Origin of the sequence: uncultured Spongiibacter sp., from assembly GCF_964011655.1 — a bacterium.
GTDB lineage: Bacteria > Pseudomonadota > Gammaproteobacteria > Pseudomonadales > Spongiibacteraceae > Spongiibacter > Spongiibacter marinus.
Map to the genome: position 1 here is coordinate 1 of NZ_CAXGPO010000023.1, position 44,947 is coordinate 44,947.

The window sequence follows — 44,947 nt, forward strand, 5'->3', positions numbered from 1 at the left end:
AACCAGGGAACCACAGAGGAAAATACGCGTGCAAAAAAGCGAGATGCGGTGAATCCCCATCTCGCTTTTTTACGGGGTCTCGGGTGATTAAACCCGGCGCCCAAATCTGAAACGAAATTTTACGCGAAGTTGGCAGCAGAATCCACCGCGACCGGCACGCTCACGGTGTAACTATTACCCTTTGAGAGCCGCGACCATCTCCGCGGGCGCATCGACAGCACGCCCCAGCTCGGGAGAAACCACCAGATGGGCCGTTTTCGCCACCGCCACCGCGCGGCCAGAGCTCACATCGCTGACTCGGTAGGCGATATCAAAACCGCAGCGATGAAAGTCGCTGGCGGCAACATCAAAGCGCAATACCTCACCGTAATGCGCCTCGCTTAAGTAGCGCACCGCCATATCTGCATTCACCATACCCAGGCCATCGTCACGACCACCCTCGCGAACGCCGCGGCTTGCCAGGAAGCGCCCGCGCGCCTCGTTGAGCAAACTCACCAAGGCATCGTTACCCAGGTGATTGCCAGCGTTAATATGGCTGCGCAACAAAGCAATATCGGTGCTGAACGGGAAGGCCTCGGGCACCGCAAACTCTAGCTTTGCCATCGATTTAATCCGCTTTCAGGCCGAGCACATCCTGCATATCGTAGCGGCCGGCGGCCTGCGCCTTCAGCCACGCCGCCGCCCGCACGGCACCGCGCGCGAATGACATTCTGGAGCTGGCCTTGTGCGTAATTTCAACGCGCTCGCCTTCGGCGCAAAACATCACCGTGTGATCGCCAACAATATCGCCGGCACGCACCGTGGCAAAGCCAATGGTTTCGCGCTCGCGAGCCCCGGTTTGCCCCTCCCGGCCATATACGGCGACTTTATCAAGGTCGCGACCCAGGGCATCGGCAACCACCTGCCCCATGCTCAGCGCGGTACCGGAGGGCGCATCAACTTTGTGGCGGTGATGAGCCTCATACACCTCGATATCAACATCGTCACCCAGCACGCGGGCCGCCATATCCAATAGCTTGAAACAGAGGTTCACCCCGGTACTAAAATTGGAAGCCTGGCACACCGCTATCGGCGCAATAAGGCGCTCTAACTCGGCTTTTTGCCCAGCATCAAAGCCGGTTGTGCCAATCACCATGCCCTTGCCTGCCTTTGCACACACCTCGGCATTAGCCAGGGTAGCCAGTGGCGCGGTGAAGTCGATCAGCACATCAAAATCGTCAACAACTGCAGCAATATCAGCGCCCACCAGCACGCCGCACTTACCCAAGCCCGCCAGCTCACCGGCGTCGGCACCAATCAAGCTGCTTTCCGGGCGCTCCAATGCGGCACTCAGCTCGCAGCCCTCGGCCACGCTTATCGCCTCTATCAAGGTTTTACCCATGCGCCCCGCAGCGCCCGTCACAGCAATTTTTACAGTCATGATTTACCCAGTTGATTACTTGATTCTTCTAACTCTGGCGACGCCTCTGCCAAAGCCATATCTTTTACACTTGTCTCGGCCAGTACCGACGACACCGCATCATCAATATTCTTGCGCACTGCCTCTACCCCGGTAACCGCTCTGCGCGGTCGCGCAGCGGAGACGAAACCCTCGCCCCCCTCATTGCGCACCGCCTCCAGCACTTCTTGCAGGCGCACTTTTTCCAGGGGCGCATTGGGCAGGTAGCGCGGCGGATCATCGCTGTTTTCAGTGATAAGGCCAGCCCGGGTCAATGCGCGAAGCACCCGCGTTACGCCCTGAATCTGCACCCGCAACCGCAGCACATAGTCCGAGGCCGACATCGGCCGACGCCCTTCATAATAGCGCTGCGCCAGCACCGCCATAATATTTAACGCCAAATCTTCCTGCTGGCGAATACTCATATCGCCGCTACGCTTGGAAGGGACGACATATTCAGGATGTTGCACATAAAAAGCAACACTGCTGCCCACCAGCAGGATCAGCCAACTGATGTACATCCACATCATAAACAGGATCAATATCGCAAAGCCGGAGTAGATCGCATAGGTACCGCTGTCGCTCGCCGACACCACCACGCTACCAAAGCCCCACCCCAGACTCTGGAACAACACCCCCGACACCAACCCCGCCATCGCGCCCGCGCGGAATGTCACTCGCGTGTTGGGAATAAACATATAAAAGAAGGTAAACGCGGCGATAATCATGATATACGGCGCCGCCGTGGTGAGCAGTGATACCACGTGGGTCACAAAGGGCAGGTATTCACTCGCCTCCTGCACCGCGCGGCCACTCAATACACTGGCAGACAGACCGATCGCCGAAAATACCAACAAAGGGCCAATCAGCATGACACTGCCATAGTCAGCAAAGCGTCGACCAATACTGCGGTGCTGCTCCAGGCGCCAGATATAGTTAAACGTTCCCTCAATCTTTTGAATCAGCGAGATCGCGGTGTAAAACAGCAGCGCGATACCGAAGGTTCCCAGCACGCCGATCTTCACATTGTCGATAAAACCAATGATCTTTTGAGTGATCTCCACACCCTGCTCACCCATCGGCGCCAGGAACTGCAGCATGATCGGCTCAAGCTGCTTGTTGTGCATGCCAAAGGCCTTCAACACAGAAAAGCTCACCGCCAGCATCGGCACCAGAGAAAGCAGCGTGGTATACACCAAACTCATCGCCCGCAGCGTGAGCTCGCCTTTAGCCAGATCATCCAGCACCACATACACGTAACGCAAGATATGCACGCACCGGCGCCGCCAAGGGCTGTAATTGGCAACCTCCGGCGACCAAAGCGACTCAGCAACAAAGCGATTGAGGGTTTTTTCCATAGTGTGTCGTCCAACCCGGATACCAGGGTCTCAGGATGGAGAAAAATGCGAGGCAAGTCGAGGGGAGGCCACCCTCCCCTCAACTATTTACAGCTTCATGTCGTCAAAGAAGTCTTTAACGCCGTCAAACCAGCTTTTCTTGCGCGGCGACTGCTTGTCATCGCCATCCAGCGTTGACTGGAACTCTTGCAGCAGCTCCTTTTGGCGCTTGCTCAGCGATACCGGCGTTTCAACAACCACCTTACAGATCAAGTCACCAGTGCTGCCACCACGAACCGGCGTAATCCCCTTGCCGCGCAGGCGGAAAGACTTACCCGTTTGCGTCTCGGCGGGAATCTTAAGTTTTACACGGCCATCAAGGGTGGGCACGTCCAACTCGCCACCGAGCGCCGCGTCGGCAAAACCAATGGGCACTTCGCAGTGAAGGTGCTTGCCATCGCGCTTGAAAATGGGGTGTGGACGCACTGACATTTGCACATACAAATCGCCAGCGGGACCGCCGTCGGGGCTAGCCTCACCCTCGCCGCTCAGGCGAATGCGGTCGCCAGTATCAACGCCGGGCGGCACTTTCACCGACAGCGTCTTGGTTTCCTCTACCCGGCCCTGGCCATGACAGTCATTACACGGGTCAGAAATAATCGTCCCGCTACCCCGGCAATTGGGGCAGGTTTGCTGCACAGCAAAGAAGCCCTGCTGCATGCGCACCTGACCCACGCCATTACAGGTTCCGCAGGTAAGCGGCGTCGAGCCTTTCTTGGCACCGCTGCCGTCACAGGTTTTACACGACACCAGAGTCGGAATACGGATTTTCGCCGTTGTTCCGCGCACCGCTTGCTCAAGATCGATCTCAAGCGTGTAGCGCAGATCCGCGCCGCGCTGCGGGCCACGCTGACGCCCCCCGCCACCGCCGCCAAAGATATCGCCAAAAACATCGCCAAAGATGTCGCTGAAGCCAGCGCCACCTGCGCCGCCACCGAAACCTCCGGCACCGCCACCTACCGCGTCGTGACCAAAGCGGTCATACGCTGAGCGCTTCTCAGAATCCGACAGCACCTCATAGGCCTCTGTCGCCTCTTTGAAAATATCTTCCGCCTTGGGGTCATCCGGGTTGCGGTCCGGGTGATTCTTCATGGCGATACGGCGATAGGCTTTTTTAATTTCCTTCTCGTCCGAATCTCGGGACACGCCCAGTATTTCGTAGTAATCGCGTTTTGACATCGTCTCGCTTCACGCTGTGTTGGGCGCAGACAAACCCCGCAAGCCCAGTAAAAATTCAATCTCTCATCACACGCGAAACGGGAGCGGGCCAAACGCCCTGCAAAACCCCAAGGTTTTAGCGCCTCCCTTCTCCCGTTCACGCCAGCAACGCGGGGCAGAGCCCCGCCCGCCGCTTACTTCTTGTCGTCGTCTTTGACTTCTTCAAACTCCGCATCGACAACGTCGTCGCCGGCCGCTGAGGCTTCTGGCTGCTCACCGCCTGCCGCTTCCGCTTCTGCCGCTTGCTCGGCGTACATCTTTTGCGCCAGGCCCGCAGAGGCTTCGCTAAGCTCTTTGGCAGCCGCTTCGATGGCCTCGACGTCGTCGCCTTTAACGGCCTCGTCAACCTTCACCAGCGCTGCTTCAATGGCTGACTTCTCTTCGTCACTCGCCTTATCGCCAGCTTCTTCCAGCGTTTTGCGAGTCGCGTTAGCCAGACCTTCGGCGTTGTTGCGCGCAGTGACCAGCGCCTCAAACTTCTTGTCAGCTTCGGCATTCGCCTCGGCATCGCGCACCATTTGCTCGATCTCGTCCTCGTTCAAGCCGCTGGAAGCAGTGATGCGAATAGACTGCTCCTTGCCAGTTGCCTTGTCTTTGGCCGATACATGCAAAATACCGTTGGCGTCGATGTCGAAGGTTACTTCGATCTGCGGCAGGCCGCGCGGTGCCGGCGGAATGTCCGCAAGGTCGAAACGACCGAGTGACTTGTTCGCCGACGCCTGCTTACGCTCACCCTGAACCACGTGAATGGTTACGGCAGTCTGGTTGTCTTCCGCAGTCGAGAACACCTGCGACTTCTTCGTTGGGATAGTCGTGTTCTTCTCGATCAGCGGTGTTGCCACACCACCCATGGTTTCAATACCCAGGCTCAGCGGGGTGACGTCGAGCAGCAATACGTCTTTTACATCACCCGACAGTACCGCACCTTGCAGGGCAGCACCCATCGCAACGGCCTCATCCGGGTTCACGTCACGGCGCGGCTCTTTGCCGAAGAATTCAGTCACTTTAGACTGCACCAGCGGCATACGCGTCTGACCACCAACCAGAATCACTTCGTCAACCTCAGAGGCAGACAAACCGGCATCTTGCAGCGCCGTTTTCATTGGCTCCAGCGAACGCTTCACCAAATCCTCAACCAGCGACTCCAACTTGGCACGGCTCAATTTAACAACCAAGTGCTTAGGACCGGTGGCATCTGCCGTGATGTAAGGCAGGTTAACCTCGGTTTGCTGACTGGAAGACAATTCGATCTTCGCTTTTTCAGCCGCTTCTTTCAGGCGCTGAACTGCCAGCGAGTCACCTTTCAGGTCAATACCGTTTTCTTTCTTGAACTCTTCCGCCAGGTAATCAATCAGGCGCAGGTCAAAATCCTCACCACCCAGGAAGGTGTCACCGTTGGTCGCCAGCACTTCAAATTGGTGCTCGCCATCCACCTCGGCAATTTCGATGATCGAGATATCGAAGGTACCACCACCCAGGTCGTACACGGCTACGGTGCGATCGCCCTTGGCCTTGTCCATACCGTAGGCCAGTGCAGCCGCCGTCGGCTCGTTGATAATCCGCTTCACTTCCAGACCAGCGATACGGCCGGCATCTTTAGTCGCCTGACGCTGAGAGTCGTTGAAGTAAGCAGGAACCGTGATAACCGCCTCGGTGATTTTTTCACCCAGGTAGTCTTCAGCGGTTTTCTTCATTTTCTTCAGTACTTCCGCAGAGATCTGCGGGGGTGCCAGCTTTTCACCCTTTACTTCAACCCAGGCATCGCCGTTGTCGGCTTTGCTGATGGTGTAAGGCACCATCTTGATGTCTTTTTGAACAACATCGTCCTCAAAGCGGCGACCGATCAGGCGCTTAACCGCATACAGGGTGTTGTCCGGGTTCGTCACCGCCTGACGTTTGGCGCTCTGACCAACCAGAATTTCATTGTCGTCAGTGTAAGCAACAATAGAAGGCGTGGTGCGACCACCCTCGGCATTCTCAATAACCTTTACCTTGTCGCCATCCATTACCGCCACACAGGAGTTGGTGGTGCCAAGGTCGATACCAATAATTTTACCCATAACTTTTCTCCGCATTCGCTGTTTACTGCGCGAGGCACCCAGGCCCCGTTAAACTCTGTTCTTGCTGTAGATATTGGTCCGTTTTTCTCAATTTCAAGCCGGCCATCAACATCTCAGGTGTGAATATTTGGCAGTTACTCCGCCTTCGCGACCACAACCATCGCCGCACGCAGCAGGCGCCCGTTCAGGGTGTAGCCCTTTTGCATCACATCAATCACCGAGTTCGGCTCCGCACTCGGGTTAGGCACCATCGCCATCGCCTCGTGGAATTCCGGGTCAAATGGCTGACCGGTTGGATCGATCTGTTCAACATTGTGGCGCGCCAGCGCATCCAGCAATGATTTGCGCGTCAACTCCACACCTTCAAGAATCGGCTTCAGCGCCTCGTCTTCGGTATCGGCAGCCGCAAGCGCGCGATCCAGATTGTCCGCCACGCTCAACATATCCCCGGCGAACTTCTCCAGCGCAAACTTGCGCGCGTTCTCGGCGTCTTTCTCGGCGCGGCGACGCACGTTCTGCGCCTCTGCTACAGCGCGCAACGCCTGCTCTTTGGCATTGGCCGCCTCTTCACGCGCGGCGTCCAGCTGCGCCTGAAGATCATCTCCCGCATCGGCGCCCTGCTCTTCAGCAACCTGCTCAACCGATTCTGCCTGCTCCGCTGCCAGCTCTTCAGCCGCGGCTGTTTTATCTTGTTCCTCTGCCACCTTAGCAGCCTCCTTCATTTCGCCGGACGGCCCAGCCGCCCAATAACTTCCGCACCCCGAGGGTGAGCTTCCCCGTGTATGGGGGCTCTGCCAGGTTTTTCAAGGCCGCCGGTATTTTTAATTCCCAGAACGCAACCAGGGCTTGAGCGGGCACAGTCAACTACTGTATAAATAACCATACATCTTCATTTTGGAGCCGCCACCATGCTGGTTCATTTAAGCGTCAGCAATTTCGCCATCACCCAAGCCCTGGAAATCGAGCTACAGCCGGGAATGACGGTATTAACAGGCGAGACCGGCGCCGGCAAATCGATCATGCTCGACGCACTCGGCCTGACACTGGGCGACCGCGCAGACAGCGGCATTGTGCGGGCGGGCGCCGAACGCGCCGACATCCATGCCGAGTTCGATATCAGCGATATTCCCCTGGCCCGCCAATGGCTGCAGGAGCGAGAGCTGCTGGCGGGCAACGAATGCCGGCTGCGCCGAGTAATCACCAAAGAGGGACGGTCGCGCGCCTATATCAACGGCCAGCCCGCCACCGTAAACGACACCAAAGAGCTCGGCGGCCTGCTCATCGATATTCACAGCCAGCACGCCCATCAGTCCCTGCTTAAAAAGCCCTATCAACGCCAGCTGCTCGACGCCTTTGCCGGCGCCAGCGAACTGTGCAGCTCACTGGGGGAAGACTGCCTGCGCTATCAGCGCATTAGCAAGCGCCTCAACGAACTCGAAAGCCACCTCGATGAGCAAAACGCCCAGGAACAACTGCTGCGCTACCAACTCGACGAACTAGAGCGCCTCGATATTCAGCCCGGCGAAATTGAAGAACTGGAGATCCAACAAAAGCAGCTCGCCAATGCCGAGCAAATTCTGGCCGCTAACCACCACAGCCTGGCCCTGTGCCGCGAAGGCGAAGTCAACGCGATGGGTATTTTGCATCAGGCGCTCTCGTCACTGAGCGGCTGTCAGCACGGCCACCCAGCACAAGAAGCCGCCATCAGCCTGATTGAAAGCGCACGCATTCAGATCGAAGAGGCCGCCAGCGAACTGCAGCGCGTCACCGACGAAACGGAACTGGACCCCCAGCGCCTGCAAGACGTTGAACAGCGGCTCGACGCCATCTACCAAACCGCGCGCAAACACAAGATCCAACCCGAAGAACTTCCCGAGCTGCAACAATCGCTGCAACACCAGCTCGAGCAGCTCGACGCAACCGATGAAAAGCTTGATGCCATGCGCCAGGAGCAACAGCAGGCGCTCAGCAACTACCAGAGCAAAGCCACGAAGCTGAGCAAGCTGCGCAGCGCCGCCGCGTTAAAAATGAAAAAACGCATTGAGGGCAAACTGGGCGAACTGGCAATGAAACACTGCGAAGTGGAGTTTGCCATTATTCCTCTTACTGACGATGAGCCGCACAGCCACGGCGCCGAAGACATCGAAATTCGCATTCGCAGCAACCCCAACGCCGCGATGGGCCCGCTGCATAAAATTGCCTCGGGCGGCGAATTGTCGCGTATCAGCCTGGCCATACAAGTCGTCACCGCTCAGGTTGCCGCGGTTCCGACAATCGTCTTCGACGAGGTGGACGTGGGCATTGGCGGGGCGACCGCAGAAATTGTCGGCCAGCTACTCAACGACCTGGGCAAACGCAGCCAAGTGCTGTGCGTCACCCACCAGGCACAGGTGGCCAGCCAGGGCGACCACCATATTCGCGTTAAGAAAACCGGCAATAAGACCGCCTTGCGAACCGAGCTGGAGCCGCTGGCAGAAGATCAAAAAATCGAGGAAATTGCCCGAATGCTGGGCGGGATAGCGATAACCGAGAATACCTTGGCACATGCCAGAGAAATGCTCGGCATACGCCACTGAACGCGGGCGGCAGCGCCGCCCGCAAGATAAGCGTTACTTCTTGGGACGAACGTACAACACCAAGCTGTGATCGACGAGTTCAAAGCCGCGCTCTTCCACCAGTTTGTGTTGGCGCTCCTCGATCACGTCGTCGTAAAACTCGATCACCTCACCACTCTCCATACACACGATATGGTCGTGGTGCTCGCCCTTGGCCAATTCAAAAACGGAATGCCCGGCCTCAAAGTTGTGGCGCACCACCAAGCCGGCGGCCTCAAACTGAGTGAGAACACGGTAAACGGTCGCCAGGCCCACATCTTCACCAGACTCCATCAGCGAACGGTAGACATCTTCCGCACTGAAGTGCTGATTTTCAGCTTCGGCCTGCTCAAGCAGTTGTAGAATTTTTACCCGAGGTAGGGTGACTTTAAGCCCAGCTTTGCGGAGCTCTTGATTTTCGCTTGACATAAACCACTGACCTTAGCGTTGTGTTTAGGTTTGCGCTATTATCCCTGCCTCTGCGAGTGATTGGAACCCTGACTATGTTTTTGCGTATTGCTACCGCCAGCCTGGTAATTTTGCTTGGCGCCTGCAGCTCTCTGGAGTTTCCCGGCGTTTACCGCCTGCCCATCGATCAGGGCAACATCATCACCCAGGAAATGGTAGATCAGCTTGAAATCGGTATGAGCCGCAGCCAGGTTGAATACGTTATGGGCACGCCGCTGATTCGCGACAGCTTCAGCCCCGACCGCTGGGATTATGTGTACACGCTGAATAAAGAAGGCAAGCCCGCCGAGCGCCACCAGCTCAGCGCGTACTTCCAGGGCGACAAACTGGTGCGCATCGTTACCGACGTTAAACCCTCAGCCGAAGGGAAAATTAGCAGCAGCGCCGAGGCCGACGCCCAACCCGCTAGCGAATAAGCAGGTCAAGCCTGCTTGCGAGCCTTGGCTTTAGCCGCCCGCTGTTTGCGAACCTCTTTCGGGTCGGCGATCAGCGGCCGGTAGATCTCCACGCGCTCGCCATCGTTGAGCGCCTGCGCATCAGGCTTGCTCACCACCTTTCCAAAAATCCCCACATCCGCACTGGACAAATCCAGCTCGGGAAACTGGCTGTCCAGCCCCGACTGCATTACCGCATCGCGAACTGTCGACCCAGCGGGCAACTCTAACGCCACAATGCGCTGCTTATCCGCGAGTGCATAGGCGACTTCAACATGTACTGTTTGATTGTTATCCATATTGCTCTTTCGCACGTTTAACCAGGGCATCGACCAAATTATTGGCCACAGAATTAAATAATTGACGCGTCGCCGCACCCGCCAGCGCATTGCTCAACGCAAATCGCAGATGCAGGCTCACCTTGCAGGCTTTGTCACCCAGCGCCAATAGCTCCCATTCGCCGCGCAGCTTTTCGAAGGGGCCGTCGAGCAGCTCCAGCACAATGCGGCGCGGCGGCGTAAGCTGATTTCGCGTGCTAAAGCTCATTTTGATCCCCGCTCGCGACAAATCCAGCCTCGCCTCCATCATCGACTCATCCGCCAGCAGCACCTCAGCGCCAACGCAGCCATCCATATACTGCGGATAAGCTTCAACATCGTTAATAAGCTGATATATCAATTCTGCTGAGTATGGCAATAGCGCGCTGCGGCGAATATCGTTCATGCGGAGGGCTTCCGGTACTGGGTTATAGCTGTAAGCGCTGATACAAGCCTATTGAAAGCAGGCAAAGCAGCGCTGGCGGCGCAATATACCGCAACATACGCAACCAAAGCCAAAAAAAGCCCTGCTCCAGCCAGGGATCCCGGCCACCGTACACATTCTTGGGTACCCGCCACGCCGCAAATAGCACAAAACACAGCGCGCACATCGGCAGCAGAATATTCGCGACCGCAATATCCAGCCACTCCATCGCCGTTCGCGAGAACCACTGCAGCGGTGACGCCACCTGCAGCGATGCCAGGGAAACCTCACCCACCGCAAACACCGACAAACCCACCGCAACCGCCGCCACCCAGCGCGGCAACGCCCAGCGCTCAACCAAATAGGCCACCACGGGCTCAAATAGCGCGACAACCGTCGTCAGCACCAAAATGCTCAACAACACATACAAGCCGGTACCGGCAATATCGCCAAAGGCCAAGTTGCCAAAGCTGTAAGGCAGGCTAATAAACAGCAGCGCCGGCCCCTGGCCCGCCACAATATGCTGGTCACTGACCAGGGCGATTAAGATCAACCCGCCGAGCAGCATCGCCAAGGTGTCGATAACAGCCAAGGCCAACAACTGGCGGGTAATGGAGCGCCCGGACGGGAAATACGCCCCGTAAGCCATGAGCGCCGCCGTGCCTAAACCGAGGGCATAAAACGCCTGCTGCAGGGCAGACAGCAGCGCCTGCCAGGAAAAGTCTCCCGGGCGGAAATCAAACAACGCGCGCCACGCTGCGCCGTAATCGCCCAGCTCATAACTGAAATACAGCAAGCTGAGCATGACCAGCAACAGCACCGGCAACAGAATGCGCAACACCATGGCCATGCCACGGTTAACGCTGATCGACGACAGCAACACTGCCAGCACCACAAAAAAGCCGTGCGCGCCGCGCGTTTCCTCGGGGCTGGTCAGCAGCCGCTGGAATTCGCCGGCAATGGTATCGAGGCTCGCCGCCTCCATTACCCCCGACGACATTTTCATTATGTAGGTCAGCAGCCAGCTGGCAACAACCCCCAGGTTTGCCGCCAGCAACAGCGCCGTTAGTGCCGCCAGCTGGGTAACCAGCGACCAGTGGCGAAACGCGCCGGAGAAATGGGCGATTTGGTCCACCGCGTGAATGGGGTTGGCGCGGGCGCGCACGGCGATACGCACTTCAGCGATAGCCACCGGCAACACCACCAGCAATAAGAAGACGAGGTAAGCCACTAGGTATACCGCGCCACCATTAGCGGCGAGCTGTTGGGGAGCCTTCCAAAAGTTACCCAAACTCACAACAAGGCCGGTCGCCGCCGCTAGAAATGTCCAGCGACTTGACCAGATACCCTGAACTTTATTCTTCTTGAGGGCCATAAACCGCCGGCGAAAGTCATCAAAGCAGCGCTATTTTTACCTGAGCGCCATAGGTTTTGCCAGCGAGTCACTCTATAATCGCCGCCATGAGCAAAAAGAAACCTAAGAACACCAGCAGCACGATCGCCCTGAATAAGAAGGCGAAGCACGACTACCACCTCACAGAAAAATTTGAGGCGGGCTTGTCGCTGCAAGGCTGGGAAGTGAAAAGTCTGCGCCAGGGCAAGGTACAGATCACCGACACCTATGTGCTGCTAAAAGACGGTGAAGCGTTTCTGCTCGGCGGCAATATCACCCCACTACTCAGTGCCTCCACCCATTTTGTGACCGACCCCGGCCGCACGCGCAAACTATTGCTTCACAGCAGAGAACTGCGCAGACTGGAGGAAGCGACCCAGCAAAAGGGCTACACCTGTGTGTGTACCGCCCTGTACTGGAAAAAGCATTTGATAAAGGCGGAGATCGCCCTGGCCAAGGGTAAGAAAGATCACGACAAGCGCGAAACTGAAAAGAATCGCGACTGGGACCGCCAGAAACAGCGCATACTGCGCCAACACAATTCGTGAGTGACACACGCCCGAGCCGATGAAAACTCTCTACTTGTTAAGGCATGCCAAATCCAGCTGGGATGACGACCAGCTCAACGATGCCGAACGCCCGCTGACCCGCCGCGGGAAACGAGACTGCGGCTTGGTCGCTCACCAATTAGAGCGCAACCATAAAAAGTTTCCGCAGGTATTTTGCAGCTCTGCCAATCGCTGCCAGGAAACCCTTCAGCGCTTCCGCACCGAATCGGATGTTTTCGACCACGCCGAGATACATACCACTGAAGACCTCTACACCTTCGACATGCAGCAGCTGCTCACCTGGCTCAAAGAGCTGGGCAACCAGTACGACAACGTCCTGATTATCGGCCACAACCCAGCGCTGCTCGACTTAGTGAATTACCTCTACGACGGCGAACTGGATCAGCTCGGCACCTGCACCTTTGTCGAGCTGGAAATCAACGTTGAGTACTGGGACCAACTGCGCCCCGACAGCGCCAAGCTGCAAGACCTAATACGCCCCAAACAGCTGCGCTAAGCCGCTGCACCAGGAAGCCATTGCCGCATGAGCGAGCCAGAAGTTCTCAAGAATATTCGCATCGTTCACGATGTTCTCATCCTCAAGAAAAGCCACAAGCTTATTCGCCGTATGCAGCGCGCATTGGCCCAGCCAGAGATTCACGGCTACCAGGTGTGGGGCTCATCGTTTTTGATCATGGACTACCTGCTGCAACACCCTCCCCGCCGCGGCAGTAAAGTGATGGAAATCGGCTGCGGCTGGGGAATACTGGGTATTTTCTGCGCGCAGCAGTTCAAGTCCAAAGTGACCGCGGTAGACGCCGATGAGCACGTCTTCCCCTACCTGGACGCCCACGCCCTGCTCAATGATGTCAGCATCACCCAGCGCGTAGCTCGCTATGAAGAACTCACCGCTAGCGACATGAAAAGCCAAAAAATGGTGTTGGGCGGCGATATTTGCTTTTGGCCGAAGCTGGTACAGCCGCTTTTCAATGCCATTGAAACGGCTCTCGCTGCCGGCGTGAAAACCATCATTATCGCCGACCCCGGCAGGCCACCTTTCCACAAGCTCGCATGCAAATGCGAAAAGGCGTTTGGCGCCGAACTGATCGACTGGGAAGTGAGCCACCCCAAAAAGCAGAGCGGCGAATTGCTGGTTATTAAAGCCTAAACGTTAGCTGCGCTTCTTCTTAGCTTTTTTGCCTTGTGGGCGCGCCTTATAGTCCAGCTTCGCCAGACGCGGTAACTTGCCCGATTCCAGATAGCTATGAATCTGCAACTGAGAGCGCACCTTCGGCGCACTCTTCTTGCGCGGGCGAAAGGCGTTAGTCTGGCTGGGATCAATCAGCCTCGCCTTTACATTATCCGCCCACTGAATATCGATAATGCTCTGAATGCGCTGCTGAAGTTCGGGGCTGTATATCGGGCAAGTGACCTCAACGCGGAAGTCGATATTGCGCGTCATTAAGTCAGCCGATGAAATAAAGTAACGAGGCTTGCCGCTATTGCGGAATATATACACCCGAGGGTGCTCCAAAAAGCCGTCGACAATACTGATGGCCTCTATATTTTCACTCAAGCCCTTCACGCCCGGCACCAAGGAGCACATACCCCGCACAATCAGACGTATTGGCACACCGGCCTGGCTCGCCTCATACAGCTTGTCGACCAGCTCCCGATCAACCAGATTATTGCACTTAAGCGTTATGCCGCACTCGTCGCCGCGCTTGGCCGCATCGATCTCTGCCTGAACATTTTCAATCACTCTATCGCGGCTATTCAGCGGCGAAACCGCAAGGTGCTGGAAGTTGTGCCGCTTATAGGTGTAGGCAATAAAGTCAAAGACCTTCGCCACCTCATCGCCAATGGCTTGGTCGTAGGTGAGCAGGCTGAAGTCGGTATATACCTCGGCGGTCTTCTCGTTAAAGTTACCGGTTCCCACGTGGCTGTAGTATTTCTGAACGCTGCCTTCCTGACGGCTAATAGAGATCAACTTGCTGTGCACCTTCAAGCCCGGCACACCCAAAATAACGTTAACGCCACCGTCGGTCAGGCGCTGCGACAGCGCAATATTCGCTTCCTCATCAAAGCGCGCCTGCAATTCAACCACCACCGTAACTTCCTTGTGGTTGGCCACCGCATTGAGCAGCGCATCCACAACATGCGAGTTCGAGGCAACCCGGTACAAACTGATGCGAATAGACTTAACCGCCGGGTCGATGGCGGCGGTCTTCAACAAATCGGTCAGGTAGTCAAAGCTGTGATACGGGTAGAACAGCAGAAGATCGCGCTCGCGCATACAGCTTAGAATATTGTCCGCCGCATCAATCTCCGGCACGCGGATTTTCGGCAGCGACTTGCTGTCGAGGTAGGCCGGCCCCAGGTTGGGAAAGCGCATAAAGTCTTTGGAGTTGTGGTACCGCCCGCCGGGAATCATGGAGTCCAAACGGCCCAGCCCCAGGCGGCGCACAAGATACTCCAACATGTCATTGGGCATTTGCGCATCGTAAACAAAGCGCACCGGATCGCCTTTGCGACGACGCTTCAAACTTTGCGTCATTTTCTCCACAAAGGTTTGCGTCACTTCCTCGCCAAGCTCCAGCTCTGCATCGCGCGTTAGCTTAATGGTATAGGCCTCTGCCGAGTCCAGCGGGAACACGCCACGAAAAACCTGCGGCAGGCACACGCGAATCATATTCTCCAGGGCAATTAGCACCTTGCCTTTTTTACCGTTGCGCCCGGGAATGCGCACAAAGCGCTCGATCCGCGTGGTGGGCACTTCAAGCAAGGCAAAGCGCGTCTGCCCCTGATAGCTCAGCTTAATAGCCAAATAGATCGACGCGTCATTCAACTCCGGCATTGGGTTGGCTTCGTCCAAAACGATCGGCACCAACTCTTGCTGAATGTGGGCATGGAAATAATTGCGCACATACTCAATCTGGGAATCGTCGAGCTGCTTCTCGTTGATAACGTAAATCTTGCGGCGGCGCAGTTCTTTCAGATTGGCGTTGTAGGTCGACTCAAAGCGATGTTGCAGCTTCAACACCTTCTGGCGAATCTCTTCCAACAGCTGCTTGTATTCTTCTTGCTTAGAGGGCGTGGAGAACGCGGCCAGACGACGCACATCAGCAACACGAACACGAAAGAACTCATCCAGGTTGTTGGAAAAAATACCAAGGTAGCGAATGCGCTGAATAATCGGCACCGACGGATCGGCCGCTTCCTGCAACACGCGATCATTAAACGACAACCAGCTCAGCTCCTTGGCTATCCACGCTTTATCGGTGTTCGACTCCGCCATATAAGCAACCCTTACCCTTCAATAAAACACAACGTCGCGCGCGAGCTTAGTTGTTATACATGTCAGCAGTATTACAGTGTACGACGGTCGCAATTACCTTGCACAGGCCTTACACTCAGCCTTCGCATTGGGAATTAATACATGGCACAAAACACCGATTCTTACGCTGCGCTGGACCTCGGCTCAAACAGCTTTCACCTTCTGATTGCCAGCTTTCAAGACGACAAACTTCGCATTATCGACCGCCACAAAGATATGGTGCGCCTTGCCGCGGGCCTAAACGACGACGGCGTACTGAGCGAAGACGCCCAGCAGCGCGCCCTCGACAGCCTGGCCAAAGTCGCCAACCGCCTTCGCGGCGTGCCGCGCAGCCAAGTGAGAATAGTCGGCACCAATACCCTGCGCGCCGCCAGCAACGCCAGCGACTTTATGCAGCGCGCCGAAGCCATACTCGGCCTGCCCATCAACATTATCTCAGGTACAGAAGAAGCCCGGCTGGTCTATCTTGGCGTGGCCAATGACCTCGCGGTAGAAAAGCAAAAACGCCTGGTTATCGATATTGGCGGCGGCTCCACCGAACTTGTTGCCGGCAAGCAAAACCCCAAGCTGCTGGAAAGCCTGCCGATGGGCTGCGTGAGCTACAGCATGCGCTTTTTCAACAACGGCGACATTAGCGAGAAGGCCTTTAAGCGCGCCGTCAACGCCGCTCGCCAGCTCATCTCCCCCTATGTAGAACAGTACAAAGACCAATGGCAGGAAGTGGTCGGCTCCTCCGGCACCATACGCGCCATCAGTAAAATTGCCGCCGAAATGGCGCTGTGCGACACCGGACAAATTACCCGCGACGCCATGCAAGCCATCAAACAACAGCTACTAAAAGCCAGCCACACCAGCGAACTGCAACTGCCCGGACTCAGCGACGACCGCCGCGACGTCATCCCCGGCGGCTTTGCCGTGCTCTATGCCCTGTTCAAAGAAATGGACATACCCGAGCTGCATATCTCCAGCTACGCCGTGCGCGAAGGCATTATTTACGACCTGGCCGGCCGCCTGCACCACAAAGACCGCCGCGACGAAACCATTCGCCAACTCATCGAGCAGTACCATATCGACCCCCTCCAGGGTGACCGCGTCGCCCAACTGTGCAAACGCTGGCTGCCCGCGCTGGAGCCACGCATGAACAGCGACTACCAAGAGGCAGAAAAACTACTGGTCTGGGCTGCGCAATTGCACGAACTCGGGCTGGCCATTGCCCACGGCGGCTACCACAAACACGGCGCCTACATACTGAAGAATGCCGACTTGTCGGGCTTTTCCAGACAAGAACAAGCGCGGCTCAGCATGCTGGTGCTCAACCACCGCCGCAAACCCAAAAGTCTGGGTATTGCCGAATACGGCGTCACGCCCGACTGGGTAATGATCAGCCTGCTGCGCCTGGCCTGCCTGTTTTACCGACGCCGCCAGGCCTTCGAACTCACCCACGACATCACCCTGCAGAGCCCCGAGCCCGACCTTATCGAGCTAAACGTGCCCCAAAGCTGGCTGGACGCCAACCCACTCACCGCCGCCGACCTCTGCGACGAAGCCGAGCTGCTTGCCAAAAGCGTGAACATCCAGCTAAAAATTCAGCCCCAAAACCCCAAGCAATGAACTTTGCTAGTGCCGCTGTAGTCGAAGTGGTACGATACCCTATTGCAGATTTCGGGGCCGATTTGGATTCGACGCCGGTTACAAAACTCTGTGGTGCATGCCGTGAGGACAGCGAATCACGTAAATCCAAAGCTGTTAACTTATAGTTGCCAACGACGACAACTACGCTCTAGCGGCCTAAACCCCGTTAGCGGTTGCTACCGGATGCTTGTAAACGGGACGCAACCGTCAGATAGAACAAGCTAGCTGTGACGTTTGTCTGAGACCGATCAGCGAAACCTTTAATCAGAATCGCCAACTACGTCCTGACCGTTGGGCTGTAAGCGGCTAAATCAATAAACGGAAGCTAAGCATGTAGAGCCCCGAGCGGCGGACTGGCGGACGGGGGTTCAATTCCCCCCGGCTCCACCAAACATGGGTCTCCTCGAGACCCACTATCACCTAGTAATACCTATCAAAAACAGACACTTACCGGAAACCACCCAGGTTCCCGGTTTGTCTCTGTGGGTGCTCGTGGGTGTGGAAAATGGCACAAATTTGACACAACGACGGCACAAGGGCCGTTTGCCCTCACCCGCTCAGCTGTCACCCGCATCCGCCAACTTCTCGAAGAAAGTGACTACCAGGGCGCGCTAAGCCGCCTCCATTACGGCGCAAATACCGCCTACCTCCACGATTTCGACCTGTCGCTGTCAGACAGCGGCCTGCGGCATTTCGCAGAAGACCTTGCCACCAAGACAAGGGCCATTCGTGCCCGGCTCGCACTTCGCCCCTCGCTTACTCCAACAGTATTGGCTCAGCTCGCCGCTCGTTACCAGATCAAGCTGCCCAGCAACGAACGTGAATATAAGATAGAGCACAATAAAATGGGCACCCCAGCCTGGTGGATCACCCGCCTGCGCCACCTGCAACGCACTCACCTGGACACGGTTCACCGCGACCTCAACTTAGTGAGCAAGCGCCAAGCAATCTACACCAGCAATGCGGCGGTCATGCTATTTGGCGATGCCCAACAGCGCGCCGAACACTATCTGGACAATACCGAATTAGAGAACGGCGCAGGCAAGCGCCTATCACTTCGGGAAATCGCAGAGCACAGCCTCAGTAATCCCGCCGTACGCAACGCTGAGTTCATGGTGCGCATAAAAGGCTTTGAGCAAGTGAGCAAGCTCTACAGCCATGTTGCCCAGTTCTTTACCCTGACCTGCCCATCACGATTTCACCCCACCCTGCACACCGGCGAGCCTAACCCCAATTTTGACGGCAGTACGGTTCGTGATGCACAGCGCTGGCTCCAAGAATGCTGGGAGCTGATCCGGGCCAAACTCCACCGCTGCGGCATCCGCCCCTACGGCTTTCGCATTGTCGAACCTCACCACGACGGCACCCCGCACTGGCACCTACTTCTGTTCACCGCAGCTGATGATGCCCAGCGCCTAGACCAATATATTCGCCACTACATGCTGAGAGAAGGCGGCAAAGGTGCAGAAAAATACCGGGTCAAAACCGAAGTCATCGACCCCGCGAAAGGCTCAGCGGTAGGCTACATCGCAAAATACGTGTCGAAAAATATCGACGGCAAACATCTGGACACCGACCTAGAAGGCAAACCCGCCAGCGAAGCCTCAAAGCGCATCACCGCCTGGGCGCGCACCTGGAAGATTCGCCAGTTTCAACAAATCGGTGGGCCTAGCGTGCAAGTGTGGCGTGAACTCCGCCGGATCAAACCGGGCAATCCCAGCGCCACAGCGGTCGAGCAAGCGCGCTGCGCTGCCGACGCTGGCGACTGGGCCGCTTTCGTTATCGCAATGGGCGGCGTCGACTTACCCCGCCGCGATCGCCCCATTTCTCCCTACCGAGAACACCGCGAAATCATCGATTTTTCCACCGGCGAGGTACTACCGGACGATACCGCGTGGCACGGCGGCAAGAAGGCTCCCCGGACATTGGGCCTGCAAACACCGCAGCAGGTGATCGTGACACGAACCGAGCAGTGGACCGCGATCAAAACTGGCGGCTCGCGACGCAAGGTGGCCCCGCAGGGGCCGCCTGAGGAGGGAGCATTCAGGCGCGCAGCGCCGTCACTTGGACCTGTGTAAATAACTGTACGGACATCAAACCCACAACCCGAAGACAACGAAAATTAGGAAGCAACAGCATGATCGACCTGATCGGATTTGAGGATGGCTACACCCTTGAAGAAGCCACTGCCCTCATCAACTTACACGTGCTGCGCAAAAAGCAGCTCGTCCCGTCGGAAAACGCCAACCTGGGCGACCTGGGCTATATCTGTGGCGTTATTCATATCAACGACGAGATCGAGATCATTGCCAAATTCCCCGACGTGCTGATCCAACTGCCCAAACACAAGGTTGAAGAGCTGCTAGAGATACTGCCCGACGATGATTTCTAGCCACGCGCTATTCACCGTGTATGAGCTGTATTTTCTGAACAATCAGCAGTTCGGCTTTTACATGACCAACGCAGCGCCGCGCAGCTATGTGCAGGTCGTCGATTTCGGAAAGGTGATCGATGATCGGTGGATCAGTGTGAAGCCCGGCGCAATATCGCCAGAAGAAGCGCGGCGTCGTGGTTTGTCTTACCTCGCCATTCGTTATGACCTAAACACCAACGAGTGTATTGGCACCGGCCTACACATCCACGACAGCGACCGAGGCTGGTCTCGCTACCAGCCTGATCTTTAAAAATACGCTTCAGTGTTTCTTGGCGGCGCCTTTTTCATGCGGCCTCGCTCCGTAATAAGCGTTAGAACGGAGCGGCACACCCCGCTTGGTAATATGGTCAAAAGAGTACAAATGCTCTGATCGTGATCTAGAGCACCGCCCTATCAGGCGGCCGCGAAATTCGCGCCGCCCTTGCACTACGGCTAAGTGACCACCACACACCGGGCAGCTCGCTTCATACTTCACCAAGCGAATTTGGCGAATAGGTCTTCCATTCTCGGCTTCGCCCACCTCTAACAGCTCAAGCTGCACATCAATATCACTGAGCCTTAGCATCCAGTCTGGCGCTTTGACGATACCGCGATCAACCAGACTAAATAGCGGGTAGAACATCCACAGTAACAAAACAGAAAGCGAGATTAACCCAAGCTGCCAGACCACTAGCTGACCATTAATTAGCGCAATGCTTCCGACCACAAGCGGCAAACAGGCCAAGAACACCACCCCAAAAACAAACACATTTCGCCGCCAGCCTTCTAAGGTAAGTTCGGCAAAAGGCTTTGCCCAGGGTACAAACGCCGGCAGCTTCCTTACTCGGTACTCCACCAGACGGGGATCAACCGACGTCGCCACTTGCTCTTCGCCCTCGTCGTCAACGCTTTCAAGGCCGAGGTAGTAGTATTTTTTGTTTCTCCCCTTCGACTCCGTGGAAGCAATCACCAACTGCTCGCGCCGTCCTTGTTTGCGCAAGTACTCCCGCAAGGAGCCGCCGTGCTCAGCCAGCAGCTCCTGGTACTTCTTCAAATTGTCGGCCACATAGCGCCTTGCGACTTCCTGGCTGTCGTCAGTCTCTGCAATGCCCTTCATCCGCGCATTGATTTCGGCCACGGTGAACTGGGCTTCCTCAATATCAACCCCAGAGCGCAGGTATTGGCTGGTTTCCTCCAGCAGAGTTGAGAACAATTCCACCGGCTTACGGCTATCCAGGCCCGATTCAGCCAGCCATACGCGCATGGCTTGGCCAACTTCCAACACTTCATCCGCATCTCGACGCAAATTCGCCAAAACACTATCTCCTTGTTTTTATTGAACTTCCTTTCCCAACAACCGGGTTGCAACCCGGTTGCGTTCTGTTGGTCGCCCATTCTGTCGGCAATTATCAGCACCGTTCAACACCAACGGAGACCAAGCGATGAACAAATGGGTAACGATCAAAAAATTTGCAGAAGCCAGCGGCTATTCCGAAGACGCAATCCGCGCCAAAACCAAGAACGGCACCTGGCTATACCGCAAGCACTTCACCAAAGGCCCAGACGGCAGAATCATGATTAACGTAGAGGAGGTCAACCAATGGCTAGAAAATACCGCGGCGTAACCGTGCGAGGCAATGAAAGCATCCAAATCGCATTTACCTATAAAGGCAAGCGCTGCCGGGAGTCCCTGCGGCTCGCCCCTACCGATGCCAACCTACGCTATGCCAACAACCGGCGCATCGAGATTCTGTCTAAAATCGAACGGGGTAGCTTCGACTACCCCACCGAATTTCCAGAAAGCCGCAGCGCGATGGCTCGGGCATCCAAAACCGGATGCCATATCACCGTAGGCGAAGCCATGAACCAATGGCTGATTTCCTGCCAAAAGCGCTGTGCCTACAGCACCGTGCGCGGCTATACGTCTGCCGTGCGCCATTACCTGGAACCGCGCTGGGGCCACTACACTTTGGACGAAATGAATCGCCAAGAAATCGAGGACTGGATCAACAGCCTCACCGTTTCCGCCAAGCGCGTCAACAACACCCTGATTCCGCTGCGGCAAGTGATGGAGCGGGCCTACCTCGACGGCACGATCGAGAACAACCCCATGACACGAATCAAAAACCTGAAAGTCCAAACCCGCGAACCCGAACCCTTCACTTTGGAAGAAATCGACCGCATTCTGTCTGTATTAGAAGGCTCACCAAAAAACGCCGTGCAATTCGGTTTCTGGACGGGACTTCGCACCTCGGAACTGCTTGGGTTAAGATGGGAGAACGTCTCCATAGAAGGGGGCTACGCAATCATCATGGAAGCGCTCGTACATGGACGGCTTAAAGAACCCAAGACATCAGCGGGCAGGCGAAAAATCTCACTTCATAGCAATGCCATCGAAGCGCTTATCAATCAACGGAGAATCAGCAACAACGACTGTTTCGTATTCATCGACCCTAAGTCAGGGCAACGCTGGGCATCAGACCAATCCTTTAGAAAACGCGTTTGGATTCCAGCCATAGAGGGGTCAGGAGTGAAGTACCGTGAGTGTTACCAAATGCGTCACACTTTTGCCTCCCAAATGCTGAGCATAGGCGAATGTCCGATGAAACTCTCCTATCAACTTGGACATGCTGACTGGGGAATGCTACGAAAAGTTTATGGCCGCTGGATAAATGTAGAATAGAAAATTGAACGGATTCACAATATGGCAAACGAGTTTAGCATCACATTTTATAAAATTGAAAAATGCGGAATTTTTGCACCCGGACGCCCCGCAAAACACAAGGCCATGGACTGTGAGGAGCTCCTGACCGAGCTCTCACAATGGATCACTCACAACAATAAACCCATCGAAGAAACAGCAACCTTTGAAGATGGACTCAGCGACAACATTTTGCCGGTTTATTGCCTGTCTATTCACAAAGCAAAGAATAGTGAAAACTTTTTAATAACCACTTGGAATGAATCAGCATCCTTCAAAGGAAAAACGTTATCCATCGAAGCAAAAAAACCAGCGAACAATGCAAAAGTAAACACCAGCAAAATACCAACAGACTCTATACCCGGCTATCCAACATATTTTTGGTTCCTACCCAAGAAAGGTATATATGCAACTATAACGTTTAACACCACTTTAAACGGCAACCCCGGTCTCCAAAAATATCTACGAAATTACTTAGAAAAATGGACAAAATATTCTGTTTGGGACGAAGACGACACCCAGAAAAACACTCTGAATTTTTTAGGCCACAAATTCGGAAGCACCGGCGAAATTCACGAAGACACCGTCGGTGAATTCAAATCACATATGTATCCGCGACCTTCGCAAACAAAATTACTACTTAGCAGATATTCAGAAATCAGGAAAATTAAGCGAAAGGAAATCCTTAAACCAACTGACAGCTCATCCTTAATTGATCCCATAATCAGAAAGCTAGGAATAACCACCTCTTCCCCACCTAACGAACTCAAAGTCGAATACCAAGTCTATAAAACCTTCTCTAAAGAAGAGGTCCAACAGATACTAGGAGAATTCGATAACAACGGAAAAGATAAATGGGATGACGTTGGATTCTACCTAAAAGGACGCCCAACTCCAATTTGGGCTAGCCACTCAACAGCAAGAGACACTTTTCGCCTTAATGTTAAGGATGTCCACAAACCTATACTAGACAGACAGTCACTAATAGATTCTCTCGAACTTCAAGAATCTAGAATACTGAAAATTCTAAAATAATTATGAATAAACAGTATACATTCAATCTTGTAGCACTCTCTCTAGGGCTCATTGCTACCGGAGCGTTGACCTAATTTTTTGGCGACAAGCTATCAATCGTAAAACAGTTATCTATATTTCACTCTTTAAGTGATATTTCGGCCATAATTTTTGCAGTTATGGGAGCATGGATCGCCATCATATACCCCGATGCAATTACTAAGATATATCAGTCAAATGACAGAACTGAAGTCAATCAGCATTCAGACCGGGTTGGCCAGCTCATAACACCGATGCTATTAGGGCTTTTTATAGTATTTTTTGTTCTCGCCCTAGACTTCCTTCATCCACTAATATGCTCGAACGTAACTTTACAACCGGATTCGACCGCATTACCTAAAATACGGTCTACTTTATTTTTCTCCTTAGTCTTGCTAACGTTTTCATTGATGTACTTCTTGCTAAAGACCCTCCTAATTGCATACAGCTTTAAATCCTCGCTATCTAATGAGGCTAAGCAAAAAGCAAAACGTGACGGGTATAAGTCTTCTGGGAAATCGAAATGACACTAAGCAAGACACTGAGAACACAACCTATTGAGTTTATTATGAAATATGAGGGTTCAATTCCCCCCGGCTCCACCAACTAAAAAGGCCAACCCATCTGGGTTGGCCTTTTTGTTTTACCGTCCGTTCAACTTAACCATTCATCAGCAAGTGAACCCAGATACTGGCGGCATAGCCCAGGGCAATCACCGGCGTCCATTTCAGGTGGCTGAAGAAGGTGTATTGGCCTCTTGCCTGGCCCATTAGGGCAACCCCAGCGGCTGAGCCGATAGAGAGTAAGCTACCGCCTACCCCAGCGGTCAGGGTAACCAACAGCCACTGTGAGTGCGGCATATCGGGGCTCATGGTGAGGACGGCGAACATAACCGGAATGTTGTCGACGATGGCCGACATGATACCCACCATAATATTGGCGCCGGTATTGCCCAGGCCACCGTATACGAGGTCGGACGCGACGCTGAGATAGCCGATAAAGCCCAAGCCGCCCACGGCCAGAATAACGCCGTAGAAGAAGAACAGGGTGTCCCATTCGGCGTGAGCGATTTTGGCAAACACGTCGAAGTTGTAGGGGTCGTCGGATGAGCCCGGCGGGTTCTCTGTTCCTTGGTTCCAGTTTTTGGATTTTTGGCGAAGGTAATAGCCGTAGAACTTGAGGTAGGCCAGCCCGGTCATCATGCCGAACACCGGGGGGATGTGCAGGAAGTTGTGGAAGCTGATAGCCGTAACGATAGTCAGCAGGAACAGACCAACAATCACCAAACCGCCATATTTCATTTGCACCTGGCTGCCGCCCGATGCCGGGGGCGTGCCGCTGGGCAGGGCAAATTGCATGATGACGGCAGGCAACAGGAAGTTCACCGCACTGGGAACAAACAGCACAAAGAATTCTTTAAATTCAATAACGCCTTTTTGCCACACCATCAGCGTGGTGATGTCGCCAAAGGGGCTGAACGCGCCCCCCGCATTGGCGCCCACCACAATGTTAATACAGGCAATGGCCACGAACTTGGGCTGGCCAACGCCTACCGCCAACACCACCGCACACATAATTAATGCCGTGGTGAGATTGTCTGCAATGGGGGAAATAAAAAAGGCCAGAATACCCGTTAGCCAAAACAGCGCGCGGTAACTAAAGCCCCGCGCCACCAGCCAGTTGCGCAGCGCCTCAAATACGCCGCGCTCCAGCATTGCGTTTATGTAGGTCATTGCTACCAGCAGAAAGAAGAATAGCTCGGCGTATTCCAGGAAGTTGTGGCGAATTGCCACCTCCACTTCGTGGGGCCGCCCGTTGCCGTTGTAAACCACGGCAATGAGCATCCAAATAATACCTGCGGCGAGCAGCACAGGTTTGGATTTGCGCAGGTGTATTTGCTCTTCCAGGATCACCAGCACATACGCGGCGACAAATACTGCAATGGCAACAAAGCCTACCCAGTGCTGGGTAAGGTCCATTGCGGTGGTATGCGCCTCTGACGCCTGCGCCGCAATAGCCGTTAGCCAGGCAATAGCAAACACTATTCCTCGTTTCATTAAGGTTCTCCCATATGGTGTAAAAATTCTGCTTGGAACGGGCCGTCGACCGAAAATGCGCGATCGGGTATGTCGAGGTGACGGGGCGTTCGCTTGCCGGTAACAAGGTGGACGTGACTCAGCGACACGGCGTGTGCGAGTCGAATAGGGGCACGAAAGGACACAACTCAGGTTGAACCGGCGACAATCGCCGGGACTATACGCCTACTGTGGCGGACGCACTATTCGACTTTTGTACAAGGCGAAGGACTGCTGCGACAAACTGCACTGTTACGGCTGAAAAACTTGGCGCGGAAGGTAGCAGCTTTAGCAGGCTGCGCATTGATCTAGCGCAAGATCTGGCGTGAAAACCGACTCAATTCGGCAACCACAATGCGCAGATGCGGATGCGCCGCTCAATGGAACTTTCTCAGCGCCCCGCTGACACAGCCCCAATAGCACCAACATATTGTTCGTTACTTGGGAGGCAGGTATCCACAAAAAATCGCCAGCGATAAGGAGAATAATCGTGATGTCACTGCGAGCAGCAACGCGCTTGATCGCCCTTCTATTCATTCCACTCCTCTTTTCCGGGCATACCCTTCACGCAGCACCGCCGACGACCAGTGATAGCTCGTCGGTCCTCGCAGAGTTACTTGAGAACGAAGGCGCCCGCAACGCGTTGATTGAGCAGTTGCGCAACCCGTCCAAGGCAGTAAATACCAGCGACGCCCCCGACAAAGAGCAAGCATTTTCAGAGGATGATAAATCGCCCTCAAACAGAGAGGCTAGCGATAGTAAAGACTCACTCGCCCGCCAGCTTGCAACCTTAACCGCTGCCGCTGGCGAGAATTTCAAACGGCAGCTGGCTACGCTGGCAGCAAGCGTCGAGGCGCTGACTCACAGCGACGACAAACACCGCGTTGATTTGGCCGCTATTATTCGCGCCGCAAGCCACCTAGCCCTGCTGGCATTCGCAACATTTGCGCTGTTTTTTATTCTGCATCGCGCCGCCAAGTCGCTGTTTGCTGGCATTAATGATTGGGCGGTGCGCGGCTCCCGCAAATTCGCCATGCTGAGAACCGTGGCCGCGGTAAGCGCCGCCGGGCTGGTGGATTTAGCAACGGTATTGCTGGCCTATGCGTCGGGTCACGTGATTGCCTCGCAGTTGTCTGCCGAGGCCGACGCCGATAGCACTCGCCTCGCGCTGTTTCTCAATGCGTTTTTGATCGTTGAGGGAATAAAACTGGTGCTGCGGGCGCTGTTTGCCAGTCGCTTTCCGGCTCTGCGGTTGTTGCCGCTTAACCAACGGCAAGCAAAGTACTGCAATCGGTTTTTCGCCAACATCACAGGCTTTACCGGCTACGGCATTATGGTGCTGGTGCCGATTGTGAACGCCAATGCCTCGGAGGCGCTCGGCAGCGCGCTGAGCACCAGCATTGTGCTGCTCGCTGCGCTGTACTACACCGCCACCGTTTTACTAAACCGAAAACGCTTGCGAGACCAGCTATTCGGCAGGGCTGCCAACTATCAGGGCAGCCACCGCATTGCCCTGCGCCTGCTGGCGCGCAGCTGGCATTTACTGGCGCTGGCCTACGCACTGGTAGTGGTCTTTACCAGTTTGCTCCGGCCCGAAAGCGCCCTGCCCTTTGTGGCGCTCGCCACCTTGCAGACTGCCGCCTATGCCGGTCTGGGTGCATTGCTGCTCGTTGTTCTTCGCCAGTTGATCGGCAGGGAGGTGCGGCTTTCTGAGTCGATCAATGAGCAACTGCCCCACCTTCAAAAACGCCTGAATACCTATATCCCCACCGGTTTACGAATACTGCGAGGGCTGGTGACCGCCGCAATTGTTGTGTGGTCACTCGACGCCTGGTCGGTGTTTGACCTGGGCCAGTGGTATGCCACTGAAGTCGGCCGCAGCACGGTGTCATCGCTGGTTGATATTCTGCTCATCCTCGCCCTGGCCGCCGGCTTGTGGATTGCACTGGCCAGCTTTATCGAACACCGCCTTTCCCCCACGGGCATGGCCAATGCCGCACGCGCTGCCCGCGCAGAGACGCTACTTGGCCTGTTCCACACCTCACTTGCTGCGGTCATTATTGTGATGACAACTATGATCGTGCTGTCGGAAATTGGCGTGGACATCGGTCCACTGATCGCGGGTGCCGGGGTGCTCGGCCTGGCGGTCGGCTTTGGCGCGCAAAAACTTGTGCAGGACGTGATCAACGGCATATTTATACAACTGGAAAATGCCATGAACACCGGCGACTACGTGCACGCTGGCGGCCATGAAGGCACAGTTGAACGCGTGGGCATTCGCTCGGTTGCCTTGCGCGACCTGTTCGGCACCTACCATATTGTGCCCTTCTCGTCGGTCGATGCGGTGTCGAACTATACGCGCGACTTTGCTTACCACCTTGGCGAATACGGCATCGCCTATCGCGAGAATATCGACAAGGCCATCGAGCACTTGCAGGCGGCCTTTGAGGAGTTGGCAAGCGGTGAGCACAAGCAAGACATTCTCGAGCCAATGCAAGTGGCGGGCGTGTCGGCACTGGCCGACAGCTCGGTAAATATTCGCGTGTTGATTAAAACCGCGCCCGGTATGCAGTGGGCCGTTGGCCGCGCCTACAATCGCTTGGTGAAGATGCACTTTGACGACGCCGGTATTGAAATCCCCTTCCCGCATACCACCTTGTATTTTGGCGAGGGCAAGAACGGCGACGCACCAGCCGCCAATGTGCGCTTAGCCAGTAGCGATGGTGATGTTGTGGCCAGCCAGGATTCGGCGCGCTAGCCGCCAGCATTCATCACCAAGGCGACCAGCACAATTTGTGGCACCGTCAGCAGCGGCAAAAACAACGCCGCTTTCCAGCTGGCGGTGCGCTCCTTCATCACCATAATTTCGGTATAGTCGGTGCTTGCACCCGTCATTAAAAACGCAAAACTGTTTCCGGGGGCATTCGCTCTGGTTAACAGGTCTGCCGCAATCGGCGTGGAGCCTTCGGAACACACTTCGATAATCGTGGCCGCCACAATCGTTGCCCCCAGGCCCAATAAGCTCGGCCCGAAATAACTGGAAAAGATATCCGCCGGCACAAAGCTCTTTAGGGCAACGGCAAGCACAATGCCAAACAACACCCAGCGCATCACCATACGCGACTCTTTTATGCCATCGACAATCATGGTGAATACAAAGCGCTTATCAAAACGCGTGTCTCGCAAGCCGGCCTTTGCCTGCGACCAAAAGTCGAAATTTTCTGGCAGCGCAAGCGTGTTGGGGTTAGCGGGCAATACGCCGCGCCGCACCAAGGCATCAAACAAGCAGCCACTAATCACGGCAATTAGCACCGATGCAAGAATGAACACCACCGTCCACTTCAGCCCAATCAGGGCGACCAATATCAAGGTGAGGGAAAAGGAGTTCCAGGGGCTGGCGATAAGAAAGGCCATCACTTGCCCCAGGCTGGCGCCGCGCTCATAGAGTTTGGCACCCACCATTAATATGCCGTGATTACACAGGTCGAGCAGCACGCCTGCCGCTGTGGCCCGAACAATGCCTGTGAAGCCGCCACCGGCGCCCAATACGCTTACTACAAACTCTCGCGGTATACGCGTTAACAGTGAGAGCATCACTACCCCCAGAGCCATGCCCCACCACATGGTATTCACCAGGCTTTCGGTGGCCTCCGCTGCGGTGTGCAGCCAAGTGGGCAGGGCGTCGCTGGCCACTAGCGCCAACGCGTACAGTACAGCGACAATTGCCATAGAGCCCCACAGCAACACATCAAAGGACTGCTTGCTGTGACAAGAGGGTGAATTATTGTAGTGGGAGGTATCGCAAGTAGACATTCGGCGCTCCAATTCACTGCTCGCTCACAGTGAATCAAAACCCCGAAGGCTCTGCAATGCTAGTCGTTTTGTTCAACCCAGACGCTGATCGCCAGCAGTAATACCGCGACCATCACATACGGCGCGGTGGCATGAAAAGCATAAATAAACGTGCCTAGCATAGGCCCGACGACCACGCCGACGCCCTGCGCCGCGGTGACCGTACCGGCAGCAGCGCCCTGCTCCTCTGAAGAAACCGAGTTTGCCGCCAGCGCCGACACCGAGGGATATACCCAGCCCATCCCGGCGGCCGCCAAACCAAAACACGCCCACAAGCCCCACACTGATTCAACCCACACGCTGACCATAAAACCACAGGCCGACACCAGTGCCCCGATGCGAATTAGCCGCGCCGGCGGCTGGGATAATTTGCGCAAAATACTCTGCGAAATAATTAACGCCACGCCCACCACCGTTAGCGCAATACCAGCTACCTGAGCGGCCTCGGGCGCGGGAAGCCCGAGCTGATCCAGGGCAAAAAAGCCCACCGTGACCTGAGCAATAGAGACCGAAAATGCCGCAGAGAAGGCCACCACAATGGGGCGTCGCAGGCGACTATCCTGCAGCTTGGGGGCGCGCGTTACCGGCGCCGCCTGAGGCGGTTGCCGAGGAATACGCCACCACACCAGCACCAGCGCCAAGACGGGAAGAACGGCGGTCACGTACATGGGAAAACCCAGCCCGTAGGGCGCCAACAAGCCGACGAAGCCCGGCCCGATCACCATGCCCGCGCCACTGGCTGCGCCGAGTAGTGCCATAGCTCCGGCGCGCTTATCCGGCTCGACATTGTCTGCAACCGTAGCGGCTGCCGTGGCCGGCACCGCGGCGTAGAACAGGCCCACCACCACCCGCCCGACAACCAGACCGAGAAAGGCTAGCATCGGCAGTAATTGGTGGCGCAGTGACAGGTCGATAAACAAGCACAGGCCAAAATAACTCACCGTAAAACCTGTTAGCCCGATCAACATAATCGGCCTGCGGCCGTGGCGGTCACTCAGGCCGCCCCACCAACGTGCGCACAGGATCCAGGTGAATCCCCCCATCGTCATGGCGGCACCGATATGCCAGGGCTCAAGCGACAAAATACGCGCTACTGGGCCCACCAGGGCAACAAAGGCCATGATCGCCAAGGTGCAGCTAAAGTTTTGAAACATCAACGGCGCAAGGCTGAAGGCCGGTGAAGGCAACTCAGGTGAGGCACTCGCCATAGTGGGATCCTGTTAGGGCGTCGGGAAGGTTTTCTACCCGGGCGACAATAAACAACTCTCTATAGCAGTGCAATCTCGGCAGCGGCCACCCAGCAAGGCGCTATGGAAACTGAGCAGCGAATCATATTTTTTACTGCGTTTTACCTACCTAGCAAGGCAATTCTCCTTCAGCTATGATCGCTGCTATAAATAACCTTCGGTGATGTAAACCGTATGTGGCACCATGGATGGCTGAGAACACGACCCGCCTTACCAACGTCGTAGCAGGGAGTATCGTCGGTATACTGCTGCTATTTTCTACTGCGACATATGCAGAAACGGCGTGCCATTTTGATTGGGATGGACATGCTGAACCCTTTGTTGCCTTAGCGGGCCCGTGGTGCGCAACACATGATGACGCCAATGGCGTGCTGTCGATACCGGGCACTTGGTACAACAAGAAGCTAGCCGGCCAGCCCATCCCCGGCAGCGCGTCTGTTCGCTATTACGTGCATGTGAATCACCCTGAGCTCACCCATCCTCTGGTTCTGCGTCTACCCCGCCCCTACGATAGTTACCGCCTTTACGTAAACGGCCAAATGCTGCTGGCCACAGGTCACTACCGCGCAGACGGGGCCGCCGAGCGCTATCCCCACTACATACAGTTTCAGCCTCAAGGCAGTGTAAGCACTATCGAAGTTGATGTTTACAATCAGCAATTTATGGCGGGTGGCATGCGCTCCCCGCCTCGCATCGGTAACGCCGACAGCATGTATGAATCCCGCGCTCGCGCGCTCGCTATTGAAGGCTTTCAATCAGGGTTACTAGCCTTGATGGCTTTTATACAACTGGCTCAGTTCGCCGCCGCACGCCGGGTTTATGCTGCGCAACTTTTCTTCGGGCTAACGTGCCTGTCTGTTGCCATATTCTCTGGCTTAGGTGGAGAACAATGGCTCAGCTTATTGCTAAAACATTGGGGACTAGCCCCTGACTTAGCGCTGCGATGGGCGATGATACCTCTGGCGATTCTTGGCCTGACCGAGTTCAGCTCACTGCTATTTCCCGATGAATTTCACCGTCGCCCCCGTCAGTGGTGGCGAGTGATTGCCGGCCTCTTTCTTATTGCCTGCATTGTGGTAGATGGGCGCCCGTTAGCTCTACTATTTTGGTTAATGGAGTGCGCAGCACTACTAATGTCGGCGTATGTTCTATACGCCACCTTTCTAGCTGCAAAACACAAGCGTCCAGGGGCTCTCTCACTGACCGTGGTTTACGGCATTTTATTTATCACCGTGATGCGCGATATTGCGGTGGATTTTCAGGGTCAGTACTTAGGAAATCTCGGCCCTACAGGCATGGTTATCTGTCTTGTCTGGCAGGGCCTGTTATTGGCCCGCCAAAGTGCTAGGGATTATAAGAAATCGGTGGATTTAGTGCGGCAACTAGAGCAGGCAGAGGCCGTAAAGGATGAGTTCTTAGCCAATACATCCCACGAGCTTCGCACCCCCCTACAAACCATTATTGGGCTCGCGGGCATAGACAGCCAAGTAGACGATCAACGAGGGCACAACGCCGCTTTAATCGGCGATACCGCACGCAGATTAGCATTGCTAGTAGACGACCTGATGGACCTAACGCGTATGCGCCATCAGGGTATTCATGTCCAGGCCACCCCGCTGGCAGTGCGCGACGAATTTGAAACTCTTCAACAATTATTCTCTCCAATGATACGCCATCGCGATCTGCGCATCGTCATCGACCTAACTGACGATATGCTAGCCGTTCGCGCCGACCCCAAGCGGCTGCGCCAGGTACTCTACAACTTACTCGGCAATGCCGTTAAGTTCACCGCTGAGGGCGACATAACACTCTACGCATACCCCTGTGAGGGGGCAATTCGGATAGGAGTGCGGGATACTGGCCCAGGCATGGGCAGCAAGCAGTTGCAGCTCGCGCGCCAGCGCTACCAACAAGGCTCAATCGCCAGCGAGGGCGTAGGCCTCGGCCTACCTATTAGCCATGGAATACTGCACGCACATGGTTCTGCCTTGGAAATTAACTCGACGCTAGGCATCGGCACCGACTGCCATTTTTTGCTCCCGCAGGCCTCACTGACACAACAAACTGCACCCGTAAGAGCGCCGAGTCAGGACAGTCCGCCAAGCACGCGTGCACCAATAGCAGACTCTCTGCCCGAGTCTGACTACATATTACTGGTCGACGATGATGGCTGTATCCTCGACACACTCACACAGGTTCTAAGCTCGCTGGACTACCCCGTTATTGCAAAAAGCCGGGTAGATGACGCCTTATCACTGATCAACGACCGACCACCCGCACTACTAGTCTTAGACCTAATGATGCCCGCTGTTTCCGGCTTTGAAATAGTAGAAATGTTGCGCCAGCACTACAGCCCGAGTCGCTTACCGATTCTGGTTCTCTCAGCTCGCCAAGCGGAAAGCGACCAACAACGGGCCTTATTGCTGGGCGCCAATGACTTTCTGGTCAAGCCGTGTGAGCCTTTGGAGTTGTGCAACCGCGCCGAAGCTCAGTTGGCGCTACGCGAAAACTATCGTCATCGCTGGCTGCAACGACTGGAAGAGCAAGAGCAGGACCACATTATCAACGAGCTGCTACGGAGCGATCGCCCGGTAGTAGTGACTAATACTCAGGGTAAACTGCTGCTGGGGAATGAATCAGGAAAGAAAGCCATTGCATCAGGGCGCGAGCAAGCCGAGCTGAATCTGCCTCTACAGGGACAAAGACGCTTGCTGCTTTGGCCCACCAAGCACTCACAACAGAGCCCCCGTAGTTTGCTAGTCGCCGCTATGCGAGAAGCCGTTAGATGCTGGGAAGAAGATGGCCGCAGTCGAATTCAGCTCGCCGAACAATCCGGGCAGTGGCGTGTGCAACTTGACGGCAGTACCGCTCGGTCTAGAACGTTTGACCGCTATACTTCGCTCGCTTCTCTACCAAAGCGACCTAACGTTGATCGTATTATCAGCACCGTTCGGCATGTTGAGCAGCATTTACCCGCCTCCGGGGTCGAGCTGCAAAATCTGCTGGCCCGCATTGAGGCCCTGCGCTCGGTCAACCCCCGAGTATTTATCTCCCAGTAAGCCTCATTCTCGGTTGTTACCAGTTTTTACCATCCACGTTATGACTGTTAGCAACATGTATAACCAACTGATAAATATGGCTTTTCTGTAATAGTTCGGCTCTTCCTCCGACTGCCCTAGTGTTTGCTCGTGGCACCAGCTAAACGACAATAACTTCCCTAACCACTGTCCAGCAGGCTAGAAGCGTCGTTCTAGCAAAAAGGGATTTCCGCTATGCAGACACGTACATGGGTGACCATCCTCATCATCGCAATAACCAGTGCCTGTGGCGGCGGTGGCGGCGGCGGAGGCAAAAGCACTTCACCACCGCTGGAACCTGAGGCGTTTTTTGCCGAGGTGGTCCGCAAGCCTTTCGGTAGCACCCAGCGCGACTGCGCAGTATCTCTATCAAACAACCAGGGCACGGTCGGAGATATCGTCCGCATTGCCAATGTTCCCCCAGAAATGATGGATCACGCGACGATAAGGGTCATTTCTGACAGTTCAGATGGCGAACCCAGTTACGGCTTGGCGTTGCTTAGAAATATCCCTGGCGAGGAGGGAAGCCTTGAGTTCTCGGTTCCTATCAACCCCAATGGCGACCTCGACGGTGGCACGGTTGAACTTGAGCTAGGTGATGGTGTGCGCTACTGCCAACGACAAAGCTTTGTCATTCAAGCGCTGCCAGAGGCAAACCCCGCCGCCGCCTCTGCCCTGGCGGACACCTTGGAGAACTGGCTGGAAGCAGTCATCGAAATATATGGACAAGACCCACAAACGATCCGAAATACTCAGCTACGCGACCTGGATGAATCCCTCTACCTGCTGAAGCTCTATCAAATTATGTTTGAAGGCGGCCCAGAAGCGATTATTCCGACTCTGCAGGACGCCGCTGCCGACGATGACCTTCTGACAGAACGCCTTCTGACAGCCATCGACTTGGAAGGAGCTTATGCCGAACAACTCACACAGTTCGCGATGCTTCCCCCGCTCACTCTGACACAACAGGCTGGACAAGCCGAAACGCGCACAAGACAGCTTCGCAATGGCAGCGCTAGCTGTGAAATCACCCTTCCTTCGTTGAGCTATGACTTTGCTGGAGCCGACGACATCGCCCCGGTAATGCGCATAGCCAACTCACAGGCGGTTGCCAATGAAGTTTTCAGTTCGATCAACACCGCTGCGGGCTCTATCGGCCTGATTCCTCACCCCGCGGTGAAAGCAGCTGCCGGGATTGTGGGCGCTGCAGGCCTTGCGCTACAAACCAGCTACGGAATAGTGACAGACCTCCTGCCTTCCAACTGGGGCACACTGACGTTTACCGTAACCCCGACTTTGTGGCATGAGGACCGCCCAGAAACCTTGCTTGGCCAGGTAACAGATGCCAAAGCCGAGGCCTTTAGCCGCTCTCACAATTTCAGCAAAGATGTGGTGAACCATGCATTCGCTGCCGCAACGATTCTAGGGGGGCCCGCAATTGGAAAACGCGTACCCGCTGGAAAGCTCAACGGAGTGTCCGTGGCAGATGACTTACTGGGTGGTGTCTCACTCGCAATACAGGACACCATGAACAGTGCGATTGAAGAAGCCTCAGACTTTTTGACAGTCTGCGTTGAAAAACAAAGCTTCGGTTTAATCGATGTTTCAGAAGACCGCTGGAGCCAGGCGAATATCAACGGTAGCGCCATCGTATGGACATCACAACGCGACAGGGAATTCATTGGCAAGCGTCTTGGCGATGCAGAGATCGAGTTGGTCATTCGCGAATCTGAATTTGGCTCCAGCAAAAAAGCTTCGCGAAACGTAACCACAGGTCGTGCCGATGTCGTTAGCAACGTGGCATCAATAAGTGTAAAAGAGCCCGGCGAGGTAATCACCGTCGAAGCGTCTCGGCCCGATGGCGCTTATTCTCGAGACCAAATTGGTATTGAGGTTATTCCCGCTTCGGCTGCGGTATTGCAGAACACGGTCCACTACGACAATGACCGCGTTGTATTCACCCTCAAAACCAGTACCGAATCTAAAAAATATCCCTTTGAACTGCGCCTTTTCCCCACCGGGAAAATGCTCGAACCCCTCGACTCATCAAGGGATGAAATCGTAAAAATACTTAACGAGGGAACACTGACTATCAACTACGAAAAAGACTGTGTGAAACCTGGCGACAGCATCGTCTTTTCCGCAACACTCGATGGCTTTGCCAACAATGAACAGTCTGTCGTATGGGATGTCTTTGGCGCAAGCGTAGTAGACAGCGATGAACTCAGCATTACTGTTCGCGCACCCGCCAACCCCGGAAGCTTCAATGTGAGCGCTGTAGCAACCGCAAACAGCGATGTTGAGGATGAGGTAGAGGTCAGCGTGCAACCGGATTGTCTGCGTAAGATTCTTCATCCTATTGCCGCTTTTACCACTGATGGCAACGGATACTATGGCACCAGCGACCCAGATGATCCGAATCCCGTTTGCCCGACGGGTGAGCATGACGGCACCCAATCTGAAACATTAATTGTCGATGAGACAGACATTATCGCTCCGCCCGATATACCCGACCAGTCAGAACTCTGGCAAACGAAACAGGAAACCCTGAACAGCAGCCTGTATCACCAGTCTACCCGTTACAACGCCATTGGCGAGTCGCCAAACGAAAGCTGCCCGAGCTATAGCTTTTCAGCTTCATCAACGGGCTCGGCAATATTTGGCAGTACTGCGGAAGGCGGACTGTCAGTCAAGCTAGATGCCAACCTGCAAACCGATTGCAAGAGCATTCAGGATGATAACGGTGACTACGTGGAATGCGCTGGGGCCTCAGCGAATACCGGCGTCAGTGGTTTTTACTACCTGGATATTGAAGAGGAAACGACTCTGCGTTTATCCGGTTCACTCCAGTGTAGCAACCTAGATGGCTATATCATTTTAACCCCCGTTACCGCGACTGTTTCGCGCTTTCGAAATGGTCAACCTGTTGAGCCTAGCGACGATAACCCCACCGGGGTATTCGATGAGGAAGGTAGCCCACGCTCGCCACAATTGGTAAACGCAGTATGTAAAGACCCGAACGAACTGATAATTATTGACGAGACGTTCACTTTAGCAGGGGCCGAAGCAGGCCACACAGACCTTGTCGCCATAAGTTTGCTGGGTAATTTTTTGATTACGCCAGGCATCATCGATAAAGAAGGCTACGGCATGCCGGACATATCGCAAATAGAGCCTCCAAAAGAAGGCAGCTACACCGGCGGTGGAATTATCGAGCTGGAACTGCAATTGGAAACTAAGTAAGTACTACGGGGCAGTGATGCCCCGAAGCAATCACCGTCAGGGGTACGACCATGAACCTTAAAACACTTTCAGTAGCGCTCATCGCAAGTGGCTTGATGCTTGGCTGCAATGACAAAGGTGGCTCCTCGGGCGGTAGTAGTGGCACGGAGCTACCCAGCTCAGTAGCCGGTGTTGTGCGCTTAGACTCTGGCGAGCCCCTCAGCGATTTAACAATAACGCTATTTGACAGCGACAATAACGCGATAGCGACGACACGCAGTGACGCCGAGGGTCACTATCAATTCCAGGTTAGCGATATGAGCTACCGGCTACGCGCGGATGCAGTACTCGACAATGGTACAGCACTGAGCCAAGGCATGACGGTCAACCTAGCCGCGCCCCAAAGTGACACATTACCGCCAATCATCTTTCCCGACTTGAATTCGGCGGCACTGGTGGTTACCAATGGTCGCGCCCAGGGTGAAGGGATTAGTGTCGCATCAATCCCGGATTCACTAAGCCAACTTTGGGCAGCTGGCTTTCGCGCCGATGATCTTTCAGCTTTTCCCGGTGTGGCCACTACTGCAAGCGACCCCTTTACGTCGGGCGGGTACTGGTGGTTCGGCGCCACTGACAGTACGGGCCAACGCCTTTCGCAGTTTAATCCACCTCTTTCAATTACCGTTGACGTAAACCCGCATAACCTTAGACAGTATTACGATGCTACCCCAGGAAACGACCAAATCGACGTAGCCATGACCTCCTTTAATGCCGATACCGGACTCTGGCAGAATGAGGCCAGTGGCATACTGGTCGATAAAAATGGTGAAGTAATTCCAGAATCAGCGCTATCTGCAATCCAGTCAGGTAGCTATGACAAAGTTGTCAGACTAGCATTCTCAGCTCCACACTTTTCCGCCTATTCTGCCGCACTGTTTTACCGTATTGGCTTACCGGATTTTAACGACGCCAATGCTGGACTTGAGCAAAAACATCTACGGCCTGAAGTAGCTTTTAACACCGGGGATAACTATTTCGACTTTTGGCTAGGAGATTCGGTTGCGGGTGAAAGCCAGCCACGCCAGGGTGATAGCAGTGACGATGGGTTGCGAAGTTGCGGCACATCAAGCTGGGTAAAAGTGAGTTACAAAGTAGTACCGGGCACGAATCCGCGAACCGTGTATTTACAAGTTTTTCAGAAATCCGGGCCCCTTGAAGATATTGACGGAGAGGCTCCTGGCACTGACTACACGGTACGCTTTGATAGCGGAGACTGGGTGGGCAAGAATATACCCGTCGAAAACTGGAGCGCCAGTTTCGGGCCGATTCGTTATGCCTACCTCAAGCTAGAGGACTACCTAGGCGCGGGGCACGGCCAGGGTTATCTAAGGCTGCAACTTACCGGCAGCCCCTTGCTCACAGGACAAGTCGGTGTTGCCATGGTACACGAGGGTGGTGAAGTCGAAGACTATCTGGATTCTTGCGCTTATATCTTAGGTGTTGAAGTTTCAGGTCAGCCGGATGACAGCGTTACCGCAAAAGCGCTTCAGTGCAGCAGCGATGATGAGAATTGCAGCCTGCGCATTGGGTCAGCCGAAACAGTGACTTTTTCTGCTTTTCGAGACGGCCAATCAATTGCCGTAGACTGGTCTGTACCCTCGGATCTGGTCAGCGTGGAACCTTGCAATAGTACCCCCACCTGCAGCGTGCGCCGGGAGGACAACGGCACAATTTCTTTGACGAACAAATCACAATTGAGAGCCAGCTTCCCCTATCCGGCAAACGTTGTCGCCTCCTACATAAGCGGCTTTGGTGCAGTACGCGATTCCAGCACTCAAATTGACTGCGATGCGCGATCACATGAAGACCGTCCAGACAGGGAAGCCTGCTCGGGTGAATTTAATGGCGGCAGTACGGTAGTACTGCATGCGGAAGCTGCCGACGGCTGGGAATTTTCTTCGTGGTACCCCATTAATTGCCTGGAAGGCGATCAGCTCAGCAAGCAATGCTCATTCAAGGTGGTAGACAATGCGCATTATTACCAGCAGGCATACTTTTCTCCTTCGCCAACACTCAGCGTCTCTAATAGCGGTGGCGGAGAAGTTGTGAGCGCGCCCTCTGGAATTGCTTGTTTTGGCAGCGGCAACAACGATGACCAGTGTCAGCGCCGTTTCCCTAGAGGTAGTTCAGTAACACTTCGAGCACAACCCTCGCAAGGCATGGCATTTCACAGTTGGACAGGCCCTTGCGCCGACCAACAATATGGTGAATGCACGCTAACAATAGATGAGGATGTGAACGTGGGCGTGAACTTTGGTGCCTCCGCACCACTAACAATAAACATCGACGGGGAAGGATCTGTCACCAGCCAGCCCGAGGGCATTGACTGCAGCGACAAGGGTGGCAGCTGCCACCAAGACTTCCTATTAGGACAGTCTCTGAAACTGAGCGCCACTCCCACTGCGGGCTTTGCGTTTACTAGTTGGAGCGCACCATGTACCGAAGCAGATACCAGCTGTAGCCTGAACCATAACCAAGCTAGGAAGATCACGGCGCGCTTCAGCCCACTTTACACACTGGAAGTCAGCGTGGAGAACCCCGGAGGCCAGGTTAATGGTACTGGTAGCATTAGCGGTTGCGAGCAAAACGGAGACGGGACAAATGCTTGCCAAGATACCTATTCCAGGGGGAGCGAAGTAACACTAGTCGCTGAGGCTCATGAAGGCTTTGAGTTCGTTCGGTGGGGTGGCGATTGTTCATTTGCAGCTGGCGATAGCCAGTGCCGCTTCACCATCAATGCCGATAGCCAAGTCACCGCCAGCTTCCAACCAATCGCGAGAGCCTATACGTTGATACTGAGAGTTGAGGGGCGATCAGGCACATCCGGTGACTACGAGGAACGACTCATCTGCGACAATGACCGTTCACCGTGCTCTCAAACCTATACCAGCGGAAGTATGGTTTCTCTGTTTGCAGTGCCTGACACATCCAGTGATATCGTTCGTTGGAGCGGTGCCTGCAATGGCAGCGCAGATAATGATGACTGCCACCTCACCATCGACCAACATCATGAAGCTATAGTGACTTTCATCGAAACAAATAGCTCTGACATGGCAACCCTCACGGTTAACTTATCGGGAAGCGGTGAGGGTATGGTGAGTGATGGCCAATTTTCGATGGACTGCTCATCCGGGCCATGTAGCGCCAGCTATCCAATTGGGAGCACCGTCACACTCAGAGCGACACCAATGACAACAGATGATGAGTTCAGCGGCTGGACAGCACCCGCTCATTGCTCTGGAACAACAGGTAATTGCACCATCACTCTCAATGAAGATACAAATGCCACAGCAGAATTTAACAAGCTATAACGATGTCAGCCGCCAGTAACTACTGGCGGCTGACATCGCAGTATCGTTTAACTAGGGCCTGTTAACACTAATTGAGATGCACCTGCTGGAGGTCATTTTTGCCTCCAGCCAGGCGGAGGAAGCGAAGCTTGGTGGGCCCAAACAAGCGACCGACAACAACGCTGGGGGCAAAAATGACGCCAGCCCTCTGGGTTGTGGCTAAAAATCCACCACTCGTCGTCATTCGTCGCTCATTTGGAATAAGCAACCTCTCTTCTCATTCCTAGGTTGGCGAATTTTTAGCCGCAACAGGCGTAACTCAATTAGTGTTAACAGGCCCTAGCAGAGAGTAGACCAAAGGCTACCCGCCCTTGATGTACTCCACTGCTACTAGCTCTCATCCTGCCAGCGGAAGTCTTTGTAAGACTCCCGAATGTCCTTCTTACTCAGCTTGCCGGTTGCAGTGTGCGGCAGAGAGTCAACGAATACGCAGTCTCCCGGAATCCACCACTTGGCGACTTTGTCTTCGAACCAAGCGAGCATTTCTGCCTTTTCCATTTGCTCGCCGTCTTTCAAAATCACTAACAGCAGTGGACGCTCTGTCCATTTCGGGTGAGGAATACCCACCACGGCGGCCTCGGCAACTTTGGGGTGGTTAACGGCGCAATTCTCCAGCTCTATTGAGCTGATCCATTCACCACCGGACTTGATAACGTCCTTCAAACGATCGGTGATTTGCATGTAGCCGTATTCATCGAAGCAGGCGACATCGCCGGTTTCAAACCAGCCATCGTCGTCGAGGGTTTTACCGTCGTAGCCGTAATAGTCGTTGACGATCCACGGCCCCCGCACCTTGACGGCACCTGAACTCTCGCCATCCCACGGCAGCTCATTGTTGTCTGCGTCCACAACTTTGATATCCACACCAAAAGAGGGCCGCCCCTGTTTTAGGCGAAGCTTCTTACGCTGTTCATCACTGATACCGTCAAGCAGCGGAGGAATACCACCGTTGAAGGTTCCCAGCGGGTTCATTTCCGTCATGCCCCAGGCTTGCTGAACATCCACCCCGTACTGGTTTTGGAATTGCTCCATAATCATTTCAGGGCAAGCGGCACCGCCAACGGTGACGCGATTCAGGCTATCGACCGATTTATTGGCTTTGGCCAGATAATCCAGCAGGGCCAGCCACACGGTGGGCACACCCGCCGAGCACGTAACTTGCTCTTCATTGATCAATGCACACAGTGTTTCACCGTCGCCCATTTTAGGGCCCGGCATCACCAGCTTCGCACCAACCATCGGGCAGCTGTATACCAAGCCCCAGCCATTTACATGGAACATCGGCACAATGGGCATCACGATATCGCGCACCGACAAACTGAATACATCCGGTGCAATGCTGGCCAGGCTATGCAAAACCGTAGAGCGGTGAGTGTACATCACACCCTTTGGATTACCCGTGGTACCGGAGGTATAACACAAGGCTGATGGCGTGGTTTCTTCCAGCTCCGGCCAGTCGAACTCGTCCTTCTCAGCAGCGATTAATTGTTCATAACAATGCACATTGTTCAGGCTGGTGTCGGGCATATGTCCTTCATCGCTCAGCACGATATATCCCTTTACTGCAGGCAGTTTGTCTTGCAAGGGTTCCAGAACTTTCACCAACGTGGCGTCAACAAACACCCACTTATCCTTGGCGTGGTTAACGATGTAATCGATTTGCTCAGGGAAAAGTCGCGGATTGATGGTGTGGCAGATCATGCCACTGCAAGATAGCGCGTAGTATATTTCCAGGTGGCGGTAGTCGTTCCATGCCAGCGTGGCGAGGGTATCGCCGGGCTGCGCTCCTAACGTTTGCAGGGCATTGGCAAGCTGGCGAACACGCTTGAATGCATCTTTGTAAGTATAGCGGTGACGTGGATTATCGGCGGTGACCGAAACAATCTCGGTCGCGCCATTCACACGCTCGGCGTGCTTCATAATTGACGTAATGGTGAGTTCGCTCATCATCATTGGGGTCATTATTATTACTCTCCCTCATTTGAATTAGGCCAATACTAGCCCAGCTGCCTCTGCGAGGTGAACCACCTAAAGGGCGCTATTTCTATCGATTTGCGGACGAATCCCTCTCAGCCCAGACGCCACGGCGAGTAAGCTTTTCGTATTAAAATGAAAAAGTGGCTGATCAATACCCTGCTCGCTGCTATCTTGAAGTCAAGCCGCATGCAGATTCACCCTAATTGAGATTGTTGGACTGATGGCTTTCGATATTAACGACAGCACGCTCCCCGCACCCACACCGGCCAGTCTGCTGCTGGCGGACCTGTTGCGTAGCGGTGAATTTGAAGTTCAGCAGCTAACGCAGATACTCGAGGGCACGCCTGGGCTTGCCGAAGATACGCTGAATTTTGTCAACTCCCCCATTTTCCAACCGAGGCGGCCGCACAGTGACGTTCATCGTCTCGCCGTGTTGCTTGGAGCAAGAACCGTCGCGGCGCTAAGCCTCGCCACAACCATCGCGCAAAGCTATGCAAAGGCAGGTACCCAAGGCCTGGACCAACATCACTTCTGGCTGCGGGTCATGCTCTGCGCCACCGCAGCACGTTTGCTGAGTGAGCTGGATAAATCGCTTCCCGCTGAGGAGGCCATCATTGCTGCCAGTTTGCAAGACATCGGCATGCTCGTCATCGACCACTTACTGCCGGCGTTTTATCCAGCAAACACCGACCAGGGCGACGATCACAACGCCATCGCAACGCGTGAGCGCAACGAATTCGGTATTGATCATTCGGCGCTGAGTCAGTCAATTTTAGAAAAATGGGGCTTACCCGAAGCAATATGCAACGCCACCGGCCTGAGCCACCTCAATGAAGCGCCCTTGCGCAACAACCTGGCGGAGCAGCTGGGGTTTATCGCCAGGCTTGCGTCACTGGCCGCGGACCTGGCCTTTTCAAGCGACCCTGACGCCATCCTGCAACGCCTTCACTATCACTGTTTGAACGAACTGGAATGGCACAGTGGCCAACTAACCATGCAGCTACACCTGTTTCGCAGTGCATACAATGAGCTGCGCCCACTGGCTGACCGAATGAAAATTCCGGCCGCAGTATTTCAAAAAGCCGGACAGCACCTGAGAGAGGCGCTACAACCACGGCGCATTGAGAACGCCCTAAAGGCATCGGACGAATTACCAAAACCAGACAAGCACAAAGCGCGTGATGTTAGCGAAGTTAGCGAATCTATCGACCCGATAACGGGGCTGTACAACCGCCATGCACTAACCTCGTTACTCCAAAACGAACTCAACCGCTGTGAATACGACCAGCAGGCACTGTCGGTATTTTTGGTTGGTATTCGCCACTATTCCGTCATTCGGGAATGTATTTCTGAAGAGGACAATGTTGCCTTTCTGCAAGCGATCGCAAAGCGGGTCGACCGCCACTGCCGCCGTGACGATATCGTCGCACGTATCACCGACGCAGATTTTGTAGTGGTTTGCCCCAGTGCCGAAGCAGAAGCCTGCCCGGCAATATGCCAACGATTTATCAGCCAGTTTGAAAACGCTGCAGCAGACACTGAAAATGCCAGTCCCGATATCTACAGCGGCTATGTTTGCGTTCCCTACGAGCGCTCCCAAAGGAGCGCGTCAGTGGTGCTTTCGGAACTTAAGCAAAGCCTTCTCAGCTATGGATAGACCGCAACACCAACTAGTATTCCCCGGGTGTGGGCCCATGCCCACACACTAATCACTGCAGTAATGGAATGCCCGAGCCCCCTCCGCAAAACGGCGTCGCGCTATTCGGGTCAAACACACCACAGATCGCATCTTGACCGTCGGCTAAGCATTGTTGGGGATTCGACGCATCGTCGCAGAGTTCACCCAATAAATCCGACGGATCGACCGGCAGTTCCGGCGGAGTACCCGGATCACTGGAACCCCCGCAGAATGGCGTCGCGCTATTCGGGTCAAACGCACCACAGATCGCGTCCTGGCCGTCGGTCAAGCACTGCTGGGGGTTCGAGGTATCATCACAGAGCTCGCCCAATAAGTCAGCGGGATCGACTGGCAATTCCGGTGGTGTGCCTGGGTCGCTAGAGCCTCCACAAAATGGCGTCATACTATTGGGGTCAAAGGCACCACAGATCGCATCTTGACCATCGGTTAAACACTGTTGCGGATTCGAGGTATCGTCGCAAAGTTCACCCAATAAGTCGGCCGGGTCGACCGGCAGTTCCGGCGGAGTACCGGGGTCGCCACCGCCGCAGAATGGGGTCAAACCCTCTGGATCAAAAGCCCCGCACAGCGCATCTTGGCCATCGGTCAAGCACTGTTGGGGGTTAGAGGTATCGTCACAGAGTTCACCCAGTAAGTCAGCTGGGTCGACGGGCAGTTCCGGCGGAGTACCGGGGTCGCCACCGCCGCAGAATGGGGTCAAACCTTCTGGATCAAAAGCCCCGCACAGAGCATCTTGACCGTCGGTTAAGCACTGTTGTGGATTGGGCGTGTCGTCGCAAAGTTCACCCAATAAGTCAGCAGGGTCGACCGGCAGTTCCGGCGGAGTGCCCGGATCACTGGAACCCCCGCAGAATGGCGTCGCACTATTCGGGTCAAAGGCACCACACAAAGCATCTTGCCCATCGGTCAAGCACTGTTGGGGGTTCGAGGTATCGTCACAGAGTTCACCCAGTAAGTCAGC

General features: G+C 54.8%; 34 protein-coding genes and 1 other RNA gene. 18 read left to right on the forward strand and 17 right to left on the reverse strand.

The annotated features are described in order from the left end of the window. Positions 1 to 174: 174 nt before the first annotated feature. The 6 genes from ABNS66_RS10870 to grpE all read right to left on the reverse strand — a co-directional run bounded on the left by ABNS66_RS10870 (position 175) and on the right by grpE (position 6,817). Positions 175 to 603 carry a thioesterase family protein gene (locus ABNS66_RS10870; protein ID WP_204996144.1) on the reverse strand — a complete coding sequence of 143 codons (429 nt, stop codon included), beginning with the start codon at positions 601 to 603 and terminating at the stop codon, positions 175 to 177. Positions 604 to 607: 4 nt separating this feature from the next. Continuing rightward, positions 608 to 1,420 (reverse strand): 4-hydroxy-tetrahydrodipicolinate reductase, encoded by an 813-nt coding sequence (dapB, locus tag ABNS66_RS10875; protein ID WP_286836831.1) that lies wholly within the window; start codon positions 1,418 to 1,420, stop codon positions 608 to 610. Further along, positions 1,417 to 2,796, reverse strand: coding sequence for a YhjD/YihY/BrkB family envelope integrity protein (locus tag ABNS66_RS10880; protein ID WP_204996141.1), 1,380 nt, complete (start codon positions 2,794 to 2,796; stop codon positions 1,417 to 1,419). Before ABNS66_RS10880 ends, dapB begins: the two co-directional genes overlap by 4 nt. An 87-nt stretch (positions 2,797 to 2,883) precedes the next feature. After that, complete coding sequence (gene dnaJ, locus ABNS66_RS10885; RefSeq protein ID WP_027874165.1) at positions 2,884 to 4,014, reverse strand: molecular chaperone DnaJ; 1,131 nt, start codon at positions 4,012 to 4,014, stop codon at positions 2,884 to 2,886. Between the two features lie 173 nt (positions 4,015 to 4,187). Then, positions 4,188 to 6,113, reverse strand: a complete 1,926-nt coding sequence (gene dnaK, locus ABNS66_RS10890; protein ID WP_204996140.1) for a molecular chaperone DnaK — start codon at positions 6,111 to 6,113, stop codon at positions 4,188 to 4,190. A gap of 134 nt (positions 6,114 to 6,247) precedes the next feature. Then, on the reverse strand, positions 6,248 to 6,817 hold the full coding sequence (gene grpE / locus ABNS66_RS10895; RefSeq protein WP_286836828.1) for a nucleotide exchange factor GrpE: 570 nt from the start codon (positions 6,815 to 6,817) through the stop codon (positions 6,248 to 6,250). 204 nt (positions 6,818 to 7,021) lie between these two features. On the opposite strand from grpE, the gene recN reads away from it, so the two are divergent. After that, positions 7,022 to 8,689: a DNA repair protein RecN gene (gene recN / locus ABNS66_RS10900; protein ID WP_286836826.1), complete on the forward strand. Its 1,668-nt coding sequence runs from the start codon at positions 7,022 to 7,024 to the stop codon at positions 8,687 to 8,689. 33 nt (positions 8,690 to 8,722) lie between these two features. Here recN and fur read toward each other — a convergent pair whose 3' ends face one another. Next, a complete protein-coding gene (fur, locus tag ABNS66_RS10905) occupies positions 8,723 to 9,136 on the reverse strand; it encodes a ferric iron uptake transcriptional regulator (protein ID WP_027874169.1) in 414 nt (137 codons plus the stop codon). A gap of 74 nt (positions 9,137 to 9,210) precedes the next feature. Between fur and bamE the strand changes: the two genes are divergently transcribed. Next, positions 9,211 to 9,591: an outer membrane protein assembly factor BamE gene (gene bamE, locus ABNS66_RS10910; protein WP_286836824.1), complete on the forward strand. Its 381-nt coding sequence runs from the start codon at positions 9,211 to 9,213 to the stop codon at positions 9,589 to 9,591. 5 nt (positions 9,592 to 9,596) lie between these two features. Here bamE and ABNS66_RS10915 read toward each other — a convergent pair whose 3' ends face one another. The 3 genes from ABNS66_RS10915 to ABNS66_RS10925 are packed head-to-tail and all read right to left on the reverse strand — an operon-like array spanning position 9,597 to position 11,725. Beyond that, entirely contained in the window at positions 9,597 to 9,908 is a 312-nt protein-coding gene (locus ABNS66_RS10915) for an RnfH family protein (RefSeq protein WP_204996137.1), read from the reverse strand. Further along, complete coding sequence (locus ABNS66_RS10920) at positions 9,901 to 10,332, reverse strand: type II toxin-antitoxin system RatA family toxin (protein ID WP_027874171.1); 432 nt, start codon at positions 10,330 to 10,332, stop codon at positions 9,901 to 9,903. Before ABNS66_RS10920 ends, ABNS66_RS10915 begins: the two co-directional genes overlap by 8 nt. Before the next feature lie 22 nt (positions 10,333 to 10,354). After that, entirely contained in the window at positions 10,355 to 11,725 is a 1,371-nt protein-coding gene (locus ABNS66_RS10925; RefSeq protein ID WP_286836821.1) for a hypothetical protein, read from the reverse strand. 86 nt (positions 11,726 to 11,811) lie between these two features. On the opposite strand from ABNS66_RS10925, the gene smpB reads away from it, so the two are divergent. Genes smpB through ABNS66_RS10940 form a run of 3 tightly spaced genes read left to right on the forward strand, consistent with a single transcriptional unit; the run spans position 11,812 to position 13,459 of the window. Continuing rightward, positions 11,812 to 12,291, forward strand: a complete 480-nt coding sequence (smpB, locus tag ABNS66_RS10930; RefSeq protein ID WP_204996135.1) for an SsrA-binding protein SmpB — start codon at positions 11,812 to 11,814, stop codon at positions 12,289 to 12,291. Between the two features lie 19 nt (positions 12,292 to 12,310). Beyond that, positions 12,311 to 12,808, forward strand: a complete 498-nt coding sequence (locus ABNS66_RS10935; RefSeq protein ID WP_286836819.1) for a histidine phosphatase family protein — start codon at positions 12,311 to 12,313, stop codon at positions 12,806 to 12,808. Positions 12,809 to 12,835: 27 nt separating this feature from the next. Continuing rightward, positions 12,836 to 13,459, forward strand: a complete 624-nt coding sequence (locus tag ABNS66_RS10940; RefSeq protein WP_348655320.1) for a methyltransferase domain-containing protein — start codon at positions 12,836 to 12,838, stop codon at positions 13,457 to 13,459. A 3-nt stretch (positions 13,460 to 13,462) separates the two neighbouring features. On the opposite strand, the gene ppk1 is transcribed toward ABNS66_RS10940, so the two are convergent. Beyond that, positions 13,463 to 15,589 (reverse strand): polyphosphate kinase 1, encoded by a 2,127-nt coding sequence (ppk1, locus tag ABNS66_RS10945; protein ID WP_286838859.1) that lies wholly within the window; start codon positions 15,587 to 15,589, stop codon positions 13,463 to 13,465. A 141-nt stretch (positions 15,590 to 15,730) separates the two neighbouring features. Here ppk1 and ppx point away from each other — a divergent pair, with 141 nt between their 5' ends. From ppx to ABNS66_RS10970, 5 genes are all read left to right on the forward strand, one after another. Further along, the gene (ppx, locus tag ABNS66_RS10950) at positions 15,731 to 17,239 is read left to right on the forward strand and encodes an exopolyphosphatase (RefSeq protein ID WP_286838856.1); all 1,509 of its coding nucleotides are present in this window, start codon (positions 15,731 to 15,733) and stop codon (positions 17,237 to 17,239) included. A 53-nt stretch (positions 17,240 to 17,292) separates the two neighbouring features. Then, positions 17,293 to 17,650, forward strand: a transfer-messenger RNA (tmRNA) gene (gene ssrA / locus ABNS66_RS10955). A 92-nt stretch (positions 17,651 to 17,742) separates the two neighbouring features. After that, positions 17,743 to 19,338, forward strand: a complete 1,596-nt coding sequence (locus ABNS66_RS10960; RefSeq protein ID WP_286838854.1) for a replication endonuclease — start codon at positions 17,743 to 17,745, stop codon at positions 19,336 to 19,338. Positions 19,339 to 19,397: 59 nt separating this feature from the next. Continuing rightward, positions 19,398 to 19,652 carry a hypothetical protein gene (locus tag ABNS66_RS10965; protein WP_286838852.1) on the forward strand — a complete coding sequence of 85 codons (255 nt, stop codon included), beginning with the start codon at positions 19,398 to 19,400 and terminating at the stop codon, positions 19,650 to 19,652. Beyond that, positions 19,642 to 19,944: a hypothetical protein gene (locus tag ABNS66_RS10970; protein ID WP_286838850.1), complete on the forward strand. Its 303-nt coding sequence runs from the start codon at positions 19,642 to 19,644 to the stop codon at positions 19,942 to 19,944. Before ABNS66_RS10965 ends, ABNS66_RS10970 begins: the two co-directional genes overlap by 11 nt. A 9-nt stretch (positions 19,945 to 19,953) precedes the next feature. Here the strand turns inward: ABNS66_RS10970 and ABNS66_RS10975 are convergent, their stop codons facing one another. Then, positions 19,954 to 20,988: a hypothetical protein gene (locus ABNS66_RS10975; protein ID WP_286838848.1), complete on the reverse strand. Its 1,035-nt coding sequence runs from the start codon at positions 20,986 to 20,988 to the stop codon at positions 19,954 to 19,956. 127 nt (positions 20,989 to 21,115) lie between these two features. On the opposite strand from ABNS66_RS10975, the gene ABNS66_RS10980 reads away from it, so the two are divergent. The 3 genes from ABNS66_RS10980 to ABNS66_RS10990 are packed head-to-tail and all read left to right on the forward strand — an operon-like array spanning position 21,116 to position 23,409. After that, on the forward strand, positions 21,116 to 21,298 hold the full coding sequence (locus ABNS66_RS10980; RefSeq protein ID WP_286838846.1) for a hypothetical protein: 183 nt from the start codon (positions 21,116 to 21,118) through the stop codon (positions 21,296 to 21,298). Beyond that, entirely contained in the window at positions 21,274 to 22,356 is a 1,083-nt protein-coding gene (locus ABNS66_RS10985; protein WP_286838843.1) for a DUF3596 domain-containing protein, read from the forward strand. Before ABNS66_RS10980 ends, ABNS66_RS10985 begins: the two co-directional genes overlap by 25 nt. A gap of 21 nt (positions 22,357 to 22,377) precedes the next feature. After that, the gene (locus ABNS66_RS10990; protein WP_286838840.1) at positions 22,378 to 23,409 is read left to right on the forward strand and encodes a hypothetical protein; all 1,032 of its coding nucleotides are present in this window, start codon (positions 22,378 to 22,380) and stop codon (positions 23,407 to 23,409) included. Positions 23,410 to 24,086: 677 nt separating this feature from the next. Here the strand turns inward: ABNS66_RS10990 and nhaD are convergent. Further along, positions 24,087 to 25,484, reverse strand: coding sequence for a sodium:proton antiporter NhaD (nhaD, locus tag ABNS66_RS10995; protein ID WP_286838837.1), 1,398 nt, complete (start codon positions 25,482 to 25,484; stop codon positions 24,087 to 24,089). 511 nt (positions 25,485 to 25,995) lie between these two features. Between nhaD and ABNS66_RS11000 the strand changes: the two genes are divergently transcribed. Further along, a complete protein-coding gene (locus ABNS66_RS11000; protein ID WP_286838863.1) occupies positions 25,996 to 28,260 on the forward strand; it encodes a mechanosensitive ion channel domain-containing protein in 2,265 nt (754 codons plus the stop codon). Here ABNS66_RS11000 and ABNS66_RS11005 read toward each other — a convergent pair. Together ABNS66_RS11005 and ABNS66_RS11010 are read right to left on the reverse strand one after the other, a co-directional pair. Next, positions 28,257 to 29,315: a permease gene (locus tag ABNS66_RS11005; protein WP_286838835.1), complete on the reverse strand. Its 1,059-nt coding sequence runs from the start codon at positions 29,313 to 29,315 to the stop codon at positions 28,257 to 28,259. The two genes, ABNS66_RS11000 and ABNS66_RS11005, sit on opposite strands and share 4 nt — an antisense overlap. A gap of 59 nt (positions 29,316 to 29,374) precedes the next feature. Beyond that, a complete protein-coding gene (locus tag ABNS66_RS11010; RefSeq protein ID WP_286838833.1) occupies positions 29,375 to 30,562 on the reverse strand; it encodes an MFS transporter in 1,188 nt (395 codons plus the stop codon). Between the two features lie 227 nt (positions 30,563 to 30,789). Between ABNS66_RS11010 and ABNS66_RS11015 the strand changes: the two genes are divergently transcribed. The 3 genes from ABNS66_RS11015 to ABNS66_RS11025 all read left to right on the forward strand — a co-directional run bounded on the left by ABNS66_RS11015 (position 30,790) and on the right by ABNS66_RS11025 (position 40,271). After that, complete coding sequence (locus ABNS66_RS11015) at positions 30,790 to 33,660, forward strand: response regulator (protein WP_286838832.1); 2,871 nt, start codon at positions 30,790 to 30,792, stop codon at positions 33,658 to 33,660. Positions 33,661 to 33,873: 213 nt separating this feature from the next. Beyond that, the gene (locus tag ABNS66_RS11020; protein WP_286838830.1) at positions 33,874 to 36,921 is read left to right on the forward strand and encodes a hypothetical protein; all 3,048 of its coding nucleotides are present in this window, start codon (positions 33,874 to 33,876) and stop codon (positions 36,919 to 36,921) included. Between the two features lie 50 nt (positions 36,922 to 36,971). After that, complete coding sequence (locus ABNS66_RS11025) at positions 36,972 to 40,271, forward strand: carboxypeptidase regulatory-like domain-containing protein (RefSeq protein ID WP_348655321.1); 3,300 nt, start codon at positions 36,972 to 36,974, stop codon at positions 40,269 to 40,271. Positions 40,272 to 40,640: 369 nt separating this feature from the next. Here ABNS66_RS11025 and ABNS66_RS11030 read toward each other — a convergent pair whose 3' ends face one another. Beyond that, on the reverse strand, positions 40,641 to 42,272 hold the full coding sequence (locus ABNS66_RS11030; protein ID WP_286838826.1) for a long-chain fatty acid--CoA ligase: 1,632 nt from the start codon (positions 42,270 to 42,272) through the stop codon (positions 40,641 to 40,643). Positions 42,273 to 42,507: 235 nt separating this feature from the next. Here ABNS66_RS11030 and ABNS66_RS11035 point away from each other — a divergent pair, with 235 nt between their 5' ends. Further along, the gene (locus tag ABNS66_RS11035) at positions 42,508 to 43,944 is read left to right on the forward strand and encodes an HDOD domain-containing protein (RefSeq protein WP_286838823.1); all 1,437 of its coding nucleotides are present in this window, start codon (positions 42,508 to 42,510) and stop codon (positions 43,942 to 43,944) included. 52 nt (positions 43,945 to 43,996) lie between these two features. Here ABNS66_RS11035 and ABNS66_RS11040 read toward each other — a convergent pair. Beyond that, positions 43,997 to 44,947, reverse strand: a 951-nt coding sequence (locus ABNS66_RS11040; RefSeq protein WP_348655322.1) for a hypothetical protein, incomplete at its 5' end; no start/stop codon positions are given.

What these genes read in the sequence shown, in the direction of transcription:
- ABNS66_RS10870 (WP_204996144.1), bottom strand. Translation starts at nt 603, where the DNA reads ATGGCAAAGCTAGAGTTTGCGGTGCCCGAGGCCTTCCCGTTCAGCACC.
- dapB (WP_286836831.1), bottom strand. Translation starts at nt 1,420, where the DNA reads ATGACTGTAAAAATTGCTGTGACGGGCGCTGCGGGGCGCATGGGTAAA.
- ABNS66_RS10880 (WP_204996141.1), bottom strand. Translation starts at nt 2,796, where the DNA reads ATGGAAAAAACCCTCAATCGCTTTGTTGCTGAGTCGCTTTGGTCGCCG.
- dnaJ (WP_027874165.1), bottom strand. Translation starts at nt 4,014, where the DNA reads ATGTCAAAACGCGATTACTACGAAATACTGGGCGTGTCCCGAGATTCG.
- dnaK (WP_204996140.1), bottom strand. Translation starts at nt 6,113, where the DNA reads ATGGGTAAAATTATTGGTATCGACCTTGGCACCACCAACTCCTGTGTG.
- recN (WP_286836826.1), top strand. Translation starts at nt 7,022, where the DNA reads ATGCTGGTTCATTTAAGCGTCAGCAATTTCGCCATCACCCAAGCCCTG.
- fur (WP_027874169.1), bottom strand. Translation starts at nt 9,136, where the DNA reads ATGTCAAGCGAAAATCAAGAGCTCCGCAAAGCTGGGCTTAAAGTCACC.
- bamE (WP_286836824.1), top strand. Translation starts at nt 9,211, where the DNA reads ATGTTTTTGCGTATTGCTACCGCCAGCCTGGTAATTTTGCTTGGCGCC.
- ABNS66_RS10915 (WP_204996137.1), bottom strand. Translation starts at nt 9,908, where the DNA reads ATGGATAACAATCAAACAGTACATGTTGAAGTCGCCTATGCACTCGCG.
- ABNS66_RS10920 (WP_027874171.1), bottom strand. Translation starts at nt 10,332, where the DNA reads ATGAACGATATTCGCCGCAGCGCGCTATTGCCATACTCAGCAGAATTG.
- ABNS66_RS10925 (WP_286836821.1), bottom strand. Translation starts at nt 11,725, where the DNA reads ATGGCCCTCAAGAAGAATAAAGTTCAGGGTATCTGGTCAAGTCGCTGG.
- smpB (WP_204996135.1), top strand. Translation starts at nt 11,812, where the DNA reads ATGAGCAAAAAGAAACCTAAGAACACCAGCAGCACGATCGCCCTGAAT.
- ABNS66_RS10935 (WP_286836819.1), top strand. Translation starts at nt 12,311, where the DNA reads ATGAAAACTCTCTACTTGTTAAGGCATGCCAAATCCAGCTGGGATGAC.
- ABNS66_RS10940 (WP_348655320.1), top strand. Translation starts at nt 12,836, where the DNA reads ATGAGCGAGCCAGAAGTTCTCAAGAATATTCGCATCGTTCACGATGTT.
- ppk1 (WP_286838859.1), bottom strand. Translation starts at nt 15,589, where the DNA reads ATGGCGGAGTCGAACACCGATAAAGCGTGGATAGCCAAGGAGCTGAGC.
- ppx (WP_286838856.1), top strand. Translation starts at nt 15,731, where the DNA reads ATGGCACAAAACACCGATTCTTACGCTGCGCTGGACCTCGGCTCAAAC.
- ABNS66_RS10965 (WP_286838852.1), top strand. Translation starts at nt 19,398, where the DNA reads ATGATCGACCTGATCGGATTTGAGGATGGCTACACCCTTGAAGAAGCC.
- ABNS66_RS10970 (WP_286838850.1), top strand. Translation starts at nt 19,642, where the DNA reads ATGATTTCTAGCCACGCGCTATTCACCGTGTATGAGCTGTATTTTCTG.
- ABNS66_RS10980 (WP_286838846.1), top strand. Translation starts at nt 21,116, where the DNA reads ATGAACAAATGGGTAACGATCAAAAAATTTGCAGAAGCCAGCGGCTAT.
- ABNS66_RS10985 (WP_286838843.1), top strand. Translation starts at nt 21,274, where the DNA reads ATGGCTAGAAAATACCGCGGCGTAACCGTGCGAGGCAATGAAAGCATC.
- ABNS66_RS10990 (WP_286838840.1), top strand. Translation starts at nt 22,378, where the DNA reads ATGGCAAACGAGTTTAGCATCACATTTTATAAAATTGAAAAATGCGGA.
- nhaD (WP_286838837.1), bottom strand. Translation starts at nt 25,484, where the DNA reads ATGAAACGAGGAATAGTGTTTGCTATTGCCTGGCTAACGGCTATTGCG.
- ABNS66_RS11000 (WP_286838863.1), top strand. Translation starts at nt 25,996, where the DNA reads ATGTCACTGCGAGCAGCAACGCGCTTGATCGCCCTTCTATTCATTCCA.
- ABNS66_RS11005 (WP_286838835.1), bottom strand. Translation starts at nt 29,315, where the DNA reads ATGTCTACTTGCGATACCTCCCACTACAATAATTCACCCTCTTGTCAC.
- ABNS66_RS11010 (WP_286838833.1), bottom strand. Translation starts at nt 30,562, where the DNA reads ATGGCGAGTGCCTCACCTGAGTTGCCTTCACCGGCCTTCAGCCTTGCG.
- ABNS66_RS11015 (WP_286838832.1), top strand. Translation starts at nt 30,790, where the DNA reads ATGGCTGAGAACACGACCCGCCTTACCAACGTCGTAGCAGGGAGTATC.
- ABNS66_RS11020 (WP_286838830.1), top strand. Translation starts at nt 33,874, where the DNA reads ATGCAGACACGTACATGGGTGACCATCCTCATCATCGCAATAACCAGT.
- ABNS66_RS11025 (WP_348655321.1), top strand. Translation starts at nt 36,972, where the DNA reads ATGAACCTTAAAACACTTTCAGTAGCGCTCATCGCAAGTGGCTTGATG.
- ABNS66_RS11030 (WP_286838826.1), bottom strand. Translation starts at nt 42,272, where the DNA reads ATGACCCCAATGATGATGAGCGAACTCACCATTACGTCAATTATGAAG.
- ABNS66_RS11035 (WP_286838823.1), top strand. Translation starts at nt 42,508, where the DNA reads ATGGCTTTCGATATTAACGACAGCACGCTCCCCGCACCCACACCGGCC.